Source organism: Streptomyces fungicidicus, assembly GCF_003665435.1.
Lineage (GTDB): Bacteria > Actinomycetota > Actinomycetes > Streptomycetales > Streptomycetaceae > Streptomyces > Streptomyces fungicidicus.
Window position 1 is genome coordinate 5,579,857 of sequence record NZ_CP023407.1, and the last position, 57,671, is coordinate 5,637,527.

Annotated in this window: 40 protein-coding genes (2 of these 40 only partly in view); 25 read left to right on the plus strand and 15 right to left on the minus strand. The window is 70.9% G+C overall.

Annotated elements, in window-relative coordinates:
- From acnA to CNQ36_RS25500, 4 genes are all read left to right on the plus strand, one after another.
- Positions 1-2,194: the 3' portion of an aconitate hydratase AcnA gene (acnA, locus tag CNQ36_RS25485; protein ID WP_004923743.1), read on the plus strand. 530 nt of this gene lie to the left of the window's left edge; 2,194 of the gene's 2,724 nt are visible here — the last part of the coding sequence; its start codon lies beyond the left edge, outside the window; it ends in the stop codon at positions 2,192-2,194.
- Between the two features lie 106 nt (positions 2,195-2,300).
- On the plus strand, positions 2,301-2,708 hold the full coding sequence (locus CNQ36_RS25490) for a hypothetical protein (protein WP_228313076.1): 408 nt from the start codon (positions 2,301-2,303) through the stop codon (positions 2,706-2,708).
- A gap of 17 nt (positions 2,709-2,725) precedes the next feature.
- Positions 2,726-4,300, plus strand: coding sequence for a caspase, EACC1-associated type (locus CNQ36_RS25495; protein ID WP_121547678.1), 1,575 nt, complete (start codon positions 2,726-2,728; stop codon positions 4,298-4,300).
- Between the two features lie 193 nt (positions 4,301-4,493).
- Positions 4,494-5,582 carry a lytic polysaccharide monooxygenase auxiliary activity family 9 protein gene (locus tag CNQ36_RS25500; RefSeq protein ID WP_121547679.1) on the plus strand — a complete coding sequence of 363 codons (1,089 nt, stop codon included), beginning with the start codon at positions 4,494-4,496 and terminating at the stop codon, positions 5,580-5,582.
- Between the two features lie 71 nt (positions 5,583-5,653).
- On the opposite strand, the gene CNQ36_RS25505 is transcribed toward CNQ36_RS25500, so the two are convergent.
- Positions 5,654-9,457, minus strand: coding sequence for a GH92 family glycosyl hydrolase (locus CNQ36_RS25505; RefSeq protein ID WP_121547680.1), 3,804 nt, complete (start codon positions 9,455-9,457; stop codon positions 5,654-5,656).
- Positions 9,458-9,832: 375 nt separating this feature from the next.
- Between CNQ36_RS25505 and ngcE the strand changes: the two genes are divergently transcribed.
- The 9 genes from ngcE to CNQ36_RS25550 all read left to right on the plus strand — a co-directional run bounded on the left by ngcE (position 9,833) and on the right by CNQ36_RS25550 (position 22,007).
- The gene (gene ngcE, locus CNQ36_RS25510; RefSeq protein WP_121547681.1) at positions 9,833-11,314 is read left to right on the plus strand and encodes an N-acetylglucosamine/diacetylchitobiose ABC transporter substrate-binding protein; all 1,482 of its coding nucleotides are present in this window, start codon (positions 9,833-9,835) and stop codon (positions 11,312-11,314) included.
- Positions 11,315-11,391: 77 nt separating this feature from the next.
- The gene (locus CNQ36_RS25515) at positions 11,392-12,321 is read left to right on the plus strand and encodes a carbohydrate ABC transporter permease (protein ID WP_004923727.1); all 930 of its coding nucleotides are present in this window, start codon (positions 11,392-11,394) and stop codon (positions 12,319-12,321) included.
- A 15-nt stretch (positions 12,322-12,336) separates the two neighbouring features.
- On the plus strand, positions 12,337-13,272 hold the full coding sequence (locus tag CNQ36_RS25520) for a carbohydrate ABC transporter permease (RefSeq protein WP_004923723.1): 936 nt from the start codon (positions 12,337-12,339) through the stop codon (positions 13,270-13,272).
- A gap of 216 nt (positions 13,273-13,488) precedes the next feature.
- Positions 13,489-14,700, plus strand: a complete 1,212-nt coding sequence (locus tag CNQ36_RS25525; protein WP_004923722.1) for an ROK family transcriptional regulator — start codon at positions 13,489-13,491, stop codon at positions 14,698-14,700.
- A gap of 134 nt (positions 14,701-14,834) precedes the next feature.
- Positions 14,835-15,935, plus strand: a complete 1,101-nt coding sequence (locus tag CNQ36_RS25530; RefSeq protein WP_004923721.1) for a substrate-binding domain-containing protein — start codon at positions 14,835-14,837, stop codon at positions 15,933-15,935.
- Between the two features lie 182 nt (positions 15,936-16,117).
- Entirely contained in the window at positions 16,118-16,909 is a 792-nt protein-coding gene (locus tag CNQ36_RS25535) for an ATP-binding cassette domain-containing protein (RefSeq protein ID WP_040905943.1), read from the plus strand.
- Positions 16,906-18,198, plus strand: a complete 1,293-nt coding sequence (locus CNQ36_RS25540; RefSeq protein ID WP_004923713.1) for a sugar ABC transporter permease — start codon at positions 16,906-16,908, stop codon at positions 18,196-18,198. The genes CNQ36_RS25535 and CNQ36_RS25540 overlap by 4 nt, the downstream gene beginning before the upstream one ends.
- 230 nt (positions 18,199-18,428) lie before the next feature.
- On the plus strand, positions 18,429-20,360 hold the full coding sequence (dxs, locus tag CNQ36_RS25545) for a 1-deoxy-D-xylulose-5-phosphate synthase (protein ID WP_121547682.1): 1,932 nt from the start codon (positions 18,429-18,431) through the stop codon (positions 20,358-20,360).
- Between the two features lie 150 nt (positions 20,361-20,510).
- A complete protein-coding gene (locus CNQ36_RS25550) occupies positions 20,511-22,007 on the plus strand; it encodes an amino acid permease (protein WP_121547683.1) in 1,497 nt (498 codons plus the stop codon).
- Positions 22,008-22,025: 18 nt separating this feature from the next.
- Here the strand turns inward: CNQ36_RS25550 and CNQ36_RS25555 are convergent, their stop codons facing one another.
- Entirely contained in the window at positions 22,026-22,427 is a 402-nt protein-coding gene (locus tag CNQ36_RS25555) for a PIN domain-containing protein (protein ID WP_121548588.1), read from the minus strand.
- A 163-nt stretch (positions 22,428-22,590) separates the two neighbouring features.
- Between CNQ36_RS25555 and CNQ36_RS25560 the strand changes: the two genes are divergently transcribed.
- The gene (locus CNQ36_RS25560) at positions 22,591-23,712 is read left to right on the plus strand and encodes a DUF8189 domain-containing protein (RefSeq protein ID WP_121547684.1); all 1,122 of its coding nucleotides are present in this window, start codon (positions 22,591-22,593) and stop codon (positions 23,710-23,712) included.
- Positions 23,713-23,735: 23 nt separating this feature from the next.
- Here the strand turns inward: CNQ36_RS25560 and CNQ36_RS25565 are convergent, their stop codons facing one another.
- Positions 23,736-24,818: an LCP family protein gene (locus CNQ36_RS25565; RefSeq protein ID WP_121547685.1), complete on the minus strand. Its 1,083-nt coding sequence runs from the start codon at positions 24,816-24,818 to the stop codon at positions 23,736-23,738.
- 364 nt (positions 24,819-25,182) lie between these two features.
- Between CNQ36_RS25565 and CNQ36_RS25570 the strand changes: the two genes are divergently transcribed.
- Positions 25,183-29,055: a bifunctional glycosyltransferase/CDP-glycerol:glycerophosphate glycerophosphotransferase gene (locus CNQ36_RS25570; protein WP_228313078.1), complete on the plus strand. Its 3,873-nt coding sequence runs from the start codon at positions 25,183-25,185 to the stop codon at positions 29,053-29,055.
- Positions 29,056-29,200: 145 nt separating this feature from the next.
- On the opposite strand, the gene CNQ36_RS25575 is transcribed toward CNQ36_RS25570, so the two are convergent.
- Positions 29,201-30,118 carry an endonuclease/exonuclease/phosphatase family protein gene (locus CNQ36_RS25575; RefSeq protein WP_163013366.1) on the minus strand — a complete coding sequence of 306 codons (918 nt, stop codon included), beginning with the start codon at positions 30,116-30,118 and terminating at the stop codon, positions 29,201-29,203.
- Positions 30,119-30,247: 129 nt separating this feature from the next.
- Between CNQ36_RS25575 and CNQ36_RS25580 the strand changes: the two genes are divergently transcribed.
- Positions 30,248-31,696 carry a hypothetical protein gene (locus tag CNQ36_RS25580; RefSeq protein ID WP_121547687.1) on the plus strand — a complete coding sequence of 483 codons (1,449 nt, stop codon included), beginning with the start codon at positions 30,248-30,250 and terminating at the stop codon, positions 31,694-31,696.
- Positions 31,697-31,739: 43 nt separating this feature from the next.
- The gene (locus CNQ36_RS25585; RefSeq protein WP_121547688.1) at positions 31,740-33,230 is read left to right on the plus strand and encodes a hypothetical protein; all 1,491 of its coding nucleotides are present in this window, start codon (positions 31,740-31,742) and stop codon (positions 33,228-33,230) included.
- Positions 33,231-33,303: 73 nt separating this feature from the next.
- Here CNQ36_RS25585 and CNQ36_RS25590 read toward each other — a convergent pair whose 3' ends face one another.
- From CNQ36_RS25590 to CNQ36_RS25605, 4 genes are all read right to left on the minus strand, one after another.
- Positions 33,304-35,433: a 3-hydroxyacyl-CoA dehydrogenase NAD-binding domain-containing protein gene (locus tag CNQ36_RS25590; RefSeq protein ID WP_121547689.1), complete on the minus strand. Its 2,130-nt coding sequence runs from the start codon at positions 35,431-35,433 to the stop codon at positions 33,304-33,306.
- Entirely contained in the window at positions 35,430-36,647 is a 1,218-nt protein-coding gene (locus tag CNQ36_RS25595; protein WP_004923684.1) for a thiolase family protein, read from the minus strand. Before CNQ36_RS25595 ends, CNQ36_RS25590 begins: the two co-directional genes overlap by 4 nt.
- Before the next feature lie 177 nt (positions 36,648-36,824).
- Positions 36,825-37,862, minus strand: coding sequence for a LacI family DNA-binding transcriptional regulator (locus tag CNQ36_RS25600; RefSeq protein WP_121547690.1), 1,038 nt, complete (start codon positions 37,860-37,862; stop codon positions 36,825-36,827).
- The gene (locus tag CNQ36_RS25605) at positions 37,859-40,240 is read right to left on the minus strand and encodes a glycoside hydrolase family 2 protein (RefSeq protein WP_121547691.1); all 2,382 of its coding nucleotides are present in this window, start codon (positions 40,238-40,240) and stop codon (positions 37,859-37,861) included. Before CNQ36_RS25605 ends, CNQ36_RS25600 begins: the two co-directional genes overlap by 4 nt.
- A gap of 147 nt (positions 40,241-40,387) precedes the next feature.
- Between CNQ36_RS25605 and CNQ36_RS25610 the strand changes: the two genes are divergently transcribed.
- From CNQ36_RS25610 to CNQ36_RS25620, 3 genes are read left to right on the plus strand one after another with little or no spacing between them, the layout of a single operon-like run.
- Positions 40,388-41,710 (plus strand): ABC transporter substrate-binding protein, encoded by a 1,323-nt coding sequence (locus CNQ36_RS25610; RefSeq protein WP_121547692.1) that lies wholly within the window; start codon positions 40,388-40,390, stop codon positions 41,708-41,710.
- Positions 41,710-42,663 carry a carbohydrate ABC transporter permease gene (locus tag CNQ36_RS25615; protein WP_121547693.1) on the plus strand — a complete coding sequence of 318 codons (954 nt, stop codon included), beginning with the start codon at positions 41,710-41,712 and terminating at the stop codon, positions 42,661-42,663. Before CNQ36_RS25610 ends, CNQ36_RS25615 begins: the two co-directional genes overlap by 1 nt.
- Positions 42,660-43,490, plus strand: a complete 831-nt coding sequence (locus tag CNQ36_RS25620) for a carbohydrate ABC transporter permease (RefSeq protein WP_121547694.1) — start codon at positions 42,660-42,662, stop codon at positions 43,488-43,490. Before CNQ36_RS25615 ends, CNQ36_RS25620 begins: the two co-directional genes overlap by 4 nt.
- Here the strand turns inward: CNQ36_RS25620 and CNQ36_RS25625 are convergent.
- From CNQ36_RS25625 to CNQ36_RS25635, 3 genes are all read right to left on the minus strand, one after another.
- Entirely contained in the window at positions 43,468-44,760 is a 1,293-nt protein-coding gene (locus CNQ36_RS25625) for a ribonuclease D (RefSeq protein WP_121547695.1), read from the minus strand. The two genes, CNQ36_RS25620 and CNQ36_RS25625, sit on opposite strands and share 23 nt — an antisense overlap.
- 158 nt (positions 44,761-44,918) lie before the next feature.
- Positions 44,919-45,581 (minus strand): helix-turn-helix transcriptional regulator, encoded by a 663-nt coding sequence (locus tag CNQ36_RS25630; RefSeq protein ID WP_004923664.1) that lies wholly within the window; start codon positions 45,579-45,581, stop codon positions 44,919-44,921.
- 269 nt (positions 45,582-45,850) lie between these two features.
- Positions 45,851-46,525 (minus strand): DUF3000 domain-containing protein, encoded by a 675-nt coding sequence (locus CNQ36_RS25635; protein WP_121547696.1) that lies wholly within the window; start codon positions 46,523-46,525, stop codon positions 45,851-45,853.
- Between the two features lie 145 nt (positions 46,526-46,670).
- Here CNQ36_RS25635 and hemE point away from each other — a divergent pair, with 145 nt between their 5' ends.
- The 3 genes from hemE (at position 46,671) to CNQ36_RS25650 (ending at position 51,260) form a co-directional block, all read left to right on the plus strand.
- The gene (hemE, locus tag CNQ36_RS25640; protein ID WP_004923656.1) at positions 46,671-47,765 is read left to right on the plus strand and encodes a uroporphyrinogen decarboxylase; all 1,095 of its coding nucleotides are present in this window, start codon (positions 46,671-46,673) and stop codon (positions 47,763-47,765) included.
- A gap of 101 nt (positions 47,766-47,866) precedes the next feature.
- Entirely contained in the window at positions 47,867-49,873 is a 2,007-nt protein-coding gene (locus CNQ36_RS25645) for a SpoIIE family protein phosphatase (RefSeq protein WP_163013367.1), read from the plus strand.
- 586 nt (positions 49,874-50,459) lie between these two features.
- Entirely contained in the window at positions 50,460-51,260 is an 801-nt protein-coding gene (locus tag CNQ36_RS25650; protein WP_228313079.1) for a transcriptional regulator, read from the plus strand.
- A 132-nt stretch (positions 51,261-51,392) separates the two neighbouring features.
- On the opposite strand, the gene CNQ36_RS25655 is transcribed toward CNQ36_RS25650, so the two are convergent.
- Positions 51,393-52,481, minus strand: a complete 1,089-nt coding sequence (locus tag CNQ36_RS25655) for a prephenate dehydrogenase (protein ID WP_121547697.1) — start codon at positions 52,479-52,481, stop codon at positions 51,393-51,395.
- A gap of 230 nt (positions 52,482-52,711) precedes the next feature.
- Between CNQ36_RS25655 and CNQ36_RS25660 the strand changes: the two genes are divergently transcribed.
- Positions 52,712-53,692 (plus strand): ParB N-terminal domain-containing protein, encoded by a 981-nt coding sequence (locus CNQ36_RS25660; protein ID WP_228313080.1) that lies wholly within the window; start codon positions 52,712-52,714, stop codon positions 53,690-53,692.
- Between the two features lie 78 nt (positions 53,693-53,770).
- Positions 53,771-54,841, plus strand: coding sequence for a 4-hydroxyphenylpyruvate dioxygenase (hppD, locus tag CNQ36_RS25665; RefSeq protein WP_121547698.1), 1,071 nt, complete (start codon positions 53,771-53,773; stop codon positions 54,839-54,841).
- A gap of 77 nt (positions 54,842-54,918) precedes the next feature.
- Here hppD and mppR read toward each other — a convergent pair whose 3' ends face one another.
- The 3 genes in view from mppR to mppP are tightly spaced (each overlapping or abutting the next) and all read right to left on the minus strand, a layout consistent with a single transcriptional unit that may run on beyond the window.
- Positions 54,919-55,758: an enduracididine biosynthesis enzyme MppR gene (gene mppR, locus CNQ36_RS25670; RefSeq protein ID WP_121547699.1), complete on the minus strand. Its 840-nt coding sequence runs from the start codon at positions 55,756-55,758 to the stop codon at positions 54,919-54,921.
- Complete coding sequence (gene mppQ, locus CNQ36_RS25675) at positions 55,755-57,014, minus strand: enduracididine biosynthesis enzyme MppQ (protein ID WP_121547700.1); 1,260 nt, start codon at positions 57,012-57,014, stop codon at positions 55,755-55,757. The genes mppR and mppQ overlap by 4 nt, the downstream gene beginning before the upstream one ends.
- Positions 57,014-57,671, minus strand: the 3' portion of a protein-coding gene (mppP, locus tag CNQ36_RS25680; protein WP_228313081.1) for an enduracididine biosynthesis enzyme MppP. It continues 503 nt past the right edge of the window; only the last 658 of its 1,161 coding nucleotides appear in the window; its start codon lies beyond the right edge, outside the window; its stop codon occupies positions 57,014-57,016. Before mppP ends, mppQ begins: the two co-directional genes overlap by 1 nt.

Genomic DNA, 57,671 nt, shown 5'->3' on the forward strand with positions numbered 1-57,671 from the left:
GGTGAACATCGAGCACCTGGCCCGCGTGGTCATGGTCCGCGACGGCAAGGCCTACCCCGACACCCTGGTCGGCACCGACTCGCACACCACCATGGTCAACGGCCTCGGCGTGCTCGGCTGGGGCGTCGGCGGCATCGAGGCCGAGGCCGCCATGCTCGGCCAGCCGGTCTCCATGCTGATCCCGCGCGTCGTCGGCTTCAAGCTCACCGGTGAGCTCAAGCCGGGCACCACCGCCACCGACCTGGTGCTCACCATCACCGAGATGCTGCGCAAGCACGGCGTCGTCGGCAAGTTCGTCGAGTTCTACGGCGAGGGCGTGGCCGCCACCTCCCTGGCCAACCGCGCCACCATCGGCAACATGTCGCCGGAGTTCGGCTCCACCGCGGCGATCTTCCCGATCGACGACGAGACCCTGAACTACATGCGCCTGACCGGCCGCAGCGACCAGCAGGTCGCCCTGGTGGAGGCGTACGCCAAGGAGCAGGGCCTCTGGCTGGACCCGGCGGCCGAGCCGGACTTCTCCGAGAAGCTCGAGCTGGACCTCTCCACGGTCGTCCCGTCGATCGCCGGCCCGAAGCGCCCGCAGGACCGCATCGTCCTCGCCGACGCCAAGGCCCAGTTCGCCCAGGACGTGCGCAACTACGTCAAGGACGGCGGCGACGTCGACGAGGCCAGCAAGGAGTCCTTCCCGGCCTCCGACGCCCCGGCCATCTCCAACGGCGCCCCCTCGCACCCGGTCGAGGTCACCGCCGCCGACGGCACGACCTACACGCTCGACCACGGTGCGGTGACGGTCGCGGCCATCACCTCCTGCACCAACACCTCCAACCCGTACGTCATGGTCGCCGCCGCGCTGGTGGCCAAGAAGGCGGTGGAGAAGGGCCTGACCCGCAAGCCGTGGGTCAAGACCACCCTCGCCCCGGGCTCCAAGGTCGTCACCGACTACTTCGAGAAGGCGGGCCTGACCCCCTACCTTGACAAGGTCGGCTTCAACCTGGTCGGCTACGGCTGCACCACCTGCATCGGCAACTCCGGCCCGCTGCCGGAGGAGGTCTCCAAGGCGGTCAACGAGCACGACCTCGCGGTCACCTCGGTGCTCTCCGGCAACCGCAACTTCGAGGGCCGGATCAACCCCGACGTCAAGATGAACTACCTGGCGTCCCCGCCGCTGGTCGTCGCCTACGCGCTCGCCGGTTCCATGAAGGTGGACATCACCCGCGAGGCCCTCGGGTACGACCAGGACAACAACCCGGTCTTCCTGAAGGACATCTGGCCCTCCGAGGCCGAGGTCAACGACGTCGTGGCGAACGCCATCGGCGAGGACATGTTCTCCAAGTCCTACGCCGACGTCTTCGCCGGTGACGCCCAGTGGCAGGCGCTGTCCATCCCGACGGGCGACACCTTCGAGTGGGACGCCGAGTCCACCTACGTGCGCAAGCCCCCGTACTTCGAGGGCATGGGCATGGAGCCGGCCCCGGTCGAGGACATCGCCGGCGCCCGCGTCCTCGCCAAGCTGGGCGACTCGGTCACCACCGACCACATCTCCCCGGCCGGCGCCATCAAGGCCGACACCCCGGCCGGCAAGTACCTCACGGAGCACGGCATCGAGCGCCGTGACTTCAACAGCTACGGCTCCCGCCGCGGCAACCACGAGGTCATGATCCGCGGCACGTTCGCCAACATCCGCCTGCGCAACCAGATCGCGCCGGGCACCGAGGGCGGCTACACCCGCGACTTCACCCAGGCCGACGGCCCGGTGTCGTTCATCTACGACGCCTCCCGCAACTACATCGAGCAGGGCATCCCGCTGGTCGTCCTGGCCGGCAAGGAGTACGGCTCCGGCTCGTCCCGCGACTGGGCCGCCAAGGGCACCGCGCTGCTCGGCGTCAAGGCCGTCATCGCCGAGTCCTACGAGCGCATCCACCGCTCGAACCTCATCGGCATGGGCGTCCTGCCGCTGCAGTTCCCCGAGGGCCACACCGCCGAGTCCCTCGGCCTGACCGGTGAGGAGACCTTCTCCGTCGCCGGCGTCACCGAGCTCAACGAGGGCACCACCCCGCGCACGGTGAAGGTCACCACCGACACGGGCGTCGAGTTCGACGCGGTCGTCCGCATCGACACCCCCGGTGAGGCCGACTACTACCGCAACGGCGGCATCCTGCAGTACGTGCTGCGCAGCCTGATCCGCAAGTAAGCGGTCCGGCAACGCGGTTGAGGGCCGCATCCCCGTGCGCCGGGGATGCGGCCCTCGTCGTCGCCCCCGTTGTACGCTGAGGTCCAGGCGGACGACGGGGGTGGCGGTGGGCGACGGCACGCAGCGCATGCGGCTCGTCCTGACCGGGAGTCAGGACAGCGACCAGGAGGAACTCGACGAGCTGACGCTCCGGTTGCGTGAGCGGCTGCTCGAACTCGACGTCGACGACGTCGAACTGAACCGCTCCGGGGACATCCCCGCCGGAGCCAAGCCGGTGGACGCGATCGCCGTCGGCGCCCTCGTGGTCACCGTGGCCCCCATCGCGCTGCGCTCGGTGCTCGACCTGGTGCGGACCTGGATCGAGACCCGCCCGGTGCGCACGGTCAGCATCACCCTGGGCGAGGACAGCCTGGAGCTGGAGGCGGTCTCCGCGGCCGACCAGCAGCGGCTCATCGACGCGTTCCTGGCCGCGCGGGGGCACGAGGCCGAACCGGCCGGCGGCCCGGGCGACTGACGGACGGACCCACGACCATGGCCGCGGGCCGCCACGCCCTGCTCGTCGCGACGGGCGCCTATCGCAACCCCGCCCTCCGGCGGCTGCGTTCGCCGGCCAGTGACGCCCTGGCGCTGGGCGAGGTGCTCGGTGACCCCCGGATCGGCGACTTCGAGGTCGGCATGGTCGTCGACGGCACCCACAGCGAGGTGACCCAGGCCATCGAGGGCTTCTTCCGCGACCGCCGCCGGGACGACCTGCTCCTGCTGCACCTCTCCTGCCACGGCCTCAAGAACGACGACGGCGAATTGCACTTCGCCGCCGCCGACACCAGGATGGACCGGCTCGCCTCCACCTCCGTCCCCGCCCAGTTCGTCCAGCGGCAGATGGACCAGTGCCGGGCACGGTCGGTCGTCCTGCTCCTGGACTGCTGCTACAGCGGCGCCTTCCTGGCCGGCAGCAAGGGCGACTCCACGGTCCACGTCAAGGACGAACTGGCCGGGCACGGCCGCGTGGTGCTCACCGCGACCAACCGCACCGAGTACGCCTGGGAGGGCGAGCGGATCACCGAAACGGACCCGGAACCCTCCCGGTTCACCGGAGCCCTCGTCGACGGCCTCAGCAGCGGCCTGGCGGACCGTGACCGGGACGGCCTGATCGGCGTGCACGAGCTGTACGACTACGTGTACGACGAACTGCAGGCGTCCGGAGCCAGGCAGCGCCCGCAGATGTGGGCCGAGCTGGAGCACCGGGTCGTGGTGGCGCGGTCGGTCCTCCCTGCCCTGCCGGACGGCCGCACACGCGCGGCGGAGCCCGCCGCACCCGCACCCGCCCCCGACCCCGCACCCGCCCCCGCCGTCCCCGCGCCCGCCGAAGCCCCGCCTGCCGAACGGCCGGCCCCGGGACGCCCCCGGGGCCCGCTCGCGCCGCTGCTGGCGCTCACCGAGGCGCTCATCGGGCTGTCGTCCATGGACGACGCGCCGAGCCGGATGCAGTTCGCGGCGGTGCTGGGGGAGCTGCTCGGCCGGCCGATCGACCTGCGGGGCGTCCGGCAGCGGGAGGACGTGGTCGCGATCGTGCGGACCGCGCTGAACCGGGGCGACGGGATGAGCGCGCTGCTGTCGGTGGTCGAGGTCTTCGAGGGGCACGGGGCCGCCGACGAGGTACGGCGCGGGCTCACCCCGCACGACGGCCGCGCGGCGCGGCCCGCGTCCGTCCCGGGAGCCCGGCCCCGCCCGGAGCACCGTGAACCGCGGGCGCTCGTCCCCGGCGGGCGGCCGGAGGCTCCGGGCGCGGGCTTCGGCGGGGCCGCGGACCCGGCGGGCGGCGGGACGTCCGGCATCCTGAGGCTGTCGCTGCTCACCGACGGGCTGTGCGAGCTGCCGTGCCTGGAGGCGCCGCCGGGCAGGATGCAGTTCGCGGCGGTGCTGGCGGAGCAGCTGGGGCGTCCGGTGGATCTGCGGGGCACCCGGCTGCGCGAGGACGCGGTGACCCTCGCGCGGGCGGCGCTGAACGTTCCGGGCGGGGGGCCGGTGCTCGTGGACGTGGTCCGTCTCTTCGAGGGAACGCGGGCGGGCGACGACATCGAGTGGCTGCTCGGCGCCCCCGACTGACCGGCGTGCCCAACTCTCCTTTGCAGCAACCGTTTACAAGCGCGGCGCCCGGCGCTACGGTCCCCTCACGGGCGTGGTGGGAGCGCTCCCATGCTCCGGTGGACCGGAACCCGCCGTCGGCGGCGCTGCCACCTCGCCCGGTCCACGCACTCCTGCATGATCCGTCAACCCCACAGTCGCGGACAGGTGTGTCATGATCACGACATTATCCGGGAGCGCGTCCGCTCCCCGTTCCAAACTCCCCACCCCGGCCAGAGCCCTGTTCCTCGTCCTGGTGTCCCTGCTCGCCACCATTCCGGCCATCGGCCTGGTCGTGACGGCGGGCGGCGACGCGGAAGCCCACGGCACGCCCATGAAACCCGGCAGCCGCACCTTCCTGTGCTGGCAGGACGCACTGACCGACACCGGCGAGATCAAGCCGGTCAACCCCGCCTGCAGGACCGCCGCGCAGGTCAGCGGCACCACACCGTTCTACAACTGGTTCTCCGTGCTGCGCTCCGACGGCGACGGCCGCACCCGCGGCTTCGTGAACGACGGAGAACTGTGCAGCGGCGGCAACACCAACTTCAGCGGCTTCGACAGCCCGAGCGCCGACTGGCCGCTCACCCATCTCACCGCGGGCGCGACCGTGGACTTCTCCTACAACGCCTGGGCCGCGCACCCCGGCTGGTTCCACGTGTACATCACCAAGGACGGCTTCGACCCGACGCGGCGCCTCACCTGGGCCGACATGGAGGAGCAGCCCTTCCTCTCGGTGGACCACCCGCCGCTCAACGGGTCCCCCGGCACCGTCGAGGCCGACTACCGCTGGAGCGGGGAGCTTCCGGGGGCCAAGTCCGGCCGCCACATCATCTACATGGTGTGGCAGCGCTCGGACAGCAAGGAGACCTTCTACTCCTGCTCCGACGTCGTCTTCGACGGCGGCGACGGCGAGGTGACCGGCATCAAGGAGCCCGGCAACCCGACCGAACCCGTGCCCGGCACGTGCACCGCCACCCGCCGCACCACGGGCAGCTGGAACGGCGGCCACCAGTCCGAGGTGACCGTCACCAACAGCGGCGACGTGCCGATGCTCGGCTGGATGGTCGACTGGACCCTCCCGGCCGGCCAGAGCGTCGCCAGCCTGTGGAGCGGGAACGCCACCTACGACGGCCAGGACGTGATGGTCCACAACGCCGGCTACAACGGCTCCCTCGCTCCGGGGCAGAGCACCACGTTCGGCTATGTGGTCTCCGGCTCCGGAGGTGACAGCACGGCCTCCCTGCCCTGCCGGGTCGGCTGACCGCCGCGCACACCCCCGGCAAGCGGAAGGCGGGCCCGGACACGGTCCGGGCCCGCCAGGTGCGCGGAGGGTCAGCTCAGCAGTTCCACCTCCGCCAGCGTCGCCTCACCGGTCAGCACCAGCCGGTAGTGGCCGTAGGCCTTCGGCTCGCCGACCGAGAAGGCGCGCGTCTGCCGGTCCCAGCGGAAGGACTCGTCCGTCCGCCTGTCGAGGTCCGTCCAGGTCTTCCCGTCGGCCGAGCCCTGCAGCACCCAGCCCGTCGGCGCCTCGGCGGCCTCCGACGACGTCAGCGTGTACTGCGCCGCCGCGGTGTCCCCGGTGACGGGCAGCTCCACGGTGGACACCGTGGTGCCGGTCGCGGACGTGTCGTCGAACAGGGCGCCCGCGCCCTTCAGCGCGTCCTTGCGGGGCGTGGGCACCTCGTCGTCCTTGGTGATCGACACGGGGGCGGCGTTCTTGCCGGTGCCCCACGACGACGGACGCGGGCCCATGTCGAACTCCAGGACCCCGCCCTTGGCGACCACCGAGTGCGGCAGCGAAGTGGAGTTCCAGCGCTTGCCGTTGACCTTCAGGCCCTGCACGTAGACGTTCGCCGCGCTGTTCTTCGGCGCCTTGACGACCAGCTCGCGGCCGTTCTCCAGGTGCACGGTCACCTTCTTGAACAGCGGGGAGCCGATGGCGTACTCGCCACTGCCCATCACCAGCGGGTAGAAGCCGAGCGAGGAGAAGAGGTACCAGGCCGACTGCTCGCCGTTGTCCTCGTCGCCGTGGTAGCCCTGGCCGATCTCGCTGCCCGTGTAGAGGCGGGACAGCACCTCGCGCACGTTCTTCTGCGTCTTCCAGGGCTGCCCGGCCGCGTCGTACATGTACAGGGCGTGGTGGGCGACCTGGTTGGAGTGGCCGTACATGCCCATGCGGACGTCCCGCGCCTCGGTCATCTCGTGGATGACACCGCCGTAGGAGCCCTTGAACTCGGGGGAGGCCGTCTCGGGGGTGGAGAGGTACTCGTCGAGCTTGTCCCCGAGGCCGTCCCGGCCGCCGTACAGGTTGGCCAGGCCGCGGCTGTCCTGCGGGGCGGTGAAGGCGTAGCCCCAGCCGTTGGTCTCCGTGTAGTCGTGGCCCCAGACGCGCGGGTCGTACTTGGAGGACTCGACCCGCCAGTCGCCCTTGGCGTCCTTGCCCTGGAAGAAGCCGGCCCCGGAGTCGAAGAGGTTGACGTAGTCCTGGGCGCGGTTGAGGAAGTACGCGGACTCCTCCTGGTACCGCTTGTCGCCGGTCTTCTTGTAGAGCGCCTCGCCCATCCTGGCGATGCCGTAGTCGTTGAGGTAGCCCTCCAGCGCCCACGACAGGCCCTCGTGGGTCTCGGTGCCGGTGTAGCCGAGGAACGGCGAGGTCGCCATGCCCTTGCGGCCCACACCGGACGACGGGGGCACGACGGTGGCGTTCTTGACGGCCGCGTCGTACGCCGCCTCCGCGTCGAAGTCGACGCCCTTGACGTACGCGTCGGCGAACGCGACGTCCGAGGAGGTGCCGGTCATCAGGTCGGCGTAGCCGGGGGAGGACCAGCGCGAGGTCCAGCCGCCGTCCTTGTAGTGCTGCACGAAGCCGTCGACCAGCTCACCGGCCTTGGACGGGGTCAGGAAGGAGTACGCCGGCCAGGTGGTCCGGTAGGTGTCCCAGAAGCCGTTGTTGACGTACACCTTGCCGTCCACGATCTTCGCACCGGTGTGCGTCGGGGTGTCCGGCTCCGGCATCTTCGAGAACGGCGAGGCGTACTTGTACGTCCCGCCGACCTTCTCGTGGCCCGAGTTCGGGTACAGGTACAGCCGGTAGAGGCTGGAGTAGAGCGTGGTCAGCTGGTCGGGCGTGGCGCCCTCCACCTCGACCTTGCCGAGGATCCGGTCCCACTGGTGCCGCGCGTCCCGCTTGACCTTGTCGAAGGAGGTGCGGCTGGGCAGCTCCTGGCGCAGGTTGTCCTTCGCCTGGTCGACGCTGATCAGGGAGGTGGCCAGGCGCAGCGTGACCGTGCGGTCCTTGCCCGCGTCGAAGCGCAGGTACCCCTTGACGCCGCCGGAGTCGCCCCCGGTCACCTTCTTGTCGAACTCGCCGTACACGAACAGCCGGGTGGCGCCCGTGGACAGCCCGGACTTGACGTCCGAGTAGCCCGTGAAGGTGCCGTTCTCCTTGTCGAGGGTCAGGCCGGCCTGGTCGGTGACGTTGTCGAACAGCACGCTCGCGTCGTCGCCGGGGAAGGTGAAGCGCATCGCCGCCGCGTGGTCCGTCGGCGCCATCTCGGCCTTCAGGCCGTTCTCGAACCGCACGCCGTAGTAGTACGGCCGGGCGGTCTCGTTCTCGTGCCGGAACGCCAGTTCGCGCGCCTCACGGCCGGTGTCCGGGGTGCCGGAGGCGGCCGACGGCATCACCTGGAAGGTCTGCCGGTCGCCCATCCAGGGGCTCGGCTCGTGGCTGGCGCTGAACGCCTGGATCGTGGGGAGGTTGTCCGCGTTGTTGCCGCGCGCGTAGTCGTACAGCCAGCTCATCGAGCCGGCGTTGGTGACCGGTGTCCAGAAGTTGAACCCGTGCGGCACGGCCGTCGCGGGGAAGTTGTTGCCGCGCGAGAAGCCGCCGCTGGAGTTGGTGCCCCGGGTCGTCACCGCGTAGTCGGAGAGGTGGGCCTTCGGGCGCTCGGGCTTCACCGACTTCAGCGCCACGTCGTCCAGCCAGCCGCGGAACTTCGCCGGGCCCTTGGGGGAGTCGTACGCCACCAGGATCCGGTCCACGGTCTTGCCGGCGGCCACCGAACCGATCCGGGAGACCACGTTGTTCCACTGGTTGACGTAGAGGACCTTCGAGGCGCCCTGCCCCTGCGGGGTGAGCGGGAAGCCGTGCTGGTCGGTGGCGCGCAGGTCGCTCAGCTGGGTGCCGTCGGTGAAGGCGAGGTCGACGGAGACGTTGGTGGCGTCGTAGTCGAGGTCGCCGTCCGCCATGGAGGGGAAGATCCGGTACGACAGCTGGGTGTCGCGGCCGACCGCCACATCGACGTCGAACACCTTGTTGTACGAGTACGCCCGCCCGTCGGCGGTGTGCCGGCCGACGTAGCGCAGGGCGCGCTTCCCGGTGAACCCGGCGCCGGACTTGGCCGTCGGGGAGCCGGTCGGGCCGCGGTCGACCAGCGAGAGCATGTCCTGCGGTATGGGCGCCTCGTCGTCGCCGGTGGAGAACTGGACGTCGGCGAGCTGGACGATGCCGCCGCCGCCGTTCTTGGTGATCTCCAGCCGGAAGTGCCGGTACTCGGCGACGGCCGACGCGTCGATGTCGTAGACCTTGGTCTGGAACCGCTTGTCGAACGTCTCGCCCGAGCGGGTGTCGAGGGTCTTCCAGTCCTCGCCGTCGGCGGAGCCCTTGAGGGTCCAGTCCCTCGGGTCGCGCTCGGCGGCGTCGTTGGCGGACGTGAGGGCGTAACGGACCGTCTTCACCGGGGCGTCGAGGTCGAACTCCACCCAGCCGGTGGACTCGAAGGCCAGCCACTTGCTGCTCGGCTCGCCGTCGACGAGGTTCTCCTTCACCTCCCCGCCGCCGGCGTTCTCCGCGCTGGCGCGGACGTCCGTGACGTGGTCGGTGACATTGCCCGGGATGCCGGAGCTGTAGCCGCCGTCCACCCCGGAGGCGCGCTTCTCGCCGCTCCGTGTGGTGTCGACGGTGTTCAGCCAGTCCGGGGCGGGTTCCCCGGACTCGAACGACGACGCGAACTCACGGTCCGCCTTCGGCGGCGCCTGGGGCAGCGCCACCGCGACGCCCTGTGAGCCCGCGGCCAAAGTGAAGGCGGTCGCCGCGACGACCGCCGATCCCCATCTGTGCCGAACCCTGTCTTGCATGCGTGAGCACCCTCCCTGCGCTGGACAACGTTGTCAATCGGATGCGCAAGGTCTAGTAGTGCGTCAAGTGACCCGTGGTGTCAAGGGGGTTGAATGTGGCATTCAGGCGTAACGGCAATGATTCTTCCGTTCGCGAACGCGTCGGAGGCTCATATTTCCGCGAGGTCTCAACTCGGAAAAGACCGGAGGTGAACCTTGCATTCGATCTTGCTCCGTCGGCCCGAAGTGGACTATACCTGTCGGCACTCCGGGGCATCTCCACCGCACCCGACCGTGTACCAGCCGCACTTCCTGCACGACCCAGCTTGACCCGAACGCGGTGCCGGGGAGGATCCGGTTCACCGCCTGAGTCCTGGAGAAGGCGAGGACTTGAGCATGGGATCCACTTCCGCCGAGAACGAAGGCACCGGTTCCGCGCAGAACACCGGCGCCGGTGACAACGGCACGACCGGCGTGGGGCGCCGCGCACTGATCAAGCGGTCCGCCGCGCTGGGCCTGATTTCCGTACCGACGATGAGCTTCCTCTCCGCGTGCGCCAGCGGCGGCGGAGACGACGATTCCGGTGACAACGAGGGCAAGACGTCCGACTCCAACCCCTTCGGCGTCAAGGAAGGCACCAAACTCGACGTCGTCATCTTCAAGGGCGGTTACGGCGACGACTACGCCAAGGCGTGGGAGGCCGCCTTCAAGAAGAAGTGGGGCGTGACCTCCGTCCACACCGGAACCCAGGAGATCACGGGCAAACTCCAGCCTCGCTTCAACGCCGGGAACCCGCCGGACATCGTCGACGACTCCGGCGCCCAGCAGATCCCGATCGACGTGCTGCACAAGAACAAGCAACTCCTCGACCTCGCCGAGGTGCTGGACGCGCCGTCGGCCGACGACCCGGACAAGAAGGTCCGCGACACCCTCATTCCCGGCACGCTCGACGCCGGCATGCAGGAGGGCAAGGTCGTCGCCCTCAACTACATCTACACGGTGTGGGGTCTGTGGTACTCCGGCAAGCTCTTCAAGGAGAAGGGCTGGGAGGCGCCGAAGACCTGGGACGAGTTCCTCGCCATCTGCAAGGACGCCAAGTCCCAGGGCATCGGCGGCCTCGCCCACCAGGGCAAGTACCCGTACTACATCAACGTCGCCATCATGGACCTGATCGCCAAGAAGGGCGGCCTGGACGCCATGAAGGCGATCGACAACCTCGACCCCAAGGCGTTCGTCGGCTCCGAGGCCGCCACCGAGGCCATCGAGGCGATCTACGAGGTCGTCGAGAAGGGCTACTTGATGCCCGGTACGAACGGCCTGACCCACACCGAGTCGCAGACCCGCTGGAACCAGTACAAGGCCGCGTTCATCACCAGCGGCTCCTGGCTGGAGAACGAGCAGCTCAAGACGACGCCGGACGACTTCGACATGAAGTTCCTGCCGATGCCCCCGCTGGCGGACAGCGCGCTGCCCTTCGAGGCGATCCGGGCCGGCTCCGGCGAGCCCTTCATCATCCCGGCCAAGGCCAAGAACCTGCCCGCCGCCAAGGAGTTCATGCGGCTGATGCTCTCCAAGGAGTGGTCGACGCTGTTCGCCAAGGAGGCGAACTCGCTGACCATCCTCAAGGACGGCGTCGACCCGAACGTCCAGCTGCGTCCGGGCACCGCGTCCACCGTCGACGCCTCCAAGGCGGCCGGTGACAACACCTTCCGTTACCTGTACACCGAGTGGTACAGCGAGATGGGCACCGCGATCGAGAACGCCTCCAACGAGCTGATGGCCAAGCGCATCCAGCCCAAGGAGTGGCTCAAGCGCGCCCAGGCCGCGGTCGACAAGCAGGCCAAGGACCCGGCCTCGAAGCAGAACCGCCGCGACTGATCTCGCTCGACCGACCGCATTCCGGGCCGGGGGAGGACCCCCGGCCCGGAACGGCCACACCCAGGGGCAGGAACGCCATGCGCAAAGGGCAGCACCGGTTCGTCGCGGGTTTTCTCCTCTTTCCCGTGACGCTCTATGTGATCTTCGTGATCTGGCCGTACATCCAGACGTTCGGCTATTCGCTGACCGACTGGAAGGGCCAGTCGCAGACCTTCAGTTTCGTCGGCCTCGACAACTACACCAAGTTGCTCGAGGACGACATCTTCATGGGGGCCATCTGGCACAACGTCCTGTTCCTGGTGTTCATCCCGGTGATCACCATTCTGCTCGCGCTGTTCTTCGCCTTCATGGTGAACGCGGGCGGACGCGGACGTTCCGGAGGGGTCTCCGGAGTCGCCGGATCGAAGTACTACCGGGTCGTCTATTTCTTCCCGCAGGTGCTGTCGCTGGCCATCATGGCGGTGCTCTTCGGCGCGGTGTACCGCAGTGACGGCGGCGGCATGCTCAACGGCGTCCTGATCAAACTGGGACTCGTCGACGAGAACAGTCCCGTGGAATGGCTCAACGAGCCCAACTTCGTGCTGTGGGCGCTCATCGCGGTGGTCGTCTGGCACGGTGTCGGCTTCTATCTGGTGCTGTTCTCGGCCGCCATGCAGTCCATTCCGCGGGACATCTACGAGGCCGCGCTGATCGACGGCGCCGGCCGCGCCCAGTCCTTCTTCCGCATCACCCTGCCGCTGCTGTGGGACTCCGTGCAGACCGCCTGGGTCTACCTCGGCATCGCCGCGATGGACATGTTCATCCTGGTCTCCACCATGACCGCCGGGGACTACGGCGGCGGCCCCGACCACCACAGCGAGGTCATGTCGACCGTGATGATGCGGAACTTCCTGCTGTACGGCCGGAGCGGCTACGCCTGCGCCATGGGCGTGGTCATGCTGCTCCTCACCCTGATCGTGTCCGTGGTCATGCTGCGCGCCACCCGTCGCGAGCGCATCGAGTTCTGAGGCGGAGAGACGACGATGAGCGCACCCCTCAAGGAAACCGCCCCCACCGGGGGCCCCACCCCGCCCCCGCCCCCGGTGGGCAAGGGCACGGCCCGCCCCGGCGACCGGCGCGGCGAAGGCGTCGTGCTGAACGTCTTCTCGCACGGCTTCCTCGCCCTGTGGGCGGTGCTGATCGTGCTGCCGCTGCTGTGGCTGGTGCTGAGCTCCTTCAAGACCGACGCGCAGATCGGCGCCTCCGCCTTCGGCTGGCCGCAGAACTGGGACCCCGGCGTGTTCTCCCGGGCCTGGGAGAAGGGCATCGGGGACTACTTCCTCAACACCGTCGTCGTCCTGGTCTTCTCCGTGCCGCTGACCATGCTGCTCGGTTCCATGGCGGCGTACGTGCTGGCCCGGTACGAGTTCTGGGGCAACCGGCTGCTGTACTACTTCTTCGTCGCGGGCGCGATGTTCCCCGTGTTCCTCGCCCTGGTGCCGCTGTTCTTCATGGTCAAGCGGCTCGACATGCTGAACACCTACCAGGGCCTGATCCTGGTGTACGTCGCCTACTCGATGCCGTTCACGGTGTTCTTCATGCACGCCTTCTTCCGGACCCTGCCCTCGGCGGTCTTCGAGGCGGCGATCCTGGACGGCGCCTCGCACACCCGGACCTTCTTCCAGGTGATGCTGCCGATGGCCAAGCCCGGTCTGCTCAGCGTCGGCATCTTCAACACGCTCGGCCAGTGGAACCAGTACATCCTGCCGACGGTGCTGATGCAGCCGCAGAGCGGTGACGACCCGGAACGCTATGTGCTGACCCAGGGGCTGATCCAGCTCCAGCAGCAGCAGGGCTACGCCTCGGACCTCCCGGTGCTCTTCGCCGGTGTGACGATCGCCATGGTGCCGATGCTGGTGGTCTACCTGTCCTTCCAGCGCCAGGTGCAGGCGGGGCTCACCTCCGCCACCCTGAAGTGACCTGCGGCACCCGCCCGTACCGCCTTGAAGTGACGCACCGGAACGCCTCGTGCACACGCCGCTCCCGCCGCAGGGAGCGGCGTGTGCACGTGTGTCCACGCATCCGGAAACGGTTCAACCTCTTGACGGGAGGCAACCCGAACGGCTCAGCTTAGAGTTCACTAGTTGGACATTCACGGGGTCTCACCGAAGCGGCCCCGCGCGCAGGAGGTCGTCGTGGAGACTCCGGGGTCGCAGTCGTCGCTGCACCGAGCCAACCTGGAGCGGGTCGTCCGAGCAGTACGTCTTGCGGGTTCCCTCACCCAGGCCGAGATCGCGAGGACCACCGGCCTGTCCGCGGCCACGGTCTCCAACATCGTCCGGGAGCTCAAGGACGGCGGGACCGTCGAGGTCACGCCCACCTCGGCGGGCGGTCGCCGGGCGCGCAGCGTCTCGCTGAGCGGGGACGCCGGCATCGTGATCGGCGTGGACTTCGGCCACACCCATCTGCGGGTCGCGGTCGGGAACCTCGCCCACCAGGTGCTGGCCGAGGAGTCCGAGCCGCTGGACGTGGACGCCTCCTCGGCGCAGGGCTTCGACCGGGCGGAACAACTGGTCAAGCGGCTGATCGAGGCGACCGGCGTGGACCCGTCCAAGGTCGCGGGCGTCGGCCTCGGCGTGCCCGGGCCGATCGACGTGGAGTCCGGGACCCTGGGCTCGACCGCGATCCTGCCCGGCTGGACCGGCACCAGACCTGCCGAGGAGCTGCGGGGGCGGCTCGGCGTGCCGGTGCACGTGGACAACGACGCCAACCTCGGCGCCCTGGGCGAGATGGTCTGGGGCAGCGGCCGGGGGGTGCGTGATCTTGCTTACATCAAGGTCGCCAGCGGTGTCGGCGCCGGCCTGGTGATCAGCGGGAAAATCTATCGCGGTCCCGGCGGCACAGCAGGGGAGATCGGGCACATCACCCTCGACGAGTCCGGCCCCGTCTGCCGCTGCGGCAACCGCGGCTGCCTGGAGACCTTCACGGCCGCGCGCTACGTGCTCCCGCTGCTCCAGCCCAGTCACGGCACCGACCTCACGATGGAGGGCGTCGTACGGCTGGCGCGGGAGGGGGACCCCGGCTGCCGGCGGGTGATCGCCGACGTCGGCCGCCACATCGGCAGCGGAGTCGCCAACCTCTGCAACCTGCTGAACCCGAGCCGGGTGGTGCTCGGCGGCGATCTCGCGGAGGCCGGTGAGCTGGTGCTGGGGCCGATAAGGGAGTCCGTCGGCCGCTACGCGATCCCCAGCGCGGCACGCCAACTGTCCGTCCTCCCCGGGGCACTTGGCGGCCGCGCCGAGGTGCTCGGGGCGCTCGCCCTCGCACTGAGCGAGATGGGCGATTCGACGCTTTTGGACGGCACCGCCACCGGGTCGCTCACCCCGGCCACCCCTGCCTTCACTTAGAGAACGGATGGCACCGTTGCCATCTCGTTAAGGATTTACTTCTTGACGTCGCACGTGTGGCCGAGTTGACTTCCAGCCACCTCGGCCGCAACGACGCGGCCTCGTCAGGGAGGTTTGAAGAAGTGAACACGCGTATGCGTCGTGCCGCCTTTGCCGTCGCCGCCGGTGCGATGGCCGTCTCGCTCGCCGCTTGTGGCAGCGCCGCCGAGTCCGGCGACAAGAGCGACTCCAGCGACTCCGCCGCCAAGGGCGACGCCATCAAGGTCGGTCTGCTCCTGCCGGAGAACCAGACCGCGCGGTACGAGAAGTTCGACAAGCCCTTGATCGAGAAGAAGGTCAAGGAGCTCACGAACAACAAGGGCGAGGTTGTCTACAACAACGCCAAGCAGGACGCCAGCCTGCAGAACCAGCAGGTCGAGACGATGATCACCAACAAGGTGGACGTGCTCATCGTCGACGCGGTGGACTCCAAGGCCATCGCCGGCTCGGTGAAGAAGGCCAAGGACGCCGGCATCCCGGTCGTGGCCTACGACCGCCTCGCCGAGGGCCCCATCGACGCCTACACCTCGTTCGACAACGTGACCGTCGGCAAGACCCAGGGCGAGGCCCTGCTCGAGGCCCTGGGCGACAAGGCCAAGGACGGCCAGATCGTCATGATGAACGGGTCCTCCACCGACCCGAACGCCGCCCAGTTCAAGGAGGGCGCGCACTCCGTCCTCGACGGCAAGGTGAAGGTCGGCCGCGAGTACGACACCAAGGAGTGGAAGCCGGAGAACGCCAACTCCAACATGGAGGGCGCGATCTCCGCCCTCGGCAAGAAGAAGATCGTCGGCGTCTACTCGGCCAACGACGGCATGGCGGGCGGCATCATCACCGCCCTGAAGGCCGCCGGCATCGAGGACGTCCCGGTCACCGGCCAGGACGCCGAACTCGCGGGTGTGCAGCGCATCGTCACCGGTGAGCAGTTCATGAGCGTCTACAAGCCGTACGCCCCGGAGGCCGACGCCGCCGCGCAGATGGCCGTCGCGCTCGCCCAGGGCAAGTCGCTGGACTCGGTCGCCAAGGACAAGGTCGACAGCCCCACCACCAAGGGCGTCCCCTCGGTGCTCGTCCCGGTCGTGTCGCTGACCCAGGAGAACATCAACGACACGGTGATCAAGGACGGCGTCTACACCGTCCAGGAGATCTGCACGGACAAGTACAAGGCCGCGTGCGACAAGATCGGCCTCAAGTAAGCAGTCCCCAAGTCCCGTGAGGTGCAAGGGAGTCCGTGATCCGGACTCCCTGCCCGGGACCGACTGCCACGCGCTTCCGCCGGCGCCCCGCACACATCAGCCCCGCAAGCTACGCGGGGCGCCGGACGGAACACCCCCCCAAACTTCTGCACAACCTCCCGCCGGGTCAGGCGGCGAAGGAGATGGTTCACGTGTCCGCTACGCCCGTGCTGGCGTTGCGCGGGGTCTCCAAGCGGTTCGGTGCCGTCCAGGCGCTCACCGACGTAGAGCTTGAGGTCCACGCCGGTGAGGTGGTCGCCCTGGTGGGCGACAACGGCGCCGGAAAGTCCACGCTGGTCAAGACGATCGCCGGCGTGCACCCCATCGATGAGGGCGTCATCGAATGGGACGGCAGGGCCGTCCAGATCAACCGGCCGCACGACGCCCAGAACCTGGGCATCGCGACGGTCTACCAGGACCTCGCGCTGTGCGACAACATCGATGTCGTCGGCAACCTCTACCTGGGCCGGGAGCTCCGCAGGCGCGGCGTCCTCGACGAGGTGGAGATGGAGCGCCGCTCCCGTGAGCTCCTCGACACGCTGTCGATCCGCATCCCCAGCGTCCGCATCCCGATCGCGTCCCTCTCCGGAGGCCAGCGCCAGGTCGTGGCCATCGCCCGCTCCATGCTCGGCGAGCCCAAGCTGGTGATCCTGGACGAGCCCACCGCCGCCCTCGGCGTCGAGCAGACCGCCCAGGTCCTCGACCTGGTCGAGCGGCTGCGCGAGCGCGGTCACGCGGTCATCCTCATCAGCCACAACATGGCCGATGTGAAGGCCGTGGCGGACAAGGTCGCCGTCCTGCGCCTCGGGCGCAACAACGGCGTCTTCGAGGTCAAGTCGACCTCGCAGGAAGAGATCATCTCCGCCATCACCGGCGCCACGGACAACGCCGTGACCCGTCGTGCGGCGCGCACCAATGGGGAGATCAAGAAGTGAGCACCGAAAAGACCTCCACCCCCACCGAGGACCACGCCGTGGAGAACCCCGAGGCGGCCGCCGCGGCGGTCACCGTGGTCGACCCCCGGCTGCTGGTGCGCGAACAGGGCTTCCTGGGCTACTGGAACGAGTTCAAGCGGAAGATGAAGGCCGGTGACCTCGGCTCCATCCCCGTGGTGGTCGGCCTGCTGATCATCTGGGCCATCTTCACCAGCCTGAACTCCAACTTCCTCACCGCCGGCAACTTCTCCGACATGTCCGTCGCCATGGTCGGCACGGGCATGATCGCCGTCGGCATCGTTTTCGTCCTGCTGCTCGGCGAGATCGACCTGTCGGTCGGCTCGGTCAGCGGTGTCGCGGGCGCCGCCTTCGCCGTCATGAACGTCACGCACGGGATGAACGAGGTGCTGGCCCTGGTGCTGGCGATCCTCACCGGCACGGTGGCCGGCGCCATCCACGGCGTCATCTTCGCCCGCATCGGCGTCCCGGCCTTCGCCGTGACGCTGGCCGGTCTGCTGTTCTGGCAGGGCTTCATGCTGCAGATCCTCGGCAGCAACGGCACCATCAACCTCGACTCCGAGGGCCTGGTCGTCAAGCTCACCAGCTACTACTTCACCGATGTGGCCGCCGCCTACGGTCTGGCGATCGTCGCGACCGTGGGGTACTTCCTCCTCGCGTTCTTCGACAACCGCCGCCGCGAGGCCGCCGGCGTGCCGTCCCGCCCGCTGAACGAGATCATCGTGCGGACCGTGCTGCTGGCGGTCCTGGCCTTCGCCGTCGCGATCGTCTTCAACCAGTACAAGGGCCTGCCGCTGGCCGTGGTGATCTTCCTGGCCTTCCTGGTCCTCACGGACTTCGTGCTGCGCCGCACCGCCTACGGCCGCAAGGTCTTCGCGCTCGGCGGCTCCGTCGAGGCGTCCCGCCGCGCCGGCATCAACGTGGAGATGGTCCGGATCTCGGTCTTCGCGATCGCCGGTACCTTCGCCGCGATCGGCGGCCTGTTCGTCGCCTCGAAGATCGCCTCCGCCAACCAGGGCGCGGGCACCGGTGAGTTCCTGATGAACGTCATCGCCGCGGCGGTGATCGGTGGTACGTCCCTCTTCGGCGGCCGCGGCCGGACCTGGGACGCGCTGCTCGGTGTGATGGTCATCATCTCGATCACGTACGGACTGGCGCTGGAGGGCATCGCCTCGCCGGTGCAGTACATGATCACCGGTGGCGTGCTGCTGGCCACGGTCGTCATCGACGCGGTGACGCGTAAGACGCAGAAGACGGCTGGGCGCGCCTAGGACGTGCGTCGGCTGCGGGTCCGTCGTGGTTGATCGCGCGGTTCCCCGCGCCCCTTGAGGGCGTGGCTGTTGCCCGGTGCCTTTCAGGTGCCGGGCAACAGTTCGTCGTTTGTGGGTACTGCTGATCGGGTGATGTACGACGCACGGCCCGGAGACCGTTCGGTTGAGCGGAACATTAGACTCGACCCGCCCGGCAACAGCTCGATCAGCTCTACTGCAAGGAGGCACGGGTGCCGCTGCTGACCCGCATCAGGGGACCGCGCGATCTGGACCGGCTCAGCCCGGAGGAGCTCGACCGGCTGGCCGGGGAGATCCGGACCTTCCTCGTGGACGCGGTCTCCAAGACCGGCGGCCACCTCGGCCCCAACCTCGGTGTGGTGGAGCTCACCCTCGCCCTGCACCGCGTCTTCGAGTCGCCCAGGGACAAGGTGCTCTGGGACACCGGCCACCAGTCCTACGTGCACAAGCTGCTGACCGGCAGGCAGGACTTCTCCCGGCTGAAGATGAAGGGCGGCCTGTCCGGCTACCCCTCGCAGGCGGAGTCCGAGCACGACGTCATCGAGAACAGCCACGCCTCCACCGTGCTCGGCTGGGCCGACGGCATCGCCAAGGCCAACCAGATCAAGAAGCGCGACAGCCACGTCGTGGCGGTCATCGGCGACGGCGCGCTGACCGGCGGCATGGCCTGGGAGGCGCTGAACAACATCGCCGACGCCAAGGACCGCCCGCTGGTCATCGTCGTCAACGACAACGAGCGCTCCTACTCGCCCACCATCGGCGGCCTGGCGAACCACCTCGCGACCCTGCGCACCACCGACGGCTACGAGCGCTTCCTGACCCGCACCAAGGACCTCCTGGAGCGCACCCCCGTCGTCGGCCAGGCCCTCTACGACACCCTGCACGGCGCCAAGAAGGGCCTGAAGGACTTCATCGCCCCGCAGGGCATGTTCGAGGACCTCGGCCTGAAGTACGTCGGCCCGATCGACGGCCACGACATCGAGGCCCTGGAGTCCGCCCTGACCCGCGCCAAGCGGTTCGGCGGCCCGGTCATCGTGCACTGCCTCACCGAGAAGGGCCGCGGCTACCAGCCCGCCCTCCAGGACGAGGCCGACCGCTTCCACGCGGTCGGCAAGATCCATCCCGACACGGGCCTGCCGATCGCCAGCTCCGGCGCCGACTGGACCTCCGTCTTCGGCGAGGAGATGGTGAAGCTCGGCGAGGAGCGCGACGACGTCGTCGCCATCACCGCCGCCATGCTCCAGCCGGTCGGCCTCGACAGGTTCGCCAAGCGCTTCCCGGACCGGGTCTACGACGTCGGCATCGCCGAGCAGCACGGCGCCGTCTCCGCCGCCGGCCTGGCGCACGCCGGGGTGCACCCGGTCTTCGCCGTCTACGCCACCTTCCTGAACCGCGCCTTCGACCAGGTGCTGATGGACGTGGCCCTGCACAGGTGCGGCGTGACGTTCGTGCTCGACCGGGCCGGGGTCACCGGCACCGACGGCGCCTCCCACAACGGCATGTGGGACATGTCGATCCTCCAGGTCGTCCCCGGACTGCGGCTCGCCGCCCCGCGCGACGCCGACCAGGTGCGCGCCCAGCTCCGGGAGGCCGTCGCCGTCGAGGACGCGCCCACCGTGGTGCGCTTCTCCAAGGGCGCCGTCGGCCCCGCCGTACCCGCCGTGGGCCGCGTCGGCGGCATGGACGTGCTGCGCGAGCCCGGCACCGACACCCCGGACGTGCTGCTGGTCTCCGTGGGCGCGCTCGCCCCGATGTGCCTGGAGATCGCCGGGCTGCTCGACCGGCAGGGCATCTCCACCACCGTCGTCGACCCCCGCTGGGTCAAGCCCGTCGACGAGGCGATGGCCCCGCTCGCCGAGAAGCACCGGGTCGTCGTCACCGTCGAGGACAACTCCCGCGTCGGCGGCGTCGGCTCCACGATCGCCCAGGCGCTGCGCGACGCCGGCGTCGACGTGCCGCTGCGCGACTTCGGCATCCCGCCGCGCTTCCTCGACCACGCCTCGCGCGCCGAGGTCATGGCGGAGATCGGGCTGACCGCCCCCGACATCGCCCGCCAGGTCACCGGCCTGGTCGCCAAGCTCGACGGACGGTACGAGCGGTCCGCCGCCGACGCCATCGACTCGGTGGAGCCGGCCCGCGACTGACGCCGTCGACGACGCGTCGCCCGGATGGGCCGCGCGCACCACCCTTCGCGGTGGCGCGCGCGGCCCGTTTGCGTGAAGGCGCCCACGCCGGGGCATACGAGCTACGCCCCCTCTCGATCATGTCGAGGACGACAAGCGTGGGAGGAAACCGTGACAAGCCCCCTCTTCCGGACGAAGAAGGTCGAACAGTCCATCCGTGACACGGAGGAACCCGAGCACGCGCTCAAGAAATCCCTCTCCGCGCTGGACCTGACCGTCTTCGGCGTCGGTGTCATCATCGGCACCGGCATCTTCGTCCTCACCGGCACGGTCGCCAAGGACAACGCCGGGCCCGCCACGGCGCTGGCGTTCGTGGTGGCCGGCGTCGTCTGCGCGCTCGCCGCGCTCTGCTACGCCGAGTTCGCCTCCACCGTCCCGGTGGCGGGCTCCGCGTACACGTTCTCCTACGCCTCCCTGGGCGAGCTGCCGGCCTGGATCATCGGCTGGGACCTGGTCCTGGAGTTCGCCCTGGGCACGGCGGTGGTGGCCGTCGGCTGGTCGGGCTACATCCAGTCGCTCCTGTCCAACGCGGGCTGGGAGATGCCCGCCGCGCTGGGCAGCCGCGAGGGCGCCGACGTCTTCGGGTTCGACATCCTCGCCGCCGCCCTGGTGCTGGTGCTCACGGGCATCCTCGTCCTCGGCATGAAGCTGTCCGCCCGCGTCACCTCGGTCGTCGTCGCCATCAAGGTGACCGTGGTCCTCGTGGTGATCGTCGCGGGAGCCTTCTTCATCACCGCCGACAACTACGACCCGTTCATCCCGAAGTCCGAGCCCGTCCCCGCGGGCGACAGCCTCGCCTCCCCGCTCATCCAGCTGATGTTCGGCTGGGCCCCGGCCAACTTCGGCGTGATGGGCATCTTCACCGCCGCCTCGGTGGTGTTCTTCGCCTTCATCGGCTTCGACATCGTCGCCACGGCCGCGGAGGAGACCAAGAACCCGCAGCGCGACATGCCGCGCGGCATCCTCGGCTCCCTGCTGATCTGCACCGTGCTGTACGTCCTGGTGTCGCTCGTCGTCACCGGTATGCAGCACTACTCCGAGCTGAGCGTGGACGCCCCGCTCGCGGACGCCTTCAAGGCCACCGGACATCCCTGGTTCGCGGGCTTCATCAGCTTCGGCGCCGCCGTCGGCCTGACCACGGTCTGCATGATCCTGCTGCTCGGCCAGACCCGGGTCTTCTTCGCGATGAGCCGCGACGGGCTGCTGCCCCGGTTCTTCTCCCGGGTCCACCCCCGGTTCCGGACGCCGTACCGGCCGACGATCCTGCTCGGCGTCGCCATCGCGATCCTCGCCGGCTTCACCCCGCTGAACGAGCTCGCGGCGCTGGTGAACATCGGCACCCTGTTCGCCTTCGTGATCGTCGCGATCAGCGTGATCATCCTCCGCAGGACCCGGCCCGACCTGCCCCGCGCCTTCCGCACGCCCTGGGTGCCCGTGCTGCCGATCGTCTCGGTCGCCGCGTCCCTGTGGCTGATGCTGAACCTGCCGGCCGAGACCTGGGTCCGCTTCGGCATCTGGATGGCGGTCGGCGTCGTCGTCTACTTCCTGTACAGCCGCAAACACAGCCGTCTGGCCGAGGAGCGCGGCGGGGAACGGACGTCGTCCTGAGGCCGGCGCCTCCCGGCGCTACCCGTCCCGCCGCGGCGCCCAGGCGCCGCCCGCGGGCCGCACCGCGCGCGGGCCGGTGACGTCAGCGCCCAGGGACGTCACCCGGCGGCGCAGCTCGCGGTCGGCCGTGACCACCAGGACCGGGCGGTCGCCCGCCTCCGCCACCAGGTCGACCATGCGGTCGTCGCCGCTGCCCGGGGCCGGGTCCACCCGGACACCGGGGACCGACTCCACCCCGCGGGCCGCCCCCTCGGTCACCAGGACGATCTCCACCGGGCCCGGGTGACCCGGCACGCCCTCCGCGGCCAGCCGGTCGCGCAGCCGTTCCGCGGCGCCCCGGCGGTCCCGCCACCATCCGTCGGGCACCGACCCGACCACGTTGGCGGCGTCGACGATCACGAGCAGGCCGGTGTCATCCATGGCGTCAGGGTCCCACGCGGCGCCCCGGCCGTCCGGGTCGCGGGGGTGCGACCGCGCGCGGGGGAGGACGCCCGGGAACACATGAACGATCGACATATGATGTGTCGAGTTTCAGCGTTCCCGCGTCGGTGACGCGGCGGGCCGCAGGAAGGGGCACCTGGCGATGCGGAGAAGGTCGGCGGGCCCCGTGGGCGCCTCCGTCAAGGACGGACGTGCCGCCGGGGAGCACCGGGAGGCCGCGTCCGGGGCCGCCCACGGTGACTGGCTCACCCGCGGCAAGGACGGCCGGCTGACGCTGTACGTCCCCACCGACGGCGGTCTGCTGCGCTGGACGGAGACCGCCGTGGGTGGCCCCGGCTGGAGCGGTCCGCACTTCGTCCCGGTGGCCGGGCTGACGCACCTGGCGGTGGCTCAGGGAGCCAACGGCTACGTCCACTTCCTCGGCCGCAGGGAGCGCGAGGGCGCCGACTCCACGCCGGGCGTGGACATCGTGCACGCGATCCAGTACCAGACCGGACTCGCCTTCAGCGACTGGCGGTCCCTCGGCAACCCGCACCGGGTCCCGGAGGAGCCCGGACCGCTCGCCGTGCCGGTCGGGGCGGTCGCCCGGGACGGCACCGTGCACGTGTTCGTGCGGGGCGCGCACGGAGGGCTGATGCTGCGGCGCGAGGCCCCGAACGGCAAGTGGAAGGCGTGGGAGGACCTGGGCGGCGGCGGCGCCGGCGCCCAGCCCGCGGCGCTCGCGCTCACCGACGGGCGGATCGAGGTCTGCGTGGCCGCCGAGACGGGCGTGCTGGCGTGGAGCCAGTCCAAGCCCGGCGGCGACTTCACCGGGCCCCGGGGTTTCTCGCTGCGCCCCGTGCCGGGCACGGTCGCGGCCCTGGAGACCGGTCCGGGCCGGGCCACGTTCTTCTGGACGGACGCCGAGAGCGGCGGTGCGGCGGCCTGGCGGGCGGGGGCGTGGCCCGTCGCGCTGGGCGGTACCCCGGCCGAGCGGCCGTGCGCGGTGCTCCGCACGTCGCTGGACGGCTACGACTGTGTCGTCCTCGCCTACCGTGACCAGGACGGCACGGCCGTGCTCGGCATGGGCGGCACGGAGAACGAGGCCGCCGGCTTCTGGTGGTACGCGCTGACCGAGTCCTGCCAGGGCGCTCCGGCCCTGGCCCTGGACGGGCGGGGCCGCGTGGTGATGGCGCTGATCGGCGCCGACGGCAGGCCCAGGGTCGCCCGCCAGGAGGACGGCGACGGCCTCTCGCTCACCCGGTGGGACGTCCTCGGGGGCTGAGCGCGCCGTCGCCGTGCCGGAGGTCAGCCGCCCGTCGCGGGCGACTTCTTCGCGGACTCGGGGATCTCCGCGTCGGAGCGGATCGCCTTCCACAGCTGGTCGGCCTGCGGGTGCGCGGCCACCACCCGGTTCGGGTCGGTCTTGTCGTACGCCACGGGGAGCATGACGGTCTCCATGGACGCCGGGTCGACCCCGTTCATGCTGCGCGCGAAGTCCGCCAGGCTGGTCAGCGAGGCCAGCTCGGAGTCGGTGGTCAGGGCCGAGGTCAGGGTGTCGGCGATCTTGTACGTCTTGGTGGGGCTGCCGAACAGGTCCTGCTTCTTCACCTCGCTCAGCAGGGCGATCATGAACTGCTGCTGGAGGCCTATGCGGCCCAGGTCGCTGCCGTCGCCGACGCCGTGCCGGGTCCGGACGAACGCCAGGGAGTCGGTGCCGTCCAGCTTGTGCGTCCCGGCGCTCAGGTCCAGGCCGCTCGTGCTGTCCTTGATGGGCTCGTCGACGGTGACCGTGACGCCGCCGATCGCGTCGACCAGCCCCTTGAAGCCGGCGAAGTCGATCTCCATGTAGTGGTCCATGCGGACGCCGGACATCTTCTCCACGGTCTTGACCACGCAGGCCGGGCCGGCCGTCGAGTACACGGAGTTGAACATGACGCGCTCGGCCTGCGGAAGGGCGGAGCCGTCCGCCTTGGTGCACTCCGGGCGGGTGACGAGGGTGTCGCGCGGGATGCTCACGGCGACGGCCTGCCGGCGGCCCTCCGGGATGTGCATGACCAGCGCGGTGTCCGACCGGGCGCCCGCCACCTTGCCGGTGCCCAGGCCGGCGTTGTCTCCGGCACGCGAGTCCGAGCCGAGGACCAGCACGTTCTGTCCGGAGGTCGGCAGCTTCTCGGGGCGGTCCTCGCCGAGGGCCTCGTCCAGGTCGACCCCGTCGATGTTCCCGTTCAGGTCGCTGTAGAGCCAGTAGCCGGTGCCCCCCGCGGCGAGCACGACGGCCAGCAGGGACAGCAGGACGATGCGTCCCCAGCGCCGGCGCTTCGGCCGGCGGCGTCCGCCGCCGGACTCGGGCTGCGCACGCCGGGACTCCGTGGTGGCGCTGTGCGTCATGGTTCTTGGGTTCCTCTCCTCACGGGCTCCGCGCGGCGGAGTGGGGCCCGGGTGGGGGGAGACCGGTCCACAGATGCGTTCACGTCAGTGGGAGAACTATAGGCAGCGGTCCACGGCACATCCTGCACGGGTGGAATTAGCACGGCTCAGCGATGAATGCCACATGAACCGACCTTGACCACTCTTAAGGCTGGAATAAGATGTGTCGGGCCTGTGACCGTCGTGGAGGGGGGCTTTCACGAGGTCGGAGGTGCTGGTGGGGCGGAGCGGCCGGAAGCCGCGAAGCCTCACATAAGGGGTGGGCGTCCGGTGTGGACGATTTGGTGTCCCGGCGGGCGAAATGTCTTGGTAGGAGTACGAGTTGGTGGTTCAGCCGCGTCTGAGTATTGTCGTGCCCTTCCAGGACGTCGAGGTGTACCTCGCCGAGTGTCTGGAATCGATCGCGCGGCAGTCGTTCCGCGACTTCGAGGTCATCCTGGTCGACGACGGCTCCACCGACGGGTCCGTGCGGATCGCGGCGGACTTCTGCGCCGCCGACCGCCGTTTCCGGCTGGTCCGCCAGCACGCCCACGGACCGGGCCACGCGCGCAACACCGGACTGCGGAACACGCACCCCGCGGCGGAGTTCCTCGCCTTCGTGGACGGTGACGACGTCATCCCCGAGTACGCCTACGAACTCCTGGTGCGCACGCTCGAGGAGTCCGAGTCGGACTTCGTCTCGGGCAACGTGCAGATGATGAACTCCACCAAGAAGTGGCAGTCACCGCTGCACAAGGGCCCCATGCAGAAGAACCGGCGCGGGACGCACATCACGAAGTTCGACGCGCTGATCTACGACCGCACCGTCTGGAACAAACTCTTCCGGCGCTCCTTCTGGAACCAGAACTCCATCAGGTTCCCCGAAGGCGTGCTGTACGAGGACTCGTGGGTCAACATGTACGCCCACTTCCGCGCCGCCAAGGTCGACGTCATCACGGACGTCGTCTATTTCTGGCGCCGCCGGGACGGCGGAGCGGCGCCCTCCATCACCCAGCGCCACTCCGAACTGTCGAACCTCCGGGACCGGGTCGCGGCCGTGCAGTCGGTGAGCCGCTTCCTCGGCGACCGGCGCTCGCGTGAGTACGCGGACAGCAAGCGGAAGTACGATCTCGCCTGCCTGAAGTCCGACCTCCTGCTCCATCTGAAGGTGCTCCCGGACGCGGACGAGGAGTACCAGCACGCCTTCATGAAGTGGGCCAACGAGTTCCTCGACGAGACGGATCTCACCATCATCGACGAGCTGCCCGCGGACTCCCGCGTCAAGTGGCTCCTGGTGCGCGAGGAGCGGCTGGCCGAACTGCTCGAGGTCATCGAGTTCGAGCGCCGCGGCGGTCCCATGCCCGTGCAGCGGCGTTTCCGGCGCTACCTGAACTACCCGTACCTCGGGGACCGGGGGGTGGGCCTCGACAAGAAGGCCTACCGGCTGGACAAGGAGCTCTCGCTGCACGGCTCGCTGTCCGGAGCCCGCTGGAGCACCGGCTCCGACCTGCTCACCCTCACCGGAACGGCGTACGTCCGCTTCATCAACGTGCACAAGAAGCACATGTCGGTGAAGGCGATCGCCCTGCGGAACAAGAAGCAGGGGCGCATGCAGATCACGACGGCGAAGACCGTCTACGCGCCGCAGGCGACCGAGGACAGTAAGCAGAATCGTTACTGCTATGACTGGGCCGGCTTCGAGGCGCGCATCGACACCACCCGCCTCAAGCGCAAGGGCCAGTGGGTCGAGGGCACCTGGGACGTGGCCGCCGGTGTCCTCAGCCGGGGACTGTTCCGCTACCGGGGCATCGACCGGGGCGGCGCGGGCAGCGCCGCCAACCCGCCCTACCGCTACGTCGACAAGAACACCCGCATCCTCCCGGTCTTCCTCCAGGGCAAACTCAAGCTGCGCGTCGAGATCGTGCGCTGCCGGATCACCAAGCACCGTGTCGTCGGCGACCAGCTGGAGCTGCGCGGCGTCTACCTCGGCCCCAAGGTCCCGGAGTGGGGCAAGCTCCGCGTCACCAGCATGAGCGGCGCGGGACGCCACGACGCACGCGTCCACTTCACCCCGGGCGGTGAGGGCTGGTGCACCTTCTCCGCCAAGCTCCCCCTGAGCCGTCTGGTGCCCAAGTCCCGCGTCCAGGCGGGAACCGACGCGGACGTCCCGCAGTCCTGGGGCATGGGCAGCAACGGCTGGAAGACCACCTTCCACGTCGAGGGCCGCAAGTCGGCCATCTATCCCGTGATGGCGGAGGAGACCCCGGACGGGCACTACTCCATGCCGTCCTCCCTGCAGACCCCGGAGCGCGACCGGGAGATCGTCGTGCACCGCAACGGCTCCGGCTATCTCGTGCTCTTCGAACGAGCGACCCTGCCCCTGGCGACCCGGTGCGACTGGCAGGAGGACGGCTCGCTGTGGATCCAGGGCCGTTACCTGGCCGCGGACCAGCTGACCCCGGAGCAGTACCGCTCCGCCCACCTCGTGGTGCGCTCGCGCGCCCACGGCGCGGAACGCTCCGTACCGCTCACCTGGGACGGGCACGAGTTCCGCTGCGTCCTGGCCCCCGCCGCGATGCGGACCCTGGCCGGGGACATCCCGCTGGCGGCCGGACGGTGGGACTTCTTCCTGCGCCGCCAGGACCTGTCGGCCGTGGCCCGCGAGGACCGGCTCGAAGACCTCATGGTGAAGATCGAGCAGGATCTCATCGAGGCGTTCCCGCAGGAGTACGAGAGAAACGAACGCCGCTACGAGACGCAGGCCGAGGCCTACGACCGGCTGTCGCTGCTCGTCCACTCGGCGATGCCCGACCACGCCCGCGGCCCCTACCGGCAGAAGCTCCTGAGGACCAAGGCCTACCCCGACGCCCGGCGCCGGCCGGTGCGTGACGCCGTGCTGTTCGACGCCTTCAAGGGCACCCAGTACTCGGACAGCCCCCGCGCCCTGCACGAGGAACTCGTGCGCCGCCGCACCGGCCTGGAACACCTCTGGGTGGTGCGCGACGACCAGGTGCAGGTGCCGCCCACGGCGACGCCCGTCCGCATGTGGTCGCCGGAGTGGTACGAGGCCCTCGCCACCAGCCGCTACGTCGTCGCCAACAACCACCTCCCGGACTGGTTCAAGAAGCGGGACGGACAGGTCGTCGTGCAGACCTGGCACGGCACGCCGCTGAAGAAGATCGGCCACGACATCGAGTCCATCCACTTCGCCGACCAGCGCTATCTGGAACGCGTCGAGAAGGAGGTGCAGAACTGGGACATGCTGGTGTCGCCCAACAGCTTCTCCACCCCGATCCTCAAGCGCGCCTTCGGCTTCCCCGGCGAGATGGTGGAGAGCGGCTACCCGCGCAACGACATCCTGCGCCGGCCGGACACCGGGGCCCGGGAGCAGGAGATCCGCCGCAGCATCGGGCTGCCGGAGGGCAAGCGGGTGGTGCTGTACGCGCCGACCTGGCGCGACGACCAGTTCTACGCGCCCGGCAAGTACAAGCTGGACTTCCGGATCGACCTGGCCGCCGCGCGTGCGCAGCTCGGCCCCGACCACGTCCTCATGGTGCGCCGCCACCCCAACGTCGTGGACCCGGTGCCGGGCGCCGGCGACGGATTCGTCTTCGACGTGTCCGACTACCCGGACATGGCCGACCTCTCGCTGATCACCGACGTGATGATCACCGACTACTCCTCCCTGATGTTCGACTACGTGAACACCGGGCGGCCCATCCTGTTCTTCACCTACGACCTGGACCACTACCGGGACACCCTGCGCGGGTTCTACTTCGACTTCGAGGGCAGCGCGCCGGGCCCCCTCCTCTACACGTCCGAGGAACTGGTGGCGGCGATCCGTGACATCGACGCCATCCAGGACCTCTACGCCGAGCGGTACCGCTGGTTCCAGCGGGAGTTCTGCGACCTGGACGACGGTTACGCCGCGGCCCGGCTCGCCGACCGGATGCTGGTCGCGGGCGGCGACCTCGCCCCCGGGCAGGCGCACGCGCCGGCCGTCGGCGCGGTCGACACCCGGCACACCGGAAGGCCGATGACCCCCCTCCAGTGGGGGAACTCGGAGTGGTTCGCCGGCCCCCGCCCGCCGGCGGGTCTCGTCGACGCCGTGCCCGCCCAGCCCGCCCCGGCGTACGACGCCGTACCGCAGCACCAGGCGGGTCCGTTCGGCCATACCCCGCCCGCCGGCGACCGCAGCTACGAAGGCGTGATCGCGTGACGCCGCCGACCCCGCCCGGCGCGAGGTCCCCGGCGTGCCGCGCGGTGCCGGAAGGCCCCGGCCCCCGATGACCGCCGTGCCGTTCGCCACGCGGGCGCCGGCCGCCGCTGCCGGTCCGTCGTCCGGCGGCCGCCCGGGCGCGTCCTCAGCCGGTGCCGGTGTCCACCCGGATCAGCAGCGCGCGGTGGTCGGAGACCCCGGTGTCGCTCACCCGGCACCCGAGCACGGGCAGCCCGGTGAAGAGGTAGTCCAGCTTGTGGTGCGAGACGTGCGTCGGCCGGGCCGGCCGGAGGGGACCGGGCGTCCCGTCGCACTCCCGGTGCGTGCCGTAAGGCTGGTCGGGCCAGACCCGGGAGAGCGGGTTGCGCTCTCCCGGCGGATCCACGTTGAGGTCGCCGCCGTAGACGGTGCGCCGCTCGGGCACCGCGTCCACCAGGGCCTTCAGCTGTCCGGCGCGGAACTCGCGGTCCGGATGCGCCAGATCGCCGCCGCGCGGGGTCAGATGCGCGGTGCACACCGTGAGGTCGTGCGCCGCGACGAACGCGCAGAGTATTCCGCGCTGCACCCCGACCGCGGGCTGGGGCGCGGGCACCGCGCGCACGGACGACAGCGGATACGCCGACAGCAGGGCGTAGCCCGCGGAGCCCCGGCCGGGCGCCCCGCAGCGCACCGCGGTGCGGCGCCCGTCACGGCCGCGCCAGGTGTAGGCCCTGAACTCCGCGTGCCACGACGCCCCGAGGGAGGCGCGCACCGCCTCGACGTCCGCCGCGCAGGTCTCCTGCAGGAACAGCACCCGGGCCCCGGATTCCGCGGCGAGGCGTTCCGTCCGGCCGCGCTTGGCGTCCTCGCCGCCCGTGCCCTCGCAGTTCCATTCCCTGACCCCGCACATGTTCCAGGTCGCCACGGTCAGTGTCCGGTCCCCGGTGGCGGAGCGGTCCGCTCCATTGCCGCTCCGCTCGTGGGTCACCACGGCGGCGAGCCCCGCGAGGGCGGCGGCCGCCGTGACGGCGGCGAGCAGGCGCCGTCCGCGCGGGCGGGGCGACCGGGTTCGGTTCCTGAGCACCCGGCCATCATGACCGATCCGCCGCTGACCAGCCAAAACCACCCGGCGCCAGGCGCCTTCCGGCAGGTGTCCTCCCCCTGCCCGCGCACCCGCCCGTCGTCCAAGTACCTCTGAGAGTGGAGTCCGTACATGTCCAAGGCACCCTCGAACGGGCGGCAGCTGCTCAACGGCATCGAAGCCTCGGGAACGTTCCCGGTGGAGTACCGGTTCACCCACGCCAAGAGCGGCAACCGGCACCTCGTGGTGGTCTTCGCCAACTTCTCGGCACCCGAGGACTACGGCTGGTCGAACGGCGTCTTCGACAACGTCCGTGCCAACATCCTGTGGATCCGTGACCGGTTCGACGGGATGAACGCCTACTACCTGTGCCGGAACATGGACTTCGGTCTGGCGGACTCGGTGCAGACCCTGATCGCGAACGTCACCGGGGCGCTCGGGCTGACGCCGGACCAAGTCACGCTCTGGGGCGGCTCCAAGGGCGGCAGCGCCGCGCTGTACTTCGGCCTGCGGTACGGCTACCGGAACATCGTCGCCATCGTCCCGCAGTTCCTCATCGGCGACGCCCTGGAGAAGCGGCACCCGAAGGTCTCCGCGTACATGCTCGGCGAAGGGGCGCAGGCGCACAACGCGCGGATCCTGGACGCGCTCCTGCCCGACCTGGTGCGCGCCAAGGCCAACCCGGGCGCCAACATCTACGTGCTCTCCTCCCCGCAGGACGAGCATTACGCCGTGCAGGTCGAGCCGTTCCTCGGCATGTTCCACGGCTACGAGAACTTCAATTTCCTGTACAGCGAGTCGCCGACCATCACGGGGCACGCCACGGCGACCCGGCGGAACGTCCCGGCGCTGGTCGGCCTGCTCAACCTGCTCGCCGACGGCTACGCCCCCCGGCTGGGCTTCACCCGCCACGCCGCCGAGGACTTCGACCACGACCGGTCGGACATCAACGCCTACCTCGCCTCGACCTCCAAGGTCCAGGGCGCCGACGCGTTCGCGCCGCCGGTGGTGACCACCCCGGGCTTCAACAGCGAGGTCCCGCGCACCGGACCGTGGTTCACCGGGACGGCCCACGGAGCGGTGCGGGTGAGCATGTGGCGCAACGGCAAGTTCGTGGCGTCGCCCCAGGTCGCGGCCGACGGCACCTGGTCCTGGCAGCCGACCGGGCCGTGGGAGGCCGGGAAGCACATCGTCAAGATCTTCGCGGTGGACCCGGCGGGCTTCCACTCCGCCCGGGTCGAGATCCCCTTCACCGTGGTCGACCGGGATCCCGTCCCTGCCCCGCCGGTCGTCTCCGCACCGGTGTCCGGGCAGCAGACCGGAGCGGCGGTCGGGTTCCACGGCAGCGCGCCGGGAGCGTCACAGGTCGGCTTCCGGGAGAACGGCGTGCTCCTCGGCGCGGTGGCCGTCGCGCCCGACGGCACCTGGGGCTGGGACCCCGGCCGGCCCTGGCCCGAGGGGCAGCACCTGGTCGAGATCGTCGCGGTCGACGCGTACGGCATGGAGTCCGCGCCCGCCGCCGCCGGCTTCACCGTGCTCGGCCACGCGGTGCCCGCCGGACACTTCACGCCGCGGTACTGACCGACGGCCCAGGACGACGACACACCACGAGTGGGAAGCAGACATGCCGAAAGAAGCGCCGACAACACGCGAGCTGATCACCGGGATCGACACCTCCGGCGCGTATCCCGTCGAGTACCGGTTCACGCACGCCAAGGGGGGCAACCGGCACCTCGTCGTCGTGTTCGCCAACTTCGCGGTCAAGGACGACTACGGCTGGTCCAACGGCGTCCTCAACCCGGTGCGGGCCAACATCCTGTGGATCCGTGACCGGTTCCGCGACATGAACAGCTACTACCTGTGCGAGGGGATGGACTTCTCCCTGGAGCAGTCCGTGATCGGGCTCATCTCCAAGGTGATGAACGCCCTGGAACTCACCCCGGAGCAGGTCACGATGTGGGGCGGCTCGAAGGGCGGCAGCGCCGCGCTCTACTTCGGCATGCGCTACGGCTTCGGCAACATCGTCTCCATCGTGCCGCAGTTCCTCGTCGGCACCTATGTGAAGCGGGTGCACCCCAAGGTTGCCCGGTTCATGCTGGGCGAGGCGGTGCCGGAGGAGAACGTCCGCGCGGTCGACGCGCTCATCCCGGACCTGGCCCGTTCGGGCGTCGCCCGGCACTCCAACATCTATCTGCTCTCCTCGCCGCAGGACGAGCAGTACCAGGAGCAGGTCGAGCCTTTCCTCGGACTGTTCCAGGGGTACGACAACTTCAACTTCGTGTTCAGCGAGTCCCCCCACATCACCCGTCACTCGGACGTCACCCGGCGCAACGTCCCCTTCCTGATGGGCCTCGTGAACATGCTCGCCGACGGGATGTCCCCGCGGCTGGGCCTGGTGCGCAACGGGTACGAGGAGCCGGACCGCGACAGGTCCGCCATCGAGGGCTTCCTGGCGGCCACTTCGGCGGAGCGGCCCAGCGCCATCCCGATGCCCGTGGTGACGCATCCGCTTCCGCACATGGAACTGCCCACGGACGGCGTGTACTTCACAGGGACGGCCCCCGGCGCGGTGCGGGTGAGCCTGTGGGAGCACGGCAAGTTCCTGGGTTCGCCGTCGGTGGCGCCGGACGGCACCTGGTCCTGGAAGCGGGACAAGCCGTGGAGCAAGGGCGACCATCTGGTCAAGGCCGTCGGCTGGGACGCGGAGAAGCGCCGCACCAAGGGCACCGTGGTCCCGTTCACCACGGTCGCCGGCGCGAACGCCGCCGCGCCCGGGGCACCGGCCGCCGCGCCCCTGGCGCCCGGGCAGCCGCTGCCGGCGCCGACGGTCCACACGCCGGGGGCGTACGAGCAGATCACCGGCACGGCCGTGCGCTTCAGCGGCTTCGCCCCGGGCGCCGCCCAGGTGGGATTCAGGGCGGGGGGCACCCTCCTTGGCACGAGCCGGGTCGCGGCCGACGGAACGTGGGCCTGGGACTCCGGCTGGCCCTGGCAGGCGGGCATGCACACCGTGGAGGTGTTCGCCGTGGACGCCGCGGGATCCGAGTCGCCCGTGGCGCCGGTGCCCTTCGACGTCATGCACGCCACGGCGGGCGCCTCGCCGTTCGCCTACTGACCGGTCGCCACGCGCGGAAGGGCTCCTGGAGATCGCCGGCGATCTCCAGGAGCCCTTCCGCGGTCTACGGGGACTAGGCGGGCACGCTCGCCGTGCCCGGCTCCAGGAACCGCTTCCCGTTCACCCGCTCGGAGACGCCCTCGCGGTCCAGGTACGGCGTGATGCCGCCCAGGTGGAAGGGCCAGCCGGCGCCGGTGATCAGGCACAGGTCGATGTCCTGGGCCTCGGCGACGACGCCCTCGTCGAGCATGAGCCCGATCTCCTGGGCCACCGCGTCCAGGACGCGGGCGCGGACCTGCTCCTCGGTGAGGACGGTGTCGCCCTGCTTCAGGAGCGCGGCGACCTCCGGGTCCAGCTCGGGCTTGCCGCTGTCGTAGAGGTAGAAGCCACGCTTGCCGGCCTCGACGACCGCCCTGAGGTTCGGGGAGACCGTGAAGCGCTCCGGGAACGCCCTGTTGAGGGTCTCGGACACGTGCAGACCGATCGCGGGGCCGACCAGCTCCAGCAGCACCAGCGGGGACATCGGCAGGCCGAGCGGCTCGACGGCCTTCTCCGCGACCTCGACCGGGGTGCCCTCGTCGATGACGTTCTGGATCTCGCCCATGAAGCGGGTCAGGATGCGGTTCACGACGAACGCCGGGGCGTCCTTGACCAGGACCGCGGTCTTCTTCAGCTTCTTGGCGACACCGAACGCCGTGGCCAGCGCCGCGTCGTCGGTCCGCTCGCCGCGGACGATCTCCAGGAGCGGCAGGATCGCGACCGGGTTGAAGAAGTGGAAGCCGACGACCCGCTCGGGGTGCTTCAGCTTCGACGCCATCTCGGAGACGGAGAGCGAGGAGGTGTTGGTGGCGAGGATCGCGTGCGCCGGGGCGACCGCCTCGACCTCCGCGAACACCTGCTGCTTGACGCCCATCTCCTCGAAGACGGCCTCGATCACGAAGTCGGCGTCCGCGAAGCCCTCGGCCTTGTCCAGCACACCGGTGACCAGGGCCTTGAGGCGGTTGGCCTTGTCCTGGTTGATCCGGCCCTTGCCGAGCAGCTTGTCGATCTCGGCGTGGACGTAGCCCACACCCTTGTCGATGCGCGCCTGGTCGATGTCGGTCAGCACGACCGGCACCTCGAGGCGGCGCAGGAACAGCAGCGCGAGCTGGGAGGCCATCAGACCGGCGCCGACCACGCCCACCTTGGTGACCGGGCGGGCCAGCGACTTGTCCGGGGCGCCGGCCGGCCGCTTGCCGCGCTTCTGCACCAGGTTGAACGCGTAGATGCCGGAGCGCAGTTCACCGCCCATGATCAGGTCGGCGAGCGCCTGGTCCTCGGCGTCGTAGCCCTGCTGGAGGTCGCCGTTCTTGGCGGCGGCGATGATGTCCAGGGCGCGGTAGGCGGCCGGGGCGGCGCCGTGCACCTTGGAGTCGGCGATGAAGCGGCCCTTGGCGACGGCCTGGTCCCAGGCCTCGCCGCGGTCGATCACCGGGCGCTCGATCCGGATCTCGTCCTTGAGGACGGCCGCGGTCCAGATCAGCGACTGCTCCAGGAAGTCCGCGCCCTCGAAGATCGCGTCCGCGATGCCGAGTTCGAAGACCTGCGCGCCCTTGAGCTGCTTGTTCTGGTTGAGGCTGTTCTCGATGATGACCGAGACGGCCTTCTCGGCGCCGATCAGGTTCGGCAGCAGCGTGCAGCCGCCCCAGCCGGGGACGAGACCGAGGAAGACCTCGGGGAGCGAGAACGCCGGGAGGGCGGCCGACACCGTGCGGTAGGTGCAGTGCAGACCGACCTCGACGCCACCGCCCATCGCCGCGCCGTTGTAGTACGCGAAGGTCGGCACGGCCAGCGTCGACAGCCGCTTGAAGACGTCGTGGCCGCCCTTGCCGATGGCCAGCGCGTCCTCGTGCCGCTTCAGCAGCTCGACGCCCTTGAGGTCGGCGCCGACGGCGAAGATGAACGGCTTGCCGGTGACGCCGACGCCGACGATCTCGCCGTCCGCGGCCTCCTTCTCGACCCGGTCGATCGCGGCGTCGATGTTCGCCAGCGACTGCGGGCCGAGCGTGGTCGGCTTGGTGTGGTCGTGGCCGTTGTCCAGGGTGATGAGCGCGAAGCGCCCGGCGCCCAGGGGGAGGTCGAAGTGGCGCACGTGCGCGCTGGTGACGACCTCGCCGGGGAACAGCTCGGCCGCACCCTTCAGAAGCTCTGCGGTGGTGCTCACTTGTCCCCCTCGAAGTGCGGGTTCTCCCAGATGACCGTCGCGCCCATGCCGAAGCCGACGCACATGGTGGTGAGGCCGTAACGGACCTGCGGCTGCTCCTCGAACTGGCGGGCCAGCTGCGTCATCAGACGGACGCCGGAGGAGGCCAGCGGGTGGCCGAACGCGATGGCGCCGCCGTACTGGTTGACGCGCGCGTCGTCGTCGGCGATGCCGTAGTGCTCCAGGAAGGCCAGCACCTGGACGGCGAAGGCCTCGTTGATCTCGAACAGACCGATGTCGGAGATGGACAGCCCCGCCTGGGCGAGGGCCTTCTCCGTGGCCGGGATCGGGCCGTAGCCCATGACCTCGGGCTCCACGCCGGCGAAGGAGTAGGAGACCAGGCGCATCTTGACCGGGAGGCCGTTCTCGCGGGCGAAGTCCTCGCTCGCGATGACCGAGGCGGTGGCGCCGTCGTTCAGACCGGCCGCGTTGCCGGCGGTGACCCGGCCGTGGACGCGGAAGGGGGTCTTCAGGCCGGCCAGGTTCTCCAGGGTGGTGCCCGGGCGCATCGGCTCGTCGGCGGTGACCAGGCCCCAGCCGGTCTCACCGGCCTCCTCGTTGGTGCGGCGCACCGAGACCGGGACCAGGTCGGCCTGGATCTTGCCGTTGGCGTAGGCCTTGGCGGCCTTCTCCTGGGAGCGCACGGCGTACTCGTCGGCGCGCTGCTTGGTGATCGAGGGGTAGCGGTCGTGCAGGTTCTCCGCGGTCATGCCCATGAACAGGGCGGACTCGTCGACCAGCTTCTCGGAGACGAAGCGCGGGTTGGGGTCGACGCCCTCGCCCATCGGGTGGCGGCCCATGTGCTCGACGCCGCCCGCGATGGCGACGTCGTACGCGCCGAAGGCGACGGAGCCGGCGACCGTGGTGACGGCGGTCAGGGCGCCGGCGCACATGCGGTCGATGGAGTAGCCCGGGACCGAGGTGGGCAGGCCCGCGAGGATGCCGGCCGTGCGGCCGATGGTCAGGCCCTGGTCGCCGATCTGCGTGGTCGCGGCGACGGCGACCTCGTCGATCTTCTTCGGGTCGAGACCGGGGTTGCGGCGCAGCAGCTCCCGGATCGCCTTCACGACCAGGTCGTCGGCGCGGGTCTCGTGGTAGATGCCCTTCGGGCCCGCCTTGCCGAACGGGGTACGGACGCCGTCGACGAAGACGACGTCCCTGACGGTACGAGGCACGATGGCTCTCCTCCAGGGTGCGGGACGCTGAGCGCTTGCTTACGCCATGCTACTTATGAGTAACGTGACTGCCCAGTCCCGGCCCCCCGAGCGGCGAACATCACACGTACGGCGGCGCCCGCCAAACGCCGGAGGGGCTGGAATCAGCCCCTCCGGCGTTTGAGGAGCGGGAACCCCTCACGGTGGAGCCGTGGAGCCTCGCGGGGTCAGGACCGGGGTCGGTACCGGGTGCGACCCCGGCTGCTCCTCCCCGGTGATGACGCCGAACAGCGTGCGCGCCACCTCCGCCCCGAACCCGTGCACATCGTGACTCATCGCGGACAGCGTCGGATGCGTCAGCCGGCACAGCTGCGAGTCGTCCCACGCCAGCAGCGACACGTCGTCCGGCACCCGCAGCCCCATCTCCGCCGCCACCGACAGCCCCGCCACCGCCATGATGTCGTTGTCGTACACGATCGCCGTGGGCCGTTCCCCCGGCGCGGCCGCCAGCAGCGAACGCGTCGCCCGCGCCCCCGCGTCCCCCGAGAAGTCCGTGGCCGTCTGCCACGCCCGCGCGGGCGGCTCCAGCGCCCGGACCGCCTCGTCGAACGCCGCCGTGCGGATCGAGGTGTGCCCGAGCGCCGCCGCGCCGCCCACCCGGGCGATCCGCCGGTGCCCGAGCGCCGCCAGATACCGCACGGCCTCCGTCACGGCCGTGGCGTCGTCCGTCCACACGGAGGTGAGCCCGCCCGTCAGCGCCGGGTGCCCGACGGCCACCGCCGGCAGCCCGAGCCGCTCCGCCACCGCCGGACGGGGGTCGCCGGCCCGGAAGTCCACCAGGATCGAGCCGCCGATCTGCCGCCCGCGCCACCACGACTCCATCAGCCCGACCTCCTCCTCCGGGCTGCGCACCAGCCGCAGCAGCAGCGAGCAGGACCGCTCCACCAGGACGCTCTCCACCCCGGAGATGAACTCCATGTAGAACGGCTCCAGGCCGAGCAGCCGGGCGGGCCGGCAGACCGCGAGACCCACCACGTCCACCCGCGACCCGGCCAGCGTGCGCGCGGTTCGGCTCGGCGCCCACCCCAGCTCCCGCGCCGCCCGGAAGATGCGGTCCCGGGTCGCCTCCGACAGCCCGGGCTTCCGGTTGAAGGCGAGGGACACGGCGCCCTTGGACACGCCGGCGCGCGCGGCGACGTCCCTGATGGTGACGCGAGGGGTCGGCGTTGCCGTCATCGAGTGGGCTCCACGCAGTACAGGGCGGAACGGGCGGTGTCCGGGTCCGGAGTCTTCCACCCCCGCACCCCGATGGTCACCTGTTCCCCGGGGAGCAGGGTCACCAGCCCCCGGTCGGCCCGCGCCCCGGGGTCCAGCCGGTCGGCCTGGAGCAGCAGGTCCCGTACGAGGGTGCGGGCCGTGACCGTGATCCCGTCCGGCGCGAGGGCGACCTCGAACTCCGGCGGGGGGTAGGGGATCTCCCGGTCCGGCGCCGGGAAGTGCCACGCCCGCACCCCGTCCGCGTCGGCGACCAGGAACTCCCCGGGGCCGTCCGGCAGCAGTTCGACCGGGACCTCGACCACGGCCACCGTCCGCCCCCCGGCGTCCAGCGCCGGGGCCGCCTCCGCGATCGGGGCGCCGTCGACGGACATCCGGCGCAGCCGCAGCGTTCCCCGCCAGTCCTCCGCGGACTGGTTGACCGCCGCCACCACCAGACCGTCACCGTCCGCGCGCACGGTCAGCAGCCGGTCCGCGTACAGCCGGCGCAGCTCGTGGTAGAGCGGCTTCTCCCGCCCGTCCCCGTCGATCGCGGCCCACGACGTCACCGGCCAGCAGTCGTTGAGCTGCCAGACCACCGTGCCCGCGCACACCGGCCAGTGCGAGCGCCAGTGCTCGACACCGGCCGCCACCGCACGCGCCTGGTTGACCTGCGTCAGATAGTGCCAGCGGTCGAAGTCGCCCTCCGGCACGGCGAAGTGGCGGGCGAGGCCGCGCTCCAGCTTGCCGTTGCCGTCCTCCGCCTTCTGGTGGTGCAGCATGCCGGGGGAGTCCGGCGCGGGGTCCTCCCCGGGCAGCGCCCGCCGCAGCGTGGCGTGCGCGGGAGGCGCCTGCCAGCCGAACTCGGCCACGAAGCGCGGGACGTCGCGCCGGTAGTCGGCGTAGTCGGCGCGGTTCCACACCTCCCAGGAGTGGTGGGTGCCGTGCGCCGGATCGTTGGGGTGGTGCCGCCAGGAACCGGACCAGGGACTGCCCGCCGTGTACGGCCGCGTCGGGTCCAGCTCCGCGACCACCCGCGGCAGGACGCCGAGGTAGTAGCCCTCGCCCCAGGAGTCCCCGGCGAGCCCCTGCTCCCAGTCCCAGTCCCGGAACCCCCACAGGTTCTCGTTGTTGCCGTTCCACAGCACCAGGGAGGGGTGCGGCATCAGCCGTACGACGTTCTCCCGGGCCTCCGCCTCCACCTCCCCGCGCAGCGGCTGCTCCTCGGGGTAGGCGGCGCACGCGAACGGGAAGTCCTGCCAGACCAGCAGCCCCAACTCGTCGCAGGCGTCGTAGAAGTCCTCGTCCTCGTAGATCCCGCCGCCCCAGACCCGGACCAGGTCCACCCCCGCGCCGGCCGCCTGCTCCAGCCGGTGCCGGTAGCGCTCCCGGGTGATCCGGGACGGGAACACGTCGTCCGGGATCCAGTTGACGCCCCGCGCGAACAGCCGCTCACCGTTGACGACCAGGGTGAACCCGGTGCCGTGCGCGTCGGCCGAGGTGTCCAGCTCAACCGTCCGGAACCCGGTCCTGCGCCGCCAGGCGTCCAGCGCCTCGTCACCGTGGGACAACGTCAGCTCGACGTCGTACAGCGGCTGTTCGCCGTATCCGCGCGGCCACCACAGGCGGACGTCCGGCACCCGGAGCCGCACGGTCCCGGCCGTCCCATCGACCCGCGCCCGGGCGCGCACGCCCCCGGCGCTCGCCTCCAGGGTGAGCGGTGCCTCGACCCGGGAGCGCTCCACGTCGACCGCCAGCTCGATCTGCCCCACCCCGTCCTCGACGGTGACCAGCGGGCGCACCCGGGCGATCCGCGCCGTCGACCAGCGCTCCAGCCGCACCGGCCGCCAGATCCCGGCCGTCACCAGCGTCGGCCCCCAGTCCCAGCCGAACGAGCAGGCCATCTTCCGCAGGTACTGGTACGGCTCGGCGTACGCTCCGGGGCGCTCGCCCAGCCTGCCGCGCACCGCCTCCGCCTCGGCGTACGCGGAGGCGAACCGCACCGTGAGCCGGCCGCTCAGTCCCGTCACGTCGAAGCGGTACGAGCGGTGCATGTTCCGCGTCCGGCCCAGTGGCCGGCCGTCGAGCAGGATCTCGGCGACGGTGTCGAGACCGTCGAAGACGAGGTCCGTCTGCTCGTGCGGGCCCGTCCCGGCGGTCAGCTCCGTCTCGTACGTCCACTCCCGCCGGCCCACCCAGGCCACCTCGGTCTCGTTGCGGCCGAGGAACGGATCGGGGATCAGCCCGGCCGCCAGCAGATCGGTGTGCACACACCCCGGCACCGAGGCGGGGAGGGCGTCCCCCGTGCCGTCCGGGTGTCGCAGGATCCATCCCTCGGTGAGCGGTGTGACCTGACGCATGCACACTCCCTAAACCGGTTGAGCCTTCTCTGAAGAGTGGTCTGGCATCGTTGGCGCGATTGCGACTTTACCGGTTCAGTTCAGGGCTGCCAGAGTGCCGAATCAGCCATCCCACTCGTGCTCGTCCGTCCCGTGAACGGAGCCGTGATGCATCTGAACCGCCGTACGACACTCACCGGATCGCTCGCCCTGCTCGCCCTCCTGGCCTCCGCCTGCACGGGCACGGGGGGTTCCTCGAAGGGCGCGGACGCCAAGGCTCCCGACGACCCGTCAAAGGTCAAGGGGTCCCTCACGGTCCTCACCCACCGGACCGATCTGGTGCAGGACGGGACGATGAAGAAGTACGCCGCCGAGTTCAACGAGACCTATCCCGGGGTGAAGGTGGAGTTCGACGGCCTCACCGACTACGAGGGCGAGGTCAAGATCCGTATGAACACGGAGAACTACGGCGACGTCCTCATGATCCCGGCGGTCGTCGAGAAGAAGGACTACCCGAAGTTCTTCGCCTCCCTGGGCACCAAGGCCGAACGCGCCGCCAAGTACCGGTTCACCGACTACTCCACCGTCGACGGCAAGGTCTACGGGCAGAGCCCCGTCGGCGTCGTCCCCGGGTTCATCTACAACAAGCGGGTGTGGAGCGAGGCCGGCGTCACCGACTGGCCCACCACCCCCGCCGAGTTCCTGGACGACCTGAAGGCGATCCGGTCGAAGACCGACGCGGTGCCGTACTACACCAACTTCAAGGACATGTGGCCGCTGACCCAGTGGACCAACGTCAACGGCTCCGTCGGCTGCGACCCGCACGCCACCACGAAGCTCGCCGAGGGCGACCCGTGGGCCGAGGGGGCCGACCTGCGCGTGGGCGACACCCTGCTCCACGACATCGTGCGCGGCGGACTCGCCGAGAAGGACCCGACCACCACCAACTGGGAGGGCTCCAAGCCCAAGCTGGCCAAGGGCGAGATCGCCACCATGTGGCTGGGCTCCTGGGCCGTCGTGCAGATGCGGGACGCGGCGAAGCAGGCCGGCGCCGACCCCGCCGACATCGGCTTCATGCCCTTCCCCGCACAGCGGGACGGCACGTTCTGCGCGGTGACCTCCCCGGACTACCAGCAGGCGGTCAACGTCAACTCCGACAACAAGGAGGCCGCCCGCGCCTGGATCGACTGGTTCACCGACAAGTCCGGCTACGCCGAGGCCAACCTCGCCCTATCCCCCCTGAAGGACGCCCCGCTGCCCGCCGTCCTCGAGCCCTACGAGAAGGCCGGCGTGAAGCTCCTGGACCTCGAGGACAGCAAGGGCGCCGAGGTGAAGTCCCTCGACAACCGCTCCGAGGTCGGCATCTACAAGCCCGACTACCGCCAGGAACTCGTCGACCTCGCCCGCGGCGCCCGCAAGGGCGGCCTGGACGACTACCTCGGCGGCCTCGGCGAGCGCTGGGCCGAGGCGCGCAGCGCGCTGGGGGCCTGATGACGGACACCACCCGCAAGGCGGCGCGGCCGGTTCCCCCGGCCGCGCCCGCCGGGCCGGGCCGCGCGGCGCCGGCCCCGCGCCGCACCCGGCTGTCGCGCCGCCTCACCCCGTGGCTGTTCCTGGCCGCACCGCTGGCCCTGCTCCTGACCTTCACCTACGCGCCGATCGCCAACATGGTCGCGTACAGCTTCACCGACTGGGACGGCGTGAGCCCGGAGCTGAACTGGACGGGCACCGGGAACTACACCGAACTCCTCACCCGCTCCGAGCTGTTCGAGGTCTTCTTCGTCAGCGGCTACTACCTCGTCGCCTCCGCGGTGCAGATCGTGCTCGCCCTCTACTTCGCCACGGTCCTCAGCTTCGACGTCCGCTTCCGGAACTTCTTCAAGGGCGTGCTGTTCTTCCCGTACCTCATCAACGGGGTGGCCATCGGCTTCGTCTTCCTCTACTTCTTCCAGGACGGCGGCACCCTCGACTCCGTACTGGGCCTGCTCGGCGTCGAGACCGACCACGCCTGGCTGGGCACGCCGTTCTCCGCGAACACCTCGCTGGCCGGCGTCTCCGTCTGGCGCTACCTCGGACTGAACTTCGTCCTCTTCCTCGGCGCGATCCAGTCCATCCCGGGCGAGCTGTACGAGGCGGCCGAGATCGACGGCGCGAACCGCTGGCAGCAGTTCCGGCACATCATCGCGCCCGGCATCAGACCCGTGCTGAGCCTGAGCGTGATCCTCTCGGTCTCCGGCTCGCTGTCGGTCTTCGAGATCCCGTACATCATGACCGGCGGCGCCACCGGCACGGAGACCTTCGTGATCCAGACCGTGAAGCTGGCGTTCCAGTTCAACAAGACGGGACTCGCCTCGGCCGCCGCCGTCGTCCTGCTGCTGATCGTCCTGGCGGTCACCTGGGTGCAGCGGCGCATCGTCCCCGACGAGAAGGTGGACCTCGTATGACCCGCCGTACCGCGGCACGCGCCCTGGTCCTGACGTCCCTGATCCTGGCGACGCTGGTGGTGCTGCTGCCGCTCGCCGTGGTCTTCCTGACCTCGCTGAAGTCCTCCGAGGAGATGGCGAACGGCAGCGGAGCGCTGACGCCGCCCGACGACCCGCTGAACTTCGGCAACTACGTGACGGCGTTCCGGGACGGCCAGATGCTGTCCGCGTTCGGGAACACGGCCGTCATCCTGGTCGTGGCCGTCGGCGGAACGATCCTGATCGGCTCGATGACGGCGTACGCGATCGACCGCTTCCGGTTCCGCTTCAAGAAGCTGGTCGTGGCGCTGTTCCTGCTGGCCGCGCTGGTCCCCGGGGTGACCACCCAGGTGGCGACCTTCCAGATCGTCAACAGCTTCGGCATGTTCGACAGCCTGTGGGCGCCGATCGCCCTCTACATGGGCACGGACATCGTCTCGATCTACGTCTTCCTGCAGTTCATCCGCTCCATCCCCGTCTCCCTGGACGAGGCGGCGCGCCTGGACGGCGCCAACGCGTTCACCGTCTACCGCAAGGTGATCTTCCCGCTGCTCAAGCCGGCGATCGCGACGGTGGTGATCGTAAAGGGGATCAACGTCTACAACGACTTCTACATCCCCTTCCTCTACATGCCCTCCGAGGACCTGGGGGTCATCTCGACGTCCCTGTTCCGCTTCAAGGGCCCCTTCGGCGCGCACTGGGAGACGATCTCGGCGGGCGCGGTCCTGGTCATCCTGCCCACCTTGATCGTCTTCCTGTTCCTCCAGCGCTTCATCTACAACGGGTTCATGCGGGGGGCGACGAAGTAGCCAGCGCGGCCACCAGCACGGGAGTGACCTGGTCGACCTGCCACGCGCGTGCCCCGTGCGCCGTCAGCGCCGCGGCGACGGACCGCTCGTCGGGCCCCGGCGGCTCCCAGCAGACCCTGCGCACCGTGTCCGGGGTGATCAGGTTCTCCGGCGGCATGTTCAGCCGCTCGGCGAGTTCGGCGACCCCCGCGCGGGCCGCCGACAGCCGGGCCGCGGCAACGGGGTCCTTGTCCGCCCAGGCGCGCGGCGGCGGAGGGCCGGTCACCGGCTGGCCGGGCTGCGGCAGCTGGGCCTCGCTCAGCGCCTTCGCGCGGTCGACGGCCGCCTGCCACTGCTCCAGCTGGCGCCGCCCCACCCGCTGCCCGAACCCGTTGAGCGCGGCCATGGCGTGCAGGTTGGCGGGCAGCGCGAGCGCGGCCTCCACGATCGCCGCGTCGGAAAGCACCTTGCCGGGGGAGACGTCACGGCGCCGGGCGATCCGGTCGCGGGTCTCCCACAGCTCCCGCACCACCGCCATCTGGCGGCGCCGGCGCACCTTGTGCATGCCGGAGGTGCGGCGCCAGGGGTCCTTGCGGGGCTCCGGCGGCGGGGCCGAGGCGATCGCGTCGAACTCCTGCCGGGCCCAGTCCAGCTTGCCCTGGCGGTCCAGCTCCTTCTCCAGGGCGTCCCGCAGATCGACCAGCAGTTCGACGTCGAGGGCGGCGTACCGCAGCCAGGGCTCGGGCAGCGGACGGGTGGACCAGTCGACGGCGGAGTGGCCCTTCTCCAGGACGAAGCCGAGCACGTTCTCGACCATCGCGCCGAGCCCGACGCGGGGGAACCCGGCAAGGCGGCCGGCCAGCTCGGTGTCGAAGAGGCGGGAGGGCACCATGCCTATCTCGCGCAGACAGGGCAGGTCCTGGGTGGCGGCGTGCAGCACCCACTCGACGCCGGACAGCGCCTCGCCGAGGGCGGACAGGTCGGGGCAGGCCACGGGGTCGATCAGCGCGGTACCCGCACCCTCGCGGCGCAGCTGGACGAGGTAGGCGCGCTGGCCGTAGCGGTACCCGGAGGCGCGCTCGGCGTCCACGGCGACGGGTCCGCTGCCGGCCGCGAAGGCGGCGACCGCCTCGGCGAGGGCGGCCTCGTCCGCTATCACGGGCGGAATGCCCTCGCGGGGTTCCAGCAAGGGGGTCGGCGCCTCCGTAACAGAAGATCCGCCGTCGTCCGGAGGAGCGCCTCCGGTGGTGCGCAGTGAACTGTCTGCTGCGGTGTCGTGGGCGTCGGTCACCTGTCAAGGGTATCCGTGCCGCGAAGGCGCCCGTCGACGGTTGTGCTCCGTGACGGGCGCCGGTGGGTCGTATTCCGGTCAGAAGAGTGAAAGAACGTGTTCGCTTGGCCGTGGGCGGGCGGATCGGGGACGGGCGGATCGGGGGCGGGACGGAAGGGTCAGTGGATGATGCCGGTGCGCAGGGCCACGGCCACCATGCCGGCGCGGTCGCCCGTGCCGAGCTTGCGGGCGATCCGGGCCAGGTGGCTCTTGACGGTCAGTGCGGACAGGCCCATCGAGACGCCGATCGCCTTGTTCGACTGGCCTTCCGCCACCAGCCGCAGCACCTCCACCTCGCGGCCGGACAGCTCGCGGTAGCCGCCCGGGTGGCTCGGGGCACCCGGGGGGCGGCGGTGCAGGCGCGCGGCGGCGGCGCCGATGGGAGCGGCACCCGGCCGGGTGGGGAGCCCGAGGTTGGTGCGGGTGCCGGTGACGACGTAGCCCTTGACTCCGCCCGCGAGGGCGTTGCGCACGGCGCCGATGTCGTCCGCCGCGGAGAGGGCGAGGCCGTTGGGCCAGCCCGCGGCGCGGGTCTCGGAGAGGAGGGTGAGGCCGGAACCATCCGGCAGATGGACTTCGGCGACGCAGATGTCGCGGGGGTTGCCGATGCGGGGACGAGCCTCCGCGACGGACGAGGCCTCGATGACGTCGCGTACGCCGAGCGCCCACAGGTGGCGGGTGACGGTCGAACGGACGCGGGGGTCGGCCACGACCACCATGGCGGTCGGCTTGTTCGGGCGGTAGGCGACCAGGCTTGCGGGCTGCTCGAGGAGAACGGACACCAGGCCTCCTGGGGTGCGGGACGGGCCGGCTCGTGGGGGTGAAGGCGGGACGAACCGTGCTTTCAAGGTCACAGTCGTCTTCGGCAGCAAACCTGGTGTCCTTTAACGAATGATCACGAAGTGATGAGTAACAATCCGGGCAATTCGGACGCACGATCGATCATTCGAAGATCGAACGGTTTCGGTCTGCGTCGCAACGCTTCCGAAAGTGGCCGTATCGACAAAGAGAGATGCAGGAGGCCGGTCGTCGGGACCCCGCAGCGGGAGGCTCAGCGCGACTGCGGCCCCCTCCGCTGCGGCAGCGTCACCACGGACGCGTCCCCCGGAGCGGCCGGCGGCAGCCCCGCGACCTGCGCCAGCAGATCGGACCACGCGACCAGATGGGCGGCCGTGTCCGGAACCCCGCCCAGACCCTCACGCGGCGTCCACGAGGCACGGATCTCGATCTGGGAGGCGGCGGGCCGCGCGGACAGCCCGCCGAAGTAGTGCGAACTCGCCCGCGTCACCGTGCCGCTCGGCTCGCCGTACGACAGGCCGCGCGCCGCCAGCGCGCCGGTCAGCCAGGACCAGCACACGTCCGGCAGCAGCGGATCCGCCGCCATCTCCGGCTCCAGCTCGGCGCGCACCAGCGTCACCAGACGGAAGGTCCCCCGCCAGGCGTCGTGTCCGGCCGGGTCGCACAGCAGCACCAGCCGGCCGTCGGCCAGATCCTCCTCGCCGTCGACGACCGCCGCCTCCAGCGCGTGCGCGTACGGGGCGAGCCGTTTCGGCGCGGGCACCGTCTCCACCTCGATCTGCGGCCGCAGCCGGGCGCTCTGCAGCGCCTCGACAGCGGCCCGGAAGGGCGGCGGAGGCGCACCTCCGTGCCCGGGATCCCCCCCGCCCTCCTTCGGTTCGTCCATTCCGCCAGCGCCGTCCGACAGTCGTCCCTGAGCCGCAGCCATGCCGGGAAGATTAAGCGGAACGGGCCCCCGGCGCAGGGAGGGACACCCGCGCCGCCCGGCGCTGTCCGGATCCTGCACCGCGGCCCCGCCCGCCGGACGCCCCTGGGGTCCGGGGCGGCGGACGGGTCGTGCGAGACTGGCCGGTGTGAGTGCCAACACGAGCCCGAAGGGCCAGACGCCTACCGCGACCCCCGACCCCGTCAAGAACGACGCCGTCCGGGAATCAGCCTTCCTCAAGGCGTGCCGGCGCGAGCCGGTGCCGCACACGCCGGTGTGGTTCATGCGGCAGGCCGGGCGCTCACTGCCGGAGTACCGCAAGGTGCGCGAGGGCATCGGGATGCTCGACTCCTGCATGCGGCCCGAGCTGGTCACCGAGATCACCCTCCAGCCGGTGCGCCGCCACCACGTCGACGCGGCGATCTACTTCAGCGACATCGTCGTCCCGCTCAAGGCCATCGGCATCGACCTCGACATCAAGCCCGGCATCGGCCCGGTCGTCGAGCAGCCGGTGCGCACCCGCGCCGACCTCGCCCGGCTGCGCGACCTGACCCCGGAGGACGTCTCCTACGTCACCGAGGCCATCGGCATGCTGACCCGTGAGCTCGGGTCCACCCCGCTGATCGGTTTCGCGGGCGCCCCGTTCACCCTTGCGAGTTACCTCGTCGAGGGCGGCCCGTCCCGTACGTACGAGAACGCCAAGGCGATGATGTACGGCGACCCCGAGCTCTGGGCCGACCTGCTCGACCGCCTCGCCGACATCACGGCGGCCTTCCTCGACGTCCAGATCCGGGCCGGCGCCTCGGCCGTGCAGCTCTTCGACTCCTGGGCCGGCGCGCTCGCCCCCTCCGACTACCGGCGTTCGGTGCTGCCCGCCTCGGCGAAGGTGTTCCGCGCGGTGGCCGGCCACGGCGTCCCGCGCATCCACTTCGGCGTCGGCACCGGCGAGCTGCTGGGGCTCATGGGCGAGGCCGGCGCGGACATCGTCGGCGTCGACTGGCGCGTCCCGATGGACGAGGCCGCCCGCCGCGTCGGCCCCGGCAAGGCGCTCCAGGGCAACCTGGACCCGACCGTGCTGTTCGCCGGCCGGGAGGCCGTCGAGACGAAGGCGCGCGAGGTCCTGGACACCGCCGCGGGCCTGGAGGGCCACATCTTCAACCTCGGTCACGGAGTGATGCCCTCCACCGACCCGGACGCCCTCACCCGTCTCGTGGAGTACGTCCACACGCAGACGGCGCGCTGACCCACCGCTCACGCGCCGGACGCGAGTCGGAATCCGGGGGCGGGGTACTGGGCACGGGTGCCCACCACGTTCACCCCCGGGTACGGGCAGGTGGAGGCCCCATGAGGCTCGAGATGTTCGACCCCGCCCCGATCGGCGTCGTGTTCACCCAGGGGCCGGAGCACCGGCTCGCGTACACCAACGCCGTCTACCGGGAGACCTTCGGCGACCGCCCGCTGGGGCGGACGATCCGCGAGGCCTTCCCCGACCTCGCGCAGTCCGGCTACTTCGACATCTTCGACCGGGTCCTCACCACGGGCGCGGCCGAGGTGGTCACCGCGGTGCCCCTCGACCTGATCTACCCCGGCTCCACGGGCGAGGGCAGGCGCTACTTCACGTTCAGCATCTCCCGCGCCACGATGAGCGACGGCCGGCCGGGAGTGCTCGGCGTGATCGTGGAGGTGACCGCGCAGGTGACCGCCGCGGAACGGATCCGTGTGCTGGCCGAGGAGCGCCGCCGCGCGCTGCAGCGCTACCGCAGCCTGGTGAACGCCGGAACGCAGATGGTGTGGGTGGCGGACGCCAAGGGCCGGATCACCGAGCCGAGCCCCGGCTGGGAACGCGTGACCGGGCAGACCTGGGAGGAGTTCCGCGGCGAGGGCTGGATGAACGCCGTCCACCCCGACGACCGCGCCGCCTCGGTCGAGGCGTGGCGGCGGGCGACGACCGAACAGGTGCCGCGCTGGATCCACACCTACCGGCTGCGGCTGGCCGCCGGCGGGTACCGGCACTTCGTCGTCGACGCCGCGCCCGTGCGCGACGGGAACACGGTGATCGAATGGGTGGGCACCTGCACGGACATCGAGCGGGAATGGCAGGAGGGCCGCCGTACGGAACTGCTGGCGCGGGCCGCCACCGCCACGTCCGGCATCGCGCGGCTGGACGAGATGCTCGCCGCCCTGGCCGATGTGATCGTGCCCGACATCGCCGACAACTGCACCATCCACCTCCTGCCGCAGGCCCTGCACCGTCTGCCGGGCACCCCGCTGACCACCGAACGCGTCGCCGCGGTCACCCGCCCGGGGCTCCCGGACCTGCCCCCGCACCACGAGGAGCACCTGCGGCCCGGCAGCCCGCTGGCCCGCGCCGCCGACCGCCGCAGCCCGCTCCACTTCGTCTTCCCGCCCGGCGAGCCGCCGGCCGACCTCGCTCCGCTCGACGGCGAGCCCTGGATGGCCGAGGACGTCAACAGCGTCGTGCTGCTGCCCGTCGTCGTCGACGGCACCACCGCCGCCCTGGTCGCCGTCTCCACCAGCGGCGCCCGCCCGCCCCTCGGCCAGGCGGAGATCGGCCTGCTGCAGACACTCCTGGAACGCGCCCACACCCCCCTCAGCAACGCCCTGGAGTACCAGCGCACCCGGCAGGTGGCCCTGGCCCTGCAGAACAGCCTGCTCACCGACCCGCCGGACGCGCCCGGCCTGGACATCGCCGTCCGCTACCGGCCCAGCACCGCCGCCGCCGAGGTCGGCGGGGACTGGTACGACGCGTTCGTGCTGCGCGACGGCGCCACCGTCCTCACCATCGGCGACGTCTCCGGCCACGACCTGCCGGCCGCCGTCACCATGAGCCAGCTGCGCAACATGCTGCGCGGGCTCACGCTGGACCGCCAGGAACCGACCGGCACCATCCTGCGCCGGCTGGACATCGCCGTGCAGACCCTCTATACGGAGTGCACCGCCACCTGCGTGCTGGCCCGGGTGGAACGCCCGGACTCCGGCGGCGTCCGGCTGCACTACTCCGTCGCCGGTCACCCGCCGCCGCTGCTCGTCGAGGCGGACGGCTCCGCGCGCTTCCTGACCGGGGCGCGGTCCCCGATGCTCGGGCTCGTCCCCGCGCCGGAGTACTCGAGCGCCATGGAACCGCTGCCGCCCGGCTCCACCCTGCTGCTGTACACCGACGGGCTGGTGGAGCGCCGCGACGAGGATCTCACCGTGGGCCTGGAGCGGCTGCGGCACCACGCCTCGGAGGCGGTCAGCCGCCCGCTGCAGGACTTCTGCGACACACTGCTCACCGGCCAGCTCACCGTCGACAACGACGACGACGTGGCGATGCTGGTCCTGCGCCGGTAGGAGCGTGCCGAGGAGCGCCACTCTGGCCGATTTTACCCTTGCTTTTCCATCGGGATTCGTTCTCCGGATTTCCCGATCCGGCGCCGACGGCGAGACCGTTGGGATCACCAATACCCCGGAATTCCCGCCTCCGCCACCGTTGGGCAGCGACGGATCCTGTGATATTTCGACTACGCGCGGTGATGAATTGGCTCGGTGCCGGTCGCGCCCGGCTGTAGCAGTTCTGGAGCGCGTCTGGACATCGTCACGAGCGCTTGTGATTCTTGGTCCTGTACACGCAAGCCGGCGCAACGTCCACGTTGCCCATCAGCGGTTATCGGCGGTCCACCGGCGCGACGGTGACCGCGGGCGGGTACTCATAGGGGGAACTGCAATGAATTACTCAAAAGCAGCGAGAGGAATGCCGACAGCCGGACAAGGTGCCGTTCGGGCGGCGCGCGTCGTCCGTGAAAGTCCGGCGGAATCAGAAACGGTCACAGTTCAGATAGCGTCGTTATTACCGGGTGAGTCGCTGCGCTCGAAAGGGATCGAGCAGAACCACGTCGCGGCACTCGCGGAGGTAGACGCGCCGCTTCCGCCCATACTGGTGGACCGGAAGACGATGCGGGTCGTCGACGGGATGCACCGGCTCCTCGCGGCTCTGCTCAACGGACGGCAGACGATCGAGGCCGAACTGTTCGACGGAACCGCGGATGAGGGATTCCTGCGCGCCGTCCGGGAGAACGTGGTGCACGGACTCCCGCTGTCGCAGGCGGACCGCCGGGCCGCCGCTGCGCGCATCATCGTGTCCCACCCGCATCTGTCGGACAGGGCGATCGCCCGGGCGTCCGGGCTCGGGGCGAAGACCGTCGCGGCCGTGCGGCGCAGTTCAACTGCCGTCGTGCCGCAGTTGAACACCCGGGTGGGCCAGGACGGCAGGGTCCGGCCGCTGAACGGGGGCGAGGGGCGGCGCAGGGCCATGGCGGTACTGGCCGAACACCCCGACGCGTCCCTGCGCGAGGTCGCCCGTCTGTCCGGGGTGTCGCCCGCGACGGTCAGCGACGTACGCCGGCGGCTGGCCGCCGGCGAGTCGCCCCTGCCGTCGAGACGGGAACCGGCCGAACCGCGGACGGGCGCCGACTCCCACCGCAACCAGAGCTTCGTGGATCCCGTCCCGGTGCTGGAGAAGCTGCTGCGCGACCCCTCTCTGCGGCACAAGGAGGGCGGCCGCCAGCTGCTCCAGCTGCTCCGCCAGAACGCGGTCGGCGTGCAGGACCTGATGGAGCTGTCCGACGCCGTGCCGTCCCACTGCAGGTCCCTGGTGATCCATCTCGCGCAGCAGTACCGGGACGCCTGGCAGTCCTTCGCGGAGAAGCTGGACGAGCCCGCCTGCGCCTGTCCCGGGTGACGAACGGGCGGCACGGACCCGTTCACCGGACATGACCGGCGGCGCGCCGCGTTCACGGCGCGCCGCCGGCACTCCCACGGCACCCGGACCACCGCCGCGTATCCGGCGGACCCGGGCCCGGGCGGGCCGGATTCAGCGGGCGGGGGCCCAGGTGCCACCCGATTCCAGCCACCGGGAGAGCTCCGCCGCCGAGTCCTTGCGCACGACCAGTTCGACGAGGCCGCGGGTCTGGTCCTGACCGTGCTCGATGCGGACGTCCTCGATGTTGACGCCCAAGTCGCCGATCGACGTGAACAGTTCGGCCAGGGCGCCGGGCTTGTCGGAGATGGTCACCGAGACGGTCGCGAGCTCCGTCCGGCGCGTACCGGGTTTGCGCACGATCCTGGCGCACCCCCGGTTCCCCTCCCGCAACAGCTCCTCGAGCTCCTCCTGCGCGCGGCGGCGGACCAGCGGGTCGGCGTCGGAGACGGCGCGCAGCGCGCCGACGGCCCGGCCCAGGCCGGCGGCGAGGGAGTCGAGAACGTCCGCCACGGCCGTGGCGTTGGAACGCAGGATGTCCCCCCAGAGCCGGGCGTCACCGGCCGCGATCCGGGTGACGTCGGCGACGCCCTGCCCCGCCAGCCGGACGCTGTCCTCCGCCGCGTGCTCCAGCCGCGCGGCGAGCAGGGAGGAGAGCCGATGGGGCGCGTGCGAGACGAGGGCCACCGCGTGGTCGTGCACACCGGCGTCCATGACCACCGGCATGCCGTCGCACAACGACACCATCTCCAGGGCGGTGTTCAGCACGTCCTGCCCGGTCAGCTCCGACGGGGTGAGCACCCAGGGGCGCCCCTCGAAGAGGTCCGCCCGGGCGGCGAGCGGCCCGGAACGCTCGGTGCCGGCCAGCGGATGGCTTCCTATGTAGCTGGCCGGGTCGGCCCGCATCGCGCGCACGTCGTCGTGCGGGACCTTCTTGACGCTGGCGACATCGAGGTAGGCTCGGGCCAGCCCGCTCTCCTGTGCGCGCGCGAGCACGCGTCCGACCTGTGCCGGGGGCACGGCCAGCACCGCCAGGTCGACCTGACGGTCCGGTCTCTCCAGGGATCCCGCGCCCATCGCCTCCGCCGTCCTGGCGGCGTTCCGGTCGACGTCCTCCAGGTGCACGCCGACCCCGCGGCGGGTCAGCGCGAGAGCGACGGACGTGCCGATGGCCCCGGTGCCGATGACTGTGGTGGTCCTCAACGCGCGCCCCCAGGTGCGGTGATCCGAAATCGGCTCGGACAAGTGCCGTGCCCGGCACGGGAAAAGGGAATTCCCATGGCGCCGTGCGCCGCCAATTTAACGCTTCGGCGCGCATGTTCAACTGCGGCGTCGCAGCGGTCGAACACAGTAGCGGTACACCGGACCATTGAGGCATCGTGCTCAGTTGGCGACACCGGGTCGGATAAACGCCGGAATCCGAGGAGTTGACGTTGCAGTCAGCGCTGAGACACGACGACCTGCATCCGATAGAAGAAGTGGAAATAAGTTCGCTCTCCACCGACGGCTCCCCGCGGATCGACGGGGAGAGTCCCGAGCACGTGGAAATGCTGGCCGCCGCCGACACCGCGCTTCCACCGATCATGGTGCACCGCCGCACCGGGCGGGTCATCGACGGCATGCACCGGCTGCGCGCCGCGATGCTGACGGGCCGTACGACGATCGCGGTGAGGTTCTTCGACGGCACCGAGGAGGACGCCTTCGTCCTCGCCGTGAAGTCGAACATCGCGCACGGACTGCCGCTGTCCGCCGCCGACCGCCGGCGGGCCGCCGGGCGCATCATGGCCACCCATCCCCGGTGGTCGGACCGGATGATCGCCTCGGTGGTCGGCACCTCCGCCAGGACGGTCGCCGAGATCCGCCGCGACGCCGGCGCCGCCGGGGCGGGGGAGCCCACCCGCATCGGCCGGGACGGCAGGGTACGGCCCGTCGACGTGAGCGAGGGCCGCAGACTGGCCCACGACATGATCGTCCGCGACCCGGGCCTGTCGCTGCGCCAGGTCGCCCGCGCCGCCGGGATCTCGCCGGAGACCGTCAGGGACGTCAGACACCGGATGCTCCGCGGTGAGGACCCGGTGCCCGCGCCGCGGCCGCGGACCCTGGTGGAGCGCGGCGCGGACCGCCGGGCGGAGCCGGCCGGGAAGGCCGCCGCGCCGTGCGGGACGGAGCCGCCGCCCGCCGTCGTGATGAAGCGGCTGAGGGCCGATCCGGCGCTGCGTCTCAACGAGAACGGACGCGACCTGCTGCGGCTTCTGGATATCCACACGGTCCGGCTGGAGGACTGGAACCGCATTATCGAAAGCGTGCCGCCGCACCGTCTGGAGACGGTGGCGCAGCTGGCACGCTCCTGCGCCGACAAATGGTCCGAGATCGCGTCACGCATCGAAAGCAACGCATCACATCTGGCCGGGTGAACGAGGAAACACACGAATCCTTCGAGGAGCCGTCGGAGAAAGCGGGACGGCCCGTCGGAACACCCTTGTGGAGGGGCAATGGAGATACGGTCGATCGATCACGTCGAATTGTTCGTCGAGGACGCCCAGGACACGGCCGGCAGGCTGTGCGACTCCTTCGGCTTCGTCCGCGTGGGCCGCGGCGCCGGGACCACCGGACTGCGCGGCTGCGAGTCCGTCCTGCTGCGCCAGAACGACATCGCCCTGCTGCTGACCACGGCCACCGACGCCGACCACCGTGCCGCCGAGTACGTGAAGCAGCACGGGGACGGGGTCGCGGTGATCGGCATCGGGGTGGACGACGCGCGCGCCGCCTACGCCGAGGCCGTGCGGCGCGGAGCCGTCCCGGTCGCCGCGCCCGAGGAGTTCGGGCCCGCCGGCGCCCGTGTCGTCTTCGCCTCGGTGGCGGGATTCGGCGACGTGGAGCACCGCTTCGTCTCCCGGGAGGACCCCGGAGCGCCGTTCGCGCCCTTCATCGAGGAGACCGGCGCCCACGGCTCCGGGGGCATGCTGAAGCGGGTCGACCACTTCGCGGTCTGCGTCCCGGCCGGCGAACTCGACGGGACCGTCCGCCGCTACCAGGAGGTGTTCGGCCTCAGCCAGACCTTCGAGGAGCGGATCGTCGTCGGCTCGCAGGCCATGGACTCCAAGGTCGTGCAGAGCGACCGCGGCGCGGTGACGTTCACCGTCATCGAGCCGGACACCACCCGCGCACCCGGCCAGATCGACGCGTTCGTGGCCTCCCACGGCGGGGCCGGTGTGCAGCACGTCGCGTTCCTCACTGAGGACATCACCACCGCGGTGCGCACCTGCACCGGGCGCGGGGTCCGCTTCCTCACCACGCCGCCGAGCTACTACGAGATGCTGCCGGGGCGGCTGGGCCCGGTCGGCGTACCCGTGGAGGAGCTCAGCGCGCTCAACATCCTGGCCGACCGCGACCCGTCCGGGATCATGCTGCAGATCTTCACCGAGTCGACGCACCCGAGGCGGACCCTGTTCTGGGAACTGATCGACCGCCGCGGCGCGCAGACCTTCGGCAGCAACAACATCCAGGCCCTGTACGAGGCCGTGGAGCGCCAGCAGGCGGCGGAGGCGGCCGACCAGGAATGAGGAAGCTCCCCGCAGACGCGTGTGGACCCGGAGGACACGCCCTCCGGGTCCACACGCGTCTGCGGGGCCAGCGTCGGCTACGCCCCGAGGAGCCGGCCGCCGTGCAGCGTCTCCCCGTACGCGAACACATGGCCGGCCCCCACCTCCACGGGCGCGAGCAGTGCCAGATCCGTGCCCGGACGGCCGGAGAGGGCGAGCCGGCCGGGACCGCTCCAGACCGGTGAGAACTCGACGCCGCTCACCTCCGAGGCGACCAGGCGGGGCCGTGGCGGGGCGTCGGACGGCACCCACCGCGGAAGGACGAGACTGTGCGCCAGCGGGACGTCGTGCAGCGCGGGCGGCCGCTCGGAGCGGCGCTCGACCGTGACCGACGCCTCGGCGGTGAGCCGGCCGTGGACGGAGAGCGCGCCGTCGAAGCGGCCCCCGGGAGCGAGCCGTGAGCCCGCCCGGCCGACGGTCACCGGCCTGGTCTGGTGGATGGCGCCGAACTGCTTGGGCATGCCCTGGACCCAGCCGCGCACCATCGGCACGGGCTGGTCGACCCAGGCGAACGGGCAGCGCGCCATCGGCCGGCCCTCGAACGCGCACCCGAGGAGGATCAGGAACTCCGAGAACCGGCAGACGGCCGGGTCGGCCAGCTCCGCGCCGTCCTCGGAGCACCACTGCCAGGTGGCGAACACGGCGGCCGCCGCACCCGGATCCGCTCCCGCGTCCAGGCCCGGCGGCAGGAAACGCCGTGCGGCGTCGGGGTCGACACGGTAGTCGACCATGAGGATCTCGCCGGAGAAGTGCCACGGCGGAGGCGTGAGCATCGACGCCTGCCCCGAAGGGGACAGGGGAAGGCTGTAGCCGATGGGCCCGGCGGCCCCGGCCGCGTCCGGATCCGTCGGATGTGTGTGCCCGGTGGTGGCCGTCATGGGTTCCCTCCGATCTGCCGGTCCGGCGGGCCGCCGGACCATGCCTGGGTCAGCCGTCGAGCGGCGCGTTCGAGCAGCGGGGGCGGATTGAAGCTGTAGGCCAGGCGCACGCTCGGCTCCCGTGTGCCGCCGAAGCGCGAACCCGCGGTGACGCGCACACCCGCCCGCTCCGCACGGGCGAGCAGTTCGTCCTCGCCGAGCCCGGTGCCGCACCGGAGCCAGAGGAAGAACCCGCCCTCCGGACGGCTGATCCGCACCGGGAGGTCCGCCGCCTCCCGCAGCGCGTCGAGGAGGGCGTCGCGCCGCGCCCTCAGACCCGCCCGCAACATTTCCAGATGCCGGTCGTAGCCGCCGTCGGACAGCAGCCCTGCGACGGCGAGCGAGGTGATGTGGTTGAGCGACCCGCCGCTGCGGAACAGCCCGTGCGACGCGATCCGTTCGGCCAGTGCCGGCTCCGTCACCAGCCAGCCCAGCCGGAGCCCCGGCCCCAGGGTCTTGGAGAAGCTGCCCAGCCGCACCACGCCCCGGTGTCCGGCGAGGGCCGCCAGTGGCGGCGGGGCCGGGGGACCGTCCGTCAGGCCCAGTTCGCCGTAGGCGTCGTCCTCGACGACCAGGACGCCGTGCTCCGCCGCCGCCTCCAGCAGCCGCAGCCGGCGCTCCAGCGGCATGGTGGCGCCCGTCGGATTGTGGTGGGTCGGGGTGAGGTACACGAACGCGGTGCGGCCGGTGCCGCCTTCGCCGCCCCGCGCGGTCCCGGCGAGGGCGCGCCGGAGCGCCTCCGGCACCATGCCCGACGCGTCGAGGGCGACCCGCCTCAGGCGCAGCGCGCAGTCCCCGAGGATGCGCTGCCCGAGGTCGTAGCCGAGGCCCTCCACGAGCACCGTGTCGCCGGGCCTCGCGAGGGTGGTCGCCAGCAGGTGGAGCGCCTGGGACGTGCCCGCCGTGACGACCACGTGCTCCGGCCCGCACGGGGACCGCCCCCGCACGGTGGCCCGGGCGGCCAGCTCGGCGCGCAGGGGCAGGGCGCCCGGATCGTGTCCGTAGCCCAGTGCCGCCGCTCCGTACTCCTCCAGCGCGCGTGCGTAGGCGTCCCGCACCAGCCCCACCGGCAGCAGCGCCGGTTCGAGGTAGCCGGGCCCCAGGTCGAGGACGCCCGCGGGGGCGACCTCCTGCACCACACCGCGACGCCACCGCCGCGTGTGCGACAACGGGCGGGCCGTGCCGTACGGCAGGGTCCCCTCGCCGGCAGCGGTCATCAGCGGGGTGTCAGCACATGGCGCAACGCCCGTACGCACTGGGCCAGCGGGGCGGACGCCCGGGCGAGCGCCAGGCGCAGCGTGCGGTCGCCGCGGGCGGGGTCAGCCCAGTAGAAGGCACGGCAGGGCAGGGCGTACACATGGTGCTCGCGCAGCGCCTCCCAGACCTCGGTCCCGGTCAGATGCCTGATCAGCACCCGCTCCACACTGGCCCGGCTGTCCGGGTCGGGCACCCCGGTGGTCGACAGGTCCGCCAGCCCGGCGCGCACCACCGACCGCTGGGCGGCGATGAACTCGTGCAGCTCCGTCAGCCCGCCGGCGGCGGCGTCCTCGGAGAAGCGGCGGACCATCCCGAGGATCAGCGGGGAGACGCCCAGCAGGATGTCGGAGTAGATCTTCTCCACCGGCAGGCCCAGGTTCTCGGAGTGGACCAGCATGCCGACCTTGAGGTCGAGGGTCGGCCAGAGCTTGCCCGTGTCCTCGATGACGACCCAGCGCACATCGCTGGCGTCGAGGATCTCGTAGTGGTCGTACTGGGCGCGGGTGTCGAAGCCGCGGAAGGACGTGTCGAGGGCGAGGATCACGCCGTGCCGTGCGCACTGCCCGGCCAGCCGGCGCAGCCGCTCCGCCGACACGACCCGGCCCGTCGGGTTGTTC

What these genes read in the sequence shown, in the direction of transcription:
- CNQ36_RS25495 (WP_121547678.1), top strand. Translation starts at nt 2,726, where the DNA reads ATGGCCGCGGGCCGCCACGCCCTGCTCGTCGCGACGGGCGCCTATCGC.
- CNQ36_RS25500 (WP_121547679.1), top strand. Translation starts at nt 4,494, where the DNA reads ATGATCACGACATTATCCGGGAGCGCGTCCGCTCCCCGTTCCAAACTC.
- CNQ36_RS25505 (WP_121547680.1), bottom strand. Translation starts at nt 9,457, where the DNA reads ATGCAAGACAGGGTTCGGCACAGATGGGGATCGGCGGTCGTCGCGGCG.
- ngcE (WP_121547681.1), top strand. Translation starts at nt 9,833, where the DNA reads ATGGGATCCACTTCCGCCGAGAACGAAGGCACCGGTTCCGCGCAGAAC.
- CNQ36_RS25515 (WP_004923727.1), top strand. Translation starts at nt 11,392, where the DNA reads ATGCGCAAAGGGCAGCACCGGTTCGTCGCGGGTTTTCTCCTCTTTCCC.
- CNQ36_RS25520 (WP_004923723.1), top strand. Translation starts at nt 12,337, where the DNA reads ATGAGCGCACCCCTCAAGGAAACCGCCCCCACCGGGGGCCCCACCCCG.
- CNQ36_RS25530 (WP_004923721.1), top strand. Translation starts at nt 14,835, where the DNA reads ATGCGTCGTGCCGCCTTTGCCGTCGCCGCCGGTGCGATGGCCGTCTCG.
- CNQ36_RS25535 (WP_040905943.1), top strand. Translation starts at nt 16,118, where the DNA reads ATGGTTCACGTGTCCGCTACGCCCGTGCTGGCGTTGCGCGGGGTCTCC.
- CNQ36_RS25555 (WP_121548588.1), bottom strand. Translation starts at nt 22,427, where the DNA reads ATGGATGACACCGGCCTGCTCGTGATCGTCGACGCCGCCAACGTGGTC.
- CNQ36_RS25560 (WP_121547684.1), top strand. Translation starts at nt 22,591, where the DNA reads ATGCGGAGAAGGTCGGCGGGCCCCGTGGGCGCCTCCGTCAAGGACGGA.
- CNQ36_RS25565 (WP_121547685.1), bottom strand. Translation starts at nt 24,818, where the DNA reads ATGACGCACAGCGCCACCACGGAGTCCCGGCGTGCGCAGCCCGAGTCC.
- CNQ36_RS25580 (WP_121547687.1), top strand. Translation starts at nt 30,248, where the DNA reads ATGTCCAAGGCACCCTCGAACGGGCGGCAGCTGCTCAACGGCATCGAA.
- CNQ36_RS25585 (WP_121547688.1), top strand. Translation starts at nt 31,740, where the DNA reads ATGCCGAAAGAAGCGCCGACAACACGCGAGCTGATCACCGGGATCGAC.
- CNQ36_RS25600 (WP_121547690.1), bottom strand. Translation starts at nt 37,862, where the DNA reads ATGACGGCAACGCCGACCCCTCGCGTCACCATCAGGGACGTCGCCGCG.
- CNQ36_RS25605 (WP_121547691.1), bottom strand. Translation starts at nt 40,240, where the DNA reads ATGCGTCAGGTCACACCGCTCACCGAGGGATGGATCCTGCGACACCCG.
- CNQ36_RS25610 (WP_121547692.1), top strand. Translation starts at nt 40,388, where the DNA reads ATGCATCTGAACCGCCGTACGACACTCACCGGATCGCTCGCCCTGCTC.
- CNQ36_RS25615 (WP_121547693.1), top strand. Translation starts at nt 41,710, where the DNA reads ATGACGGACACCACCCGCAAGGCGGCGCGGCCGGTTCCCCCGGCCGCG.
- CNQ36_RS25620 (WP_121547694.1), top strand. Translation starts at nt 42,660, where the DNA reads ATGACCCGCCGTACCGCGGCACGCGCCCTGGTCCTGACGTCCCTGATC.
- CNQ36_RS25635 (WP_121547696.1), bottom strand. Translation starts at nt 46,525, where the DNA reads ATGGCTGCGGCTCAGGGACGACTGTCGGACGGCGCTGGCGGAATGGAC.
- CNQ36_RS25645 (WP_163013367.1), top strand. Translation starts at nt 47,867, where the DNA reads ATGAGGCTCGAGATGTTCGACCCCGCCCCGATCGGCGTCGTGTTCACC.
- hppD (WP_121547698.1), top strand. Translation starts at nt 53,771, where the DNA reads ATGGAGATACGGTCGATCGATCACGTCGAATTGTTCGTCGAGGACGCC.
- mppR (WP_121547699.1), bottom strand. Translation starts at nt 55,758, where the DNA reads ATGACGGCCACCACCGGGCACACACATCCGACGGATCCGGACGCGGCC.
- mppQ (WP_121547700.1), bottom strand. Translation starts at nt 57,014, where the DNA reads ATGACCGCTGCCGGCGAGGGGACCCTGCCGTACGGCACGGCCCGCCCG.